Source organism: Methylorubrum podarium, from assembly GCF_040270385.1.
Classification (GTDB): domain Bacteria; phylum Pseudomonadota; class Alphaproteobacteria; order Rhizobiales; family Beijerinckiaceae; genus Methylobacterium; species Methylobacterium podarium.
Genome location: NZ_JBELQE010000083.1, coordinates 1 through 55,309 on the forward strand (window position 1 = coordinate 1; position 55,309 = coordinate 55,309).

Sequence of the window (55,309 nt, forward strand, 5' to 3'; positions counted from 1 at the left end):
GGCCTGGACGCCATATTCCAGCCGCGCATCACGGGTGGATCCCGGGTTCCGCTGCGCGGCCCCGGGATGACGGGGGTTGGGGCTGAACCGAAGCGATAAACCGGAAACGGTATGAACCGTCCGGACGCCGTCACCGCGAGGCGAAGCCGTGGCAATCCAGGGCACGACTCCCCCGGAAGAGGGCGCGCCCTGGATCACTTCGGCTCCGCCTCGCGACGACGAGGGAGGACACCCCTGCGATCAAGCGGATGCCGCGTGCGTTCGCCGGCCTGCCCCGCTTCCGCGGCTCCTCTTGGCCCTGGTCTTGCTCCGAAATGCCCCGAGCGCCCATGCGCGGCGCCGGCAAGCCGCGGCGGACAACGCCGTCGAAAAGGGGCAGACAATCATGATGGGCAGCATCGTCACGCGCGTGGCCGGAGCACTTCTGTGCGCGGCCGTCGCGGCGGCTCCGGTGCGGGCGGCGGACAAGCTCAAGGTGGGCTTCGTCTATGTCGGCCCGGTCGCCGATTACGGCTACTCCTACCAGCACGACCTCAGCCGCAAGGCGCTGGCCGAGGCGCTGCCCGACAAGGTCGAGACGACCTTCCTCGAAAACGTGCCCGAGGCCGACAGCGAGCGCGCGATCGAGAAGCTCGCCCGTTCGGGCGCCGGCCTGATCTTCACGACCTCCTTCGGCTTCATGGAGCCGACCCTGAAGGTCGCCAAGAAGTTTCCCAAGGTGAAGTTCGAACACGCCACCGGCTACAAGCGCGCCGACAACGTCTCGACCTACTCGGCCCGCTTCTACGAGGGCCGCTACATCTGCGGGAAGATCGCGGGCAAGCTGTCGAAATCGGGCACCGTCGGCTACATCGCCTCCTTCCCGATCCCCGAGGTCGTGAGCGGCATCAACGCCTTCATGCTCGGCGCGCAATCCGTCAACCCGGACATCAAGGTCAAGATCGTCTGGGTGAACACGTGGTTCGACCCCGGCAAGGAGGCGGAGGCCGCCAAGGCGCTCTTGGCCCAGGGCGCGGACATTCTGACCCAGCACACCGATTCCGCGGCGCCGCTGCAGGAGGCCGAGAAGGCCGGCAAGCTCGCCTTCGGCCAATCCTCCGATCAGTACCGCTTCGCCCCGAAGGCGCAGCTCACCTCGATCGTCGACGACTGGAACGGTTACGTCATCGCGGAAGCCAAGGCCGTCCTCGAGGGCGCGTGGAAGAGCCATGACACCTGGGGCGGCATCAAGGACGGCATGGTCGTGCTGGCGCCGTTCACCAACATGCCCGACGACGTGAAGGCGCTGGCCGAGGAGACCAGGAAGGGGATCGTCGAGGGTAAGATCCACCCGTTCCAGGGGCCGGTGCTGAAGCAGGACGGCTCGGTCGCCGTGAAGGAGGGCGAGCATGCGCCCGATCCGATGATTCTCGGCATGAACTGGTACGTGAAGGGGATCGACGACCGGCTGACGCAGTAGAACGCGCGGGTTCCCGAAAATGAGGCGCCGCCGGAGCGATCCGGCGGCGCCTTTTCTCGTTTCGAGGCCGGTCAGGGACGCGGCGGTGGCGGCAGGCGGCGCTCTTCGGCCGGGGGCGGGGCCGTTTCCACCGGTACGCCGGCGCCGGGTGCCACCGGGATGGCGTCGCCCGAGCCGATGGCCTCCTGCTCGTTCGGGACGGCGGCCGCTCCTTCCGTGCCGCCCGGCGCGGTCGCCCCCGGGCTGCCGGCCGGGGCGCCTGTCGATCCTTGGGCGAAGGCGGCACCGCCCAGGCCCGCGAGGGCCCACAGGCCGAGGACGGCAGTCGTGATGAGACGCATGTGATGGACTTTCCGGTTGCGGATGGGAGGCGAGGTGGTGTCGGGCTGCATGGACGCCGAGAAGCGACTCACCGGTGACGCTTCCGGTGGAAGCGGGCGGCCTTTCCGCGCCGCCCGCCCGGGGCGGTGATGCGAGACTGGCCGGCCGGCGGCGTCACCGTGCCCTGCGCGCGAGCACCCGGGGCCGTGACGATGCCGCTGCCGAAACAGGAGGCTGCGACGATCCAAGCGAGGAGGGGAAGGCTGAGGCCGAGACCGGCCCGTTTCAAGCGCATTGTGAGGGCTCCCGCAGGGCCGTGATGGCCGCCGCTTGCGCCGTCGTCGGCAGCAAAGGCCGTGCCGCCGCCGTTCGGGCAATCGGCCGACTCACCCGAGGATCGGCAACAGCAGCCGCGACGGACGCTCCGCCCCGTGGCACAGGGCGAGCACGACCACCTGCGCCTGCATCGCCGCAGCCGCCTCCGGGCTGCTCCCGGTCCCCGGATTGACGGCGAAGGCCGGCCAAGCGGCGGCCTGAAGCGACAGACGCAGGCGCTGTCCGGGCCGCAGCGTGCAGCACACGCCCCGCATGGCGATGCGTCGGGGCCCCGGCGCGTCGGCGTCGGCGACCCGCAGATGGCCGGCGGTCAAGGTGAGCGCGCGTCCGTCCGGCTCCACGAGGGAGAGCGTGGCGTGAAGGTCGTGGCTCGCCGCCGCGGTCTCGACGAACACCTCTGCCGCCACCCGGCCGGCGAGTTGCAGGGGCGCGGCGATCACCGGGCCGTCATAGACCGCCACGTCGCTGCGATCGTCCAGGGCGGCGCGGTCCTGGTAGCCGGGCGGCGTCCCCCAGGCCCCACCGACGATCGGCGCGGGCCGCCAGGGATCGTGCACGAGGCGGTCCTCGCCTGCCTCCCCCGGCGCCGCCGCGAGCCGACCGCCCGCGGCGGTGGCGGCGAGACCGTCGGAGGCGAGATGGAGCGCCGTCGGCTCGGGCTCGGGCCAGGCGGAAAAGCCGGCCCAGCCGCGGCTCCCCACGTCGAACAGCCGGACGGGCGCACCCGGATCCTCGCGCCCGAGCAGCACGTGATCGAGGAAGGCGACCGTCGCGGCATCGACCGGCGTGACCGCGTCCGGCCCGAGATCGAGGCCGCCGATCCGGCGGCCCCAGGGGGCGTGCGTCCAAGGCCCGATCAGGAGACGCTGCGGGGCGGGCCCTGCGCGGAAGGCCTCGTAGGCGCCGAGCGTGCCGTCGAGCAAAAAATCCTGCCAGCCGCCGACATGCAGGCCGGGGACGGCGAGGTCGCTCCCGGCGAGGCGGCGGGCCGGTGCGATCCGGTCCCAGTAGGCCGGATCGTCGCCGAGCCAGTCGAAGTAATGGTGGTCGGCGGCATGCTGCGCGAGGATCTCGGGCCGCGCCGCGACCGGTCCGCTCCAGGGCGTGCCGCGCGCCGCGGCGGCGAGCGACGCGAAGGCGGCGGCATCGCCCCGGAGCCGGGCGACTTCGGCTCCCATCTGGCTCGCCCAGCCGATATTGCCGGCGAGCCCGAAGGCGCCGCCGGTGAAGGCCCAGTCGTCGCGGATGTCCCATCCGCCCATCGCCGGCACGATCGCATCGGGGCGCTTGGTGCCCGCCCGCAACGCGCCTTCGAGCGCCAGGAACTGCGTCACCGCCTGATAGCTGAAGCCGTAGGTCGCGACGCGGCCGTCCGATCCCGGCAGATCCGCCGCCCAGGCCAGGGTCGCCGCGCCGTCCGCGGCCTCGTGCTCGAACAGGCGGAACCTGCCACCGCTGCCGCCGCGCCCGCGCACGTCCTGCGCCACGACGAGGTAGCCGCGGGCCGCGTACCAAGCCGGGTGCGCCAAGGTCAGGGTCGAGGCGATGGCGCGGCCGTAGGGCTGGCGCATGAGCAGGACGGGATGGCGGCCGGGGCCGGCGGGACGCCAGACGTCGGCGGCGAGTTCGACCCCGTCGGGCAGCGTCAGCGTCGCGGTTTCGGGCTCGGCGACGGCGAGCGGGGTGTCAGCGGGCATTGAAGGCGGTCCCGGAGCGCAGCCAGTCGAGGGGAAAATCCGCGATCTCGCGCACCAGCCGCACCACGCCCGCGGCGGCGCGCTCGATCAGTTCGGCGCCGCGCCGCGCATCCGCCGCCGCGGCGTTGCCGCTGACGCCCGCGCGGTGGAGATCCTGCGCCATCCAGCCGAAGCCGACCCGGCCCTCCGGCGTCAGAAGGCCGCCGGCCCGCTCCATTTCGACCGAGAGCGGCGCAAAGTCCCCCGCCCGCTCCATCCGCACGAGGTCGGGATGGAGCGCCAGCATGGCGCTGGTCTCGATCTCGCCGCCATGGATGCCGTGGCGCCGCTCGGCTGCCGAGAAGAGGTCGTCCATCGGCGTCACCCCGCCCCAGCTGCTGCCGACCGCGAGCATGCCGAGCCGCACGCGCAATTCGCGGGTCACGATCTCCATCACCTGCGGCTGCCCGCCATGGCTGTTGAGGATCAGGAGGCGGCGGCAGCCGGCGCGGTGCACGCTCTCGGCGGTCTCGATCCACAGGCGCGCCAGGGTGTCGTAGGAGAGGCTGAGCGTGCCGGGGAAGGCATGGTGCTCGTTCGACTTGCCGACGGGCAGCATCGGCAGGACCAGCGCCGGCAGGTCGTCGGGCATCAGGGCCACGGCGCGGGCGAGGATGCCGGCATTGATCGCCGCATCGACCCGCACCGGCAGGTGCGGCCCGTGCTGCTCGACCGCCGCCACGGGCAGGATCGCGACGAGCGGCGCCCAGTCGAGGCGTGAGAAGTCTTCCGTCGTCAGGTCCCACCACCAGCGCGAGGCGGGGCGCATCACGTTGCCGCCGCGTTCTTCGCGGCGCTTTCGGCGGCGCTCTCGGCGGCGTTCCGCGCGAGGTCGGAGCGGGCGAGATCCGCCTTGGCGATCTTGCCGGTCGGAGTCATCGGCATATCCGGTACGACGACGAGGACGAGCGGATCGAGGTCGTAGGGGACCCGCCCCTCGATCGCGGATTTCAGCGTCGCCGCGTCGAGGACGGCGCCGGGCTGGGCTTGCGCGAAGGCGACCGGTCGCTGGCCGAGCGCCGGATCGGCGACGCCGACCAAAGCCGCCTGGGCCACGCCGGCCTGCGCCGTCAGCGCCTCCTCGACGTCGCGCGGATACCACAGGCGCCCGGCCACCTCGACGAGTTCCGCCCGGCGGCTGCGCAGCGTCACGCAGCCCTCGTCATCGAGGAGCCCGAGATCGCCGGTGCGCAGGTAGCCGCCGCGCGTCGCCGCCTTGGTCTTGTCCGGCTTGCCCCAGTAGCCGGCCATGAAGCCGCCCGTGAGCGCGATCTCGCCGATCTCGCCCGGCGGCAGCCTGCGGTCGTCGGGACCCAGGATGAAGACCTCCTTGTCGGGCAGCGGCGGCCCGACCCGCCCGAGCCGCGCATCGTCCGGCTCCAGTTCCGGGTAGCCGAGGCCGACGAAGCCGCCGAGTTCGCTCTGGCCGTAGCTCTCGACCAGCGGCAGGCCGAGCTCGTCGCGCCACGCCGCCTTGAGCGTCGGCGGCACCGGCCCGCCGCCGGAGATGCCGAGGCGCAGGGCCGGCGGCGGCGCGCCGCGGCGGCGGGATTCCTGCAGCACGTCGTCGAGGATCGGCGGGTTGGCCACGAGGCTCGTCGCACCGCGGGCGCTGAGCGCGTCGTAGCCGCCCTCGCGGGTCCAGAACCGCATCACGTTGATCGCTGCGCCGACGGCGAGCGGCGGCAGCAGGTTGGCGACGAGCTGGTAGGAGCTGGAGAGCGCCGAAGGGCCGAAGGAGACGTCGCCCGGCCGCAACCGGAGCCGCTCGCCGATGCAGCGGCTGGCCCGCACGGTCGGCTCGTGGCGCAGGCACGCGCCCTTCGGCTTGCCCGTCGTGCCCGAGGTGTAGGACAGGTGGGCGATGGCGGTCTCGTCGCCGGGATCGGGCGGCGCCGGCAGGGCCGCCGCCAGCATCTCCGGCAGGGAGAGGGCGCCGTCCTGCGCCCCGTCCATGCACAGGCGGGCGCGGACCGTGCCGACGGCGGCGCAGGCCGCGGCCACCTGCGCCTCCATGTCGTGGGTGTAGACCACCGCGCTCGGCGTGTGGTCGGCGAAGTAGTCGGTGAGTTCGTCGGCGAACTTCACGTTCACCAGGGCGGCGATGGCGCCGATCCGCCACGCCCCCAGCATCGCCACGATGTAGTCGAGCCCGTTATGGGCGAAGATCGTGACGCGGTCGCCCCGGCCCACGCCGAGATCGTGCAGGGCGCCGGCCATGCGCTCCATGGCATCGGCCGCACCGGCATAGGTCAGGCCGCGGTCGCGATCGACCCAGTGGAAGGCGGGCCGCTCGGGATGGCGCTCTGCGCCGAGCGTGAGGAGACGATGCATCAGCATGGCGGGACTCCGGTTGTCGGGGTTCCTTGGGGAAGCAGGAGATCGTTGGCCTCACAGCCGCTCCATCCGCCCCCGCACCCGGGCGATGAAGGCACGGCGGCGGGCGTCCGAGGCGACGTTCAGGTGATAGAGCGCGAGGTATTCGGCACGGGCCCGGCGCGCGGCGAACCAGCGGAGGTAGCGCGTCACCATCCGGCGGGGCGGATCCTGCATCGCCAGCGCCATCCAGCGCGGGCGGCCGTAGGTGACGACGCCGATGACGCGCTCGAGGGAAGCGAGCATCGGCCTGACCTGCTTCGGATCCGAGAGGTCGAAGGCCACGCCCGGCATCATCAGGCGATCGAAGAAGCCCTTCAGCATGGCGGGCGGACCGAAGCACCAGGTCGGGAACTGCACGATCAGCACCTGCGCCGCCTGGATGCGGGCGACGTAGTCTTCCAGCCCGCTCCGGTTCACGGCGAGGTTGTGGTAGTTTCGGCGCCCCTCCGCGGTCAGGACCGGATCGAAGCCCTCGGCGTAGAGGTCGAGCAGATCGACCTGATGCCCGGCCCGGGCCAGTCCTTCGAGGGCGGCCGTGCGGATCGCGCCGTGAAAACTCTCCGGCAGCGGGTGGCAGTAGAGGTAGAGGACGCGCGCCACGGCGGTCAGGCCGGCCGAGCGGCGGGGGTGAACGTCCGCATCTTCCCCGGGTTCATCAGGCCCATCGGGTCGGTGAGCCGCTTGAAACCGAGCTGATCGGTCTCCGCCCGCTTGTGCCGCGTGCCGTCCTCCAGGGTGTAGACGTGCGGGTTGGCGATCGAGACGCCGCGCGCCTCGTGGGCCTCGATGATGTGGTTCAGCCTGTCCGCGTCGGTGAATTTCAGGAGGGGGATGCCGGCATAGGTGAGCCGGCCGGCGAACTCGATGAGCTCGAGATGCGGCACGATCTCGTCGGGAAACAGCGCCGCCATCTCGGCGACGCTCCCCATCAGCCCGTCGGCCGGATGGAGGCTCTGGAGGTAGGTCCAGCTCCGGTCGGTCTTGAGAACCTGCAGCGTGGTGTGGTTCCAGCTGTACTCGTAGAGCGGGGTGCGGCCCGGCGAGTCGTCGAGCGGCGTCTCCAGGGTGATCGTGCCGCCCTCGCGCGCCACCCGTGCCCGGAAGGCCGGCAGGCTCGCCTCCGCCACCATCGCGATCAGGATCGCCTGCCCCGGCGGGCACTGCCCCCGCAGCGGCGTGAACCATTGCGGCAGCGGCCACGCGATCGGCGTGACGAGCTTCTTGGTGATCGCGGGATCGCGGCCGACCGCGAGCCCGACCTCGGCCGCGGTCAGGAAGTCGTCGAAGGCGACGATGACGTCGATCCAGGGATGGACGGGGGCCAGCGGCATCTCCAGCGCCGTGACGATGCCGGTGGTCCCGTAGGCGTGCGCAATGCCGTTGACCGCGTCGCCGGTGAGTTCCAGCACCCGCGGCTCGGCCTCCAGGGTCACCACGCGGGCGGCGCGGATGTTGCCGCGCTCGCGCAACTGGCCGTAATTGACCGAGCCGATCCCGCCCGAGCCGCCGGCGACGAAGCCGCCGATGCTCGCCGTACGCTTGGTCGAGGGATGCATCCGGATCTCCTCGCCGCCCTCGGCGAGGGCGGCATCGAGCCGGTTCATGCGGATGCCCGGGCCGGTGCGCACCGCCCCGTCGCGCTGCCACTCGACCCGGTCGAGGCCGGAGACGTCGAGCACCACGCCGCCGTGCAGCGGCACCGCTTGCCCGTAATTGCCGGTGCCGCCGCCGCGCACGGTGAGCGGCACGCCGTGCCGGGCGCAGGCCGAGGCGACCGCGATCACCTCGGCCTCGCTCGCGGCCTCGGCGACGAGGTCGCCGGACAAGCCCTTCAGCGCGGCATCGAGGACGGGTGAGTACCAGAAGAAGTCGCGCGAGCGCTTGCGCACCCGCGCCGGCTCCTCGACGAGGGCAACGCGGCCGGACAAATCCGCCTTGAGGGCCGCGAGCGCGCCGGGGGAGGGATGGGCCGCCATCTCAGACCCGCGCCGTCAGATCCATCGAAGCCCGCAGCTTCGACTGGATGTACTCGCCGGCCTTGACCGGCTCGTAGCGCGGCGGGTTGGCCGCGTCGCAGCAGCTCGGCAGGCAGGCGACTTCGGACAGCTCGTTCGGCGCCGTGAAGGCGACCATCGACAGGCGCGCGGACGAGCCGGTCAGCGCGCGGTCGGGGTTCGACACCCGGTGCAGGGTCGAGCACCAGCGCTCGTTGGTCCAGCGGGCCAGGAGGTCGCCGACATTGATGACGAAGGAATCCGGCACCACGCCGGCCTCGAACCAGTTGCCGGCGCGGTCGGCGACCTGGAGGCCGCCCGGCGCCGCATCCTGCCGCAGGATCGTCAGGCCGCCGTAATCGTGGTGCGCGCCGTAGCGGAGCTGCCCCGGCATCGGCGGCTCGGCCTGGTCGGGATAGTGGACGAAGCGCAGCGTGAGCGCCGGATCCGCGAACCAGGGCGCGAAGTAGTCTTGCGGAAGGTTGAGTGCGAGCGCCGACAGTTCGGTGAGCTGCCCGGTGAGCCGCAGGATCGCGTCGCGCCACGCCTCGACGAGGCCGCGCAGCTCGGGCGGTTCCGCGGGCCAGATGTTGGGCCGTGCCGAGGCTCCCTCGCGATGGGGCGCGTTGAAGACCAGCGCCTCGCACAGGTCGGGCGGCGTCTCGCCCTGGAGCGTCCGGGCGACGCTCTCGATGCCGACCGGCAGGTAGCCCCGGCCCTTGGTCTTCTCCGGTGCGGCGTCGCGGCTCTTCACCGCGAGCGGCTGCGCGAAGTAGCGCTTCATCGTGCCGTAGAGGTCGTTCGCCAGGCGCTCGGGGATGCCGTGGCCGACGACGACCGCGAAGCCCGTCGTCTCGAAGGCATGCCCGAAGGCGCGCCCGACACCCGCCCGCGCGGCGGCGTCGCCGTGGAGGAAGGGGGCGATGTCGACGATCGGGAGATTCGCCTGCCGCATGGATGGGCTCCGTCAGGGTTGGGCGAGGAAGTCGAGCGTGTAGGCCTGCCGGACGTCGAGCGAGGCCGGGTAGAGGCCGGCCTGGGTCATGACGTCGAAGAACGAGCGCCAGCGCGCATCGGTCATGGCGCCGAGGCCGAGCCGGGCCGCGTCGCCGCCATCGACGAGGCCGCGCCGCTTCATCTGATCCATCTTGAACCGGAACAGCGCCTCGCCGCCGGTCGGCACCAGGGCGAGCACCGCCTTCATCGCCGGCTCGTAATCGCCGGCCATGCACGCCTCCCAGCCTTTCCGGCTCGCCTCAACGAAGGCACGGACGATCTTCGGCTTGGCGGCGATGAAGGCGTCGGTGGCGAAGATCGAGGTGGCGTAGTTGTCGTAGCCGTAATCGGCCAGCAGGATCGAGACCGGGGGCTCGGGCAGCGCCTTGCCGAGCAGGGCCGCGTCCTCGGTGATGTAGCCCTGCTGAACCGCCCGCTTGTCGGCGAGGAAGGGGGCCGCGGAATAGGCGAACGGCCTGAGCTGGTCGTCGGTGAAGCCGTAGCGCGCCTTCAAGAACTGCCAGAACTCGTTGCGCGAGAAGCCCCCGACCATGATCGGCCGGCCCTTCAGATCCTCCAGCCGGGCGACGCCCTGGCCGGCATGGGCCACCAGCGTCTGCGGATCCTTCTGGAAGAACGCCGCCACGGTGCGGGCCTTGATGCCCTTGGCGACGAGGTTGAGCGTGGTGAAGCTCGACCCCATGCCCATGTCGAGCTCGCCCGAGGCGACGAGGAGCGGCATGTTGACGTTGGGGTTGCCGGGCCTCAGCTCCACGTCGAGCCCGGCTCGCTCGTAGAGGCCCGTCGCCTTGGCCTGGAAGAACCCGCAATGCTCGGCCTCCGGCACCCAATTGAGGCCGTAGGAAACCTTGTCGAGGGCCAGCGCCGGCGAGGCCGCGAGGGCGGCAAGCGTCGCGAGGAGAGCGGCAAGACGGACCATCACGCGACCCTCTCGTGCGGCATCAGCGTCGGCGCCACCGGCACCGAGACCGCCGGCACCGCCTCGGACACCTCCTCCTCGCCGTGCTCGTGCAGGGCTGCCAGCAGGCGGCGGCGCATGATCATGCCGGGACGGTCGGAGGGCATGTGGCTCTCGACCTTGCGGCTCATGTCGACCGTCGCGTCCGGGTCGGTCGATTCGAGGATGTCGCGGTCCTCCTCTACGATCACCGCATCCCAGGCGATCAGCGCCTCCGTCGAGCAATCCTCCTCGCGGTCGTTGCGGTAGAGGATCTGTGCGAGCCGGATCGTGCCGTCGTCGATGGGGGTCGCCGAGTTGAAGATGATGTGCCGCAAGCCCGACGGATACTCGATGTCGAGCCGGCGGCAGAACGGCATGAACCACTTGTTGCGCATGTGGCGCTTGGTGGTCGGCTCGGCGGTGCCGGTGATGCGGTGAGCCATCGGCGGGTTGGCGATGGTGATGATCGTCTCCGCCTCGAAGCCGTAATCGGTCTCGGCGATCTCGTACTTTTCCGGGATCGGCTGGCTGATCTGCCCGAACGTGTTCTGATGGACGAAGGCGAAGTGCGCGTTGTCGAAGGAATTCTCCATCAGGCGCAGGGGCGAGGTCTTCCACACGTCGTGGAACTGCTGGATGCGCCGGTAGCCGGGCATCGTGTCCTCGGGGATCTCGGGGATCGGCGCGTAGGGCTCTTCCAGGCAGACCCAGGCGTAGCCGTATTTCGCGGTGCAGCGGTAGCTCTTCACGGCGAGCCGCGGCACGACCTGCTCCGGGCTGAACTGCGGGATGCGGGCGAGCGCGCCGTGCCGGTCATAGGCCCAGCCGTGATAGCCGCACACGATCAGGCCGTCCTCGCACCAGCCCTTGGAAAGCTTGGCGGTGCGGTGGCAGCAGCGGTCCATCATCGCCGCGGGCTCGCCCTCGCCGTCGAGGAACAGCACGATCTTCTCACCCATCAGGGTGAAGGGTTTGGGCCCGTCCGCGAGGTCGGACAGGCGCAAAGTCGCGTACCAGTAGTGGCGCCACAGCTTCTGGCGGGTCGTCAGCATGGAAGCTCTCCGTGGTGATGCCCGGCGTGAAGCCCTCCGGCATGGTTTCGAGGGAGTCGCGGTGGTTCAGGCGCGCTCGGGATCGCCCCAGGACCCGAGCGCGAGGCGGCTCAGGCCGCTCATGGCGAGGAACAGCAGGATGCCGGCGGCGGTGATCAGCGAGAGCGCGGCGAACATCCGCGGGATGTCGAGCTGGAAGCCGGCCTGAAGGATCTCGTAGGCGAGCCCGGCGCTGCGGCCTCCGGTGCCGGCGACGAACTCCGCCACCACCGCGCCGATCAGGGCGAGCCCCGAGGAGATGCGCAGGCCGGCGAAGAAGTAGCCGAGCGCGCTCGGGATGCGCAGGTGCAGCAACGTCTGCAGGCGGCTCGCGCGGTAGACCCGCATCAGGTTGGACAGGCCCGGATCGACGCTGCGCAGGCCGACCGTCGTGTTCGAGATCATGGGGAAGATCGCGATGATGGTGGCGCAGATCACCAGCGCCACCTGCGTGTCGCGCACGAGGATGATGATGAGCGGGGCCACCGCCACCACGGGCGTCACCTGCAGCATCACCGCGTAGGGGAAGAAGCCGCGCTCGATGAAGCGGCTCTGCACGAACAGGAAGGCGACGAGCGTGCCGAGCACGGTCGAGAGCGCGAAGGCGATCAGCGTCACCCGCATCGTGCTCCACAGAGCCCGCAGCAGATCCGGCCCGTTCTGGACGAGCGAGGCGGCGATCACGGAAGGCGCCGGGAACAGGTAGTCGGGGATGGCGAAGCCGCGGCAGGCCGCCTCCCACAGGCTGAGCACCGCGAGGCCGACGACGAGCGGCGGCAGCGCCGCCTGGACCCGGGGGTCCTGGATCAGCGGCCTCCTCATGTCCGCGCCTCCGCGCTGGCGGGATCGCTCGCCAGCGACGCCTCGGTCAGCAGCGACGAGAGGCGCTGGCAGTATTCGGCGAAGCGCGGCGAGCGGCGGAAGGCGTCGCCTCGGGGATGCGGCTCGTCGATGGTCAACTCGGCGAAGATCCGCCCCGGACGCGCCGCCATCACGACGATGCGGGTCGAGAGGAACACCGCCTCGTAGATCGAGTGGGTGACGAACAGCACGGTGAGCGAGCGCCGCCACCACAGATCGACGAGGTCGGCATCGAGCTTGTTGCGGGTGAACTCGTCCAGCGCGCCGAACGGCTCGTCCATGAGCAGGAGGTTCGGCTCGGTGACGAGGCCGCGGGCGATCGCCGCGCGCATCCGCATGCCGCCGGAGAGCTGGCGCGGATAGCTCCGGCCCTTCTCGCCGAGCCCGACCAGATCAAGCGCGGCCTGGACGCGGGGGGCGGCCTCGGCCTTCTTCACGCCGGCCAGATCGAGCGGAAGGCGCACGTTGCTCGCGATGCGCAGCCACGGCATCAGCGTAGCGTCCTGGAACACCACCGACATGCGCCGGCCCTCCGCGCCGACGCCGTTGAACCCGCCGCGCCACCACAGCAGGCGCCCGTCGCTGGGCTCGGCGAGATTGGCCACCAGCGAGAGCAGGGTGCTCTTGCCGCAGCCGGACGGGCCGATCAGAGACAGGAACTCGCCCTCGCGCACCGTCAGGTCGACCGGGGCGAGCCCGCGGGTGCCGTCGGCGAACACCTTCTCGGCCGAGAGGATCTCGATGGCCGGTGCCGCGTTGGCGGCGGGCCGCGTCGGCCGCTCCTGGGCGGGAGCGACCGCCTCGGCCTTTGCCGCCCGCGGATAGGCCGGAAGCGGGTTGGGAAGCGCGTTGGGAAGAGTGTTGGCTTGAGCGAGGGCCGCCATCGCGCGGATCACTCCGCCTTGGCCGAGAGGACGGGCATGAAATCGAGGCTGAAGGCCCGTTTCCAGTCCGTCGAGGCTTTGAGCAGCCCCGCCTCGACGAGGTAGTCGTAGGACGCCTTCCAGCGGGCTTCCGTCATGGTTCCGATGGGAACGTTCTCCTCGCCGCCGAGCACCTTGAGCGCCCGCATCCGCTCGATGCCGAAGGCGATCTGGCCGTCGGTCATCTTCGGGTTCGCCGTCTTGATCAGCGCGTTGGCGGGACCTGGATTCTCCATGTAGCTCTTCCAGCCCTCCATGGAGGCGGCCACGAACTTGCGCATCGCCTCGGGCTTGGTCTCGGCGAGCTTGCGCGTCGTGACGATGGTCGTGCCGTAGGGCGGGTAGCCGTCCTTGGCGAAGAGGAAGAAGTTGACCGGAACGCCCTTCTCCTGCGCCTGGAACGGCTCGGAGGAGGGATAGGCCTGCTGCACGACGTTTCTGTCGACGAAGAAGGGCTGCAGGTTGAAGGTGTAGGCCCGTACCTGACCGTCGGAGAGAGCGTATTTCTTCTTCAGCCAGGGCCACCACGCGGTCATGCCGGCCGAGGAGACGAGGATCGTCTTGTCCCTGATGCCCGCGAGCGAGGTCACGTCCTCATGGGTCATCATCCCTTGCAGGTCGTACTGGAACGAGGCGGCCACCGTCACCGCGGGCAGGCCCTTCTCAACGGCCTGCAGGACCTGGATGTCGTAGCCCATGATCGCGTCGGCCTCGCCCGCGAGCAGGAGCTGCATGCCGTTGACCTGCGGCCCGCCCATGCGGATCTCGACGTCGAGTCCGGCCTTCTCGTAGAGGCCGGTGGCCTTGGCTTGGTAGAAGCCGCCGTGCTCGGCCTGGGCGTACCAACTCGTCAGGAAGACGATCTTGTCCGCCGCACGGGCGGGCCCGGCCATCGCCAGCGTGACTGTCAGGAGGGTGAAGGCCCCCGTATCGAACCTGAACGACCGCATCGGTGATGGTCCCCCGCCGCGTTGTCCGGGACGGTTTCCTCGACGCACGGACCGTGCCGCGTCGGACCTGTCCAGACTGCCCGACACGAGGGAAGCGGAAGCAGTGCTGCAAGAAAAGCATCGTTTTCCGCGCGCAACGCTCGCAAAATCCGCACGCTGCCGAATGGCTGTGCGCTTGGTGAACCGTTCAGCGCCGCCGCGTTCCGCCGGACCTGAGGCGCGGCCCGCGCGCGACCGGACACGGGGAGTTGGCAAGCTCCCTGCAGAATGCCGGCACGTTGCGCCGAGGGTGCGCGACGGGACGCGGGCGGAGGCCGCAACCCATGCTGCATCATCGCCTGCTGGGATACCTCGACGAGGTCGCCCGCAGCGGCTCGATCCGCCGGGCGGCCACGCGCCTCAACGTCGCGTCGAGCGCCGTCAACCGTCAGATCCTCTCGTTGGAGGAGGAGATGGGAACGCCGCTGTTCGAGCGGCTGCCGCGGGGCCTGCGCCTCACCGCGGCGGGCGAGGTGCTGGTGCGGCACGTGCGCGACACGCTGAACGGCCACGAGCGCATGCTGGCGCAGGTCGCCTCGCTCAAGGGACTGACGCGCGGCGAGGTGACGGTGGCGACGATGGCGAGCATCGCCGCCGGGGTCCTGCCGGGGGTGATCCGCACCTTCCGCGAGACCCATCCCCGCATCGTCGTCAAGGTTCTGGTGCTGCCGGTCGATCAGATTGCCGCCGCCCTCCTCGCCGGCGAGGCCGACCTCGCTCTGGCCTACCGCCTCCCGCCCGATCCGCGCATGCGCTGCATCGCCGAGTTCGAACACCGGCTCGGCGCGGTGATGGCGCCCGACCATCCCCTCAACGGCCGCTATCAGGTGCGCATGGCCGATTGCCTCGAATATCCCCTCGTCGTCGCCGACCGCTCGATGACCCTGCGCGACGTGCTCGAACTGCTCGTGCCCGAGGGCACGAGCTTCACGCCCGTGGTCGAGACGAACTCGATCGAGTTGATGAAGCGCCTCGCCCAGACGCCGCCGCACATCACCTTCGTCAATCTCTCGGATGTCGGCGAGGAGATCCGCCGCGGCGTGCTGGCCTTCACGCCGATCTCGGATGCCAGTGCGATCCTCCAGCGGGCGTCGCTGATGCAGCGCGCCCGCTCCGCCCTCGACGGGCCCGCTCACCTCCTCGCGGTCCGGATCCAGGCCGAGTTCGAGCGCCAGAGCGTTCCGGACTGAGCCGCAGGCCGCATTCCACCGCTTCCCAACGTGCCGACCGGGCTTTCCTCGAAGGGTTGAACCATGTCCGAGCCGTCGTTCCTGCCCGAGGCCCGCGCCTTCCGCCTGCGCAACGCGCGCGTGCCCGCCGCCTTCCTGACGGGCGGCGTGCCGGCCGGCGCGCCCCTCGACGGGGACGGCTGCGCGCTCATCGACATCGTCGTCGCGGACGGCGCCTTCGCCGGTCTGCTGCCGGCCGGGGGGTCGCCGGAGGCATTGCCGGCCGCCGATCTCGCCGGGCGGCAGGTCTGGCCGCGCCTCGTCGATGCGCACACCCATCTCGACAAGGGCCATACGGTCGCCCGCACGCCCAATCCGGACGGCGACTTCCCCGGCGCCCGCGGCGCCACGACGGCGGACCGCACCCGATACTGGGATGCGGAGGATCTGCGCCGCCGCATGGCCTTCGGCCTCGCCTGCGCCTGGGCGCACGGCACGGGCGCGATCCGAACGCATCTCGACAGCCAGGAGAGCGCAGGGGAGGGTGCGCTGCGCGACCAAGCCGCAACGACCTGGGCGGTGTTCCGGGAGATGCGGACGGCCTGGGCCGGACGGATCGCGCTCCAGGGCGTCGGCCTGACCCCGATCGACGCCTACGCCACCGATTACGGGCGCCGGCTCGCCGACCTGATCGCGGACTCGGATGGGCTCATCGGCGGCGTGACCCGGCCGACCGGCGGTCTGCACGGCGGGGCGCTGGCCGAGATCGACGCCCTGCTCGACCGCCTGTTCGACCTCGCCCGCGAGCGCAACCGCGATGTGGACCTCCATATCGACGAGACCGGCGATCCCGCGGCGACCTCCCTCGACGCGGTCGCGCGGGCGACCCTGCGCCACGGCTACGAGGGCCGCGTCACCTGCGGGCATTGCTGCAGCCTCGCGCTCCAGCCCGATGCGCAGGCGGCGGCCACGATCGCGCGGGTTGCGCAGGCGGGGATCCGCATCGTGACGCTGCCGACCGTCAACATGTACCTCCAGGACCGGCAGCGGGGGCGCACCCCGCGCTGGCGCGGCGTCGCCCCGGTCCAGGAACTGATGGCGGCCGGCGTGCCCGTGGCGGTCGCGGGCGACAATTGCCGCGACGCGTTCTACGCCTACGGCGACCACGACATGCTCGACACTTTCCGGGCGGCGGTACGCATCCTTCACCTCGATCATCCGCTGGCCGGTGCGCCCGCGCTCGCCGGGCCGGTGCCGGGGGAGATGATGGGGCTTCCCCATGCCGGCACGATCCGCGTGGGAGGACCCGCCGACCTGATCCTCCTGCCCGCGCGCAGCCTCAACGAGGTCGTCGCGCGGTCGCATGCGGGTCGCATCGTCGTCGTCGCGGGCCGGCCGATCGCCGCGCGGTTGCCGCCCTACGAAGCCCTGACCGGTGAGGCCGCCCCCTGGTAGACGGGCGAGGGAAGAGCGCAGGCGTGCGCAACGGCACGCGCTGCGAAAGATGCGTGCCAGAGATCCCACTTTGGCGAAAAAACCCGCAAAGACGCGCTAACTCCAAGCAAAAACTCGTTTTTTCCGGCTGAGGCGGTGAGCGGCTCCGAGCCTTCGCCTCGACTGTGCCGTATCTATGTGCACAGATCCAAAGCAGTTCATGTTGTTTTGCAAGGCATCGATGCTCAGTTTGTGGGACGTGCGGCGTCACCCGGTCCGACCGCGGCGCCGAAGCAAGTCTCGGAGATTGACGACATGATCTCACGCATCGTTGCAGGCGCGGTCCTCGGCCTCGCCCTCACCACCGCGGCCTCGGCCCAGAGCTACAACGCGCCGGCCGGTATCCCTGCCGTGACCGCCCCGGGCGGCCTCGTCGGCGCGGCCGGTCCGGGCAACGTCGAGCGCTACCTGGATCGTGGCGGCCGCTACGGCACGGTTTCCGTCGATGGCGTCTACACCACCGGCTCCACCGTCCGGGGCGCCCGCGCCGTTCCCGGGCGCTGACGCATCCGGATGGTCTGACGACCTCCGTTCCGACAGTCCAAGGGCCGGCCGCGCACCGAAGCGGCCGGCCCTTTTCATTGGCCCCATCCCGGTCATTGGCCCATCCCGGCGCCTCCGGGTGCAGGCGCCAAGGGGTCATGCCCCATCCGATCGATGCCTTCGGGATAGGGGATCGGGAATGGCGGATCAGGGCTTCGGCGGCATCCGATCGCGCCGAGGCGATGCGCGCCCTCGAGCAATGCCCGGGCTTCCTGATCCGACCGGCAGATCGACGCCAGCTTTTCGATTTTGTCGAACAATCCGTTCGATCTTATTCCAGTTTTCGGAATGCTCAGGCAGGTCCACATTCACTCCATCAGATGACGGACGAACCAGCCGTCACCGCTACCAACCGATGGAGTGTCCCATGTCCCGCATCCTCACCGCTTCCGCTCTCGCCCTGTCCCTCGTCGCCGGCATCACCGGCCCTGCCGCCGCCCAGAGCTACAATGCGCCGGCCGGCATCCCCGCCGTCACCGCGCCGGGCGGCCGGTTCGACGAGGCCGTCACCGCGCAGCGTCCCACGGCGCGCGACAGCCGGCTCGGCACCTTGCCGACGGACAGCCTGACCACGGGTTCGGTGCAGCGGGCGCGCACCGCGCGCTGAACCACCCTCCGCCCGGGCGAGACGCCCGGCGGCCGAAATCCGAAGCCCATCCTCCCGTCACCGCCACCAACCGATGGAGTGTCCCATGTCCCGCATCCTCACCGCTTCCGCCCTCGCCCTGTCCCTCGTCGCCGGCATCACCGGCCCCGCCGCCGCCCAGAGCTACAATGCGCCGGCCGGCATCCCCGCCGTCACCGCGCCGGGCGGCCAGTTCGACGAAACCGGCACCGTGCAACGGCATACGGCACGCGACAGCCGGCTCGGCCTCCTGCCGACGGACGGCCTGACCACGGGTTCCGTGCAGCGGGCGCGCACCGCGCGCTGATCGGGCCTCCGCGCGGGCGAGATGCCCGATCGGCGGACTTCGAAGCCGGTCCTCGCACGAGGGCCGGCTTCGCCGCGTTCGGCCGCGGCGTCGCCCTTGCTTGCGGGGCTCCCTACGGGGCGATGGGGCGCCGCGGGGGAGAGCGCATGCAGGGACCGGGGACGCCGACACTCGACCAACTCCGGGTGTTTCTGACCGTCGTCGAGAGCGGGAGCTTCGCCGCGGCCGGCCGTCGGCTGAACCGCGCGACCTCGGTCATCAGCTACACGATCGCCAATCTGGAGCTTCAGCTCGGTCTGCCGTTGTTCGATCGCGAGGCGACGCGCCGGCCCCAGCTCACCGAAGGCGGCCGGGCCGTGCTGGCGGAGGCCCGCACCGTCGCCCACGGCATCGACGCGCTGCGGGCCAAGGTGAGCGGCCTGCTCGGCGGTCTCGAAGCCGAACTCGGCTTCGTGTCGAGTGTGCTGATGCCCGGCGCCCGGCTCGTCGATGCGCTCACCGCGTTCCAGGCGGCATTCCCGACCGTGTCGCTGCGCCTCAATGTCGAGGCGCTCGGAGCGGCACAGCAATTCGTCGTCGACGGCCGGGCCGATCTCGGGATCAGCGTGGAGCTGTGGACCCGCGACACCGACCCGCTCGAACTGATCGCCGTCGGCGACGTCGAGATGCTGCCCGTGGCCGCGCCGAACCATCCTCTCGCCCGGGCGGGCGGCCTAGTGCCGGGGGCGGCGCGCGAGCATATCCAGCTCGTGATCACCGACCGCTCGCCGCTGTCACAGGGCCAGGAATTCGGCGTGATCGCCAACCGCACCTGGCGGCTGTCGGATCTCAGCACCAAGCACACGCTGCTGCTCGCCGGAATCGGCTGGGGCAGCATGCCCGCGCACATGGTCGAGGCGGACATCGCCGCGGGCCGCCTCGTCGAGCTGAACCTGCCCGAGGCCAGGCGCCGCCGGCTGCCGCTCACCGTGATCTACCGCACCGACCATCCCCCGGGGCCGGCCGGGCGCTGGCTGATCCGTCGCTTCGTCGAGCAGGCGGAGCGCGAGGCCGCGGTACGGGCGGCTTGACGGGGGAGGGGGTCAAGCGCCGGAGCCGGCCGCGTCCGTCCCCGGATAGACCAGCGGGTCGCCCGCGCGCCGGTTGTCGTAAACCGGCTCGCCCGCGACCCAGGTCGCGCGCACCGTGCGGTGGTCGCCGAGCGTCATCAGTACGAACAGCAGCTCCTCGATGCTGCCGCAGGTGGCGGTGCGGAAGTTGAGCAGCGGCGTCGCCGCGAGGTCGAGGACGCAGAGATCCGCATCATGACCCGGCGCGATCCGGCCGATCCGGTCGTCGAGCCGCAGCGCTTCGGCGCCGCCGAGCGTCGCGAGCCAGAACCCCCGGACCGCGTCGAGCTTGGTGCCGCGCAACGCGGCGACCTTGTAGGATTCGCCGAGCGTCTTGAGCAGCGACAGGGTCGTACCGGCACCGACATCGGTGCCGAGCCCGACCCGCACCGGCCGGCGCGGATCGAGGGCGTCGAACAGCCGGAACAGGCCGCTGCCGAGGAAGCCGTTCGAGGTCGGGCAATGGGCGATCGCCGCCCCGCGCGCGTGGCAGGTGCAGAAATCCTCCTCCGACAGGTGGATCGCGTGGCCCAGCACCGTGCGCGGGCCGACGAGGCCAGACTGCACGTAGACGTCGAGATAGCTCGCCCGGTCGGGGAACAGTTCGCGCACCCAGGCGATCTCGTCGGTGTTCTCGCACAGATGCGTCTGGAGGAAGAGGTCGTCGTGTTCGCGCATCAGCGCGCCGGCGGCATCGAGCTGGGCTTGCGTGCAGGAGGGGGCGAAACGCGGGGTGACGCAGTAATGCTGGCGCCCTCGCCCGTGCCAGCGGGCGATCAGGGCCTTGCTCTCGTCGTAGCCGCGCTGCGCCGTGTCGAGGAGACCGGCCGGTGCGTTGCGGTCCATCAGCACCTTGCCGGCGATCATGCGCGTGTTGAAGCGGGCCGATTCGGCGAAGAACGCCTCGACCGAGCCGGGATGGACCGTGCAGTAGACCACCGCCGTGGTGGTGCCGGCACCCAGGATCTCGCGGAAGAACAGCTTGGCGACCCGCTCGGCATGGGCCTGATCCGCGAACTGCAGTTCGGCGGGGAAGGTGTACTTCTCGAGCCACGCCAGCAGTTGCTCGCCGTAGGAGGCGATCATCTGCAGCTGTGGATAGTGGACGTGGGTGTCGATCAGGCCGGGCAGGATCAGGGCATTCTCGTAGGCGACGACCTCCACCCCCGGCGGGATCCTGCTCGCCAGGCTCGAAAAATCGCCGAAGGCGGCGATGCGTCCGTCCTCGATCAGGATCAGGGCGTCGGCCACATGCTGGAGGCAATCCTCGCTCAGGAAGGGGTTGCCGGTCAGGCTCACCGCCTGTCCGCGGATCGCCCGAATCCGGGCCGGTGGCGCCGTCACGCGTCCGCCTTTTCGCGCAGGGCCATGAGGCTTCGAAAAATCCGGTCGGGGGCGAACGGCGTCGCGGTCAGCCGCACGCCGGTGGCGTCGCGGATCGCGTTGCCCAAGGCGGCGGCGACGGGGTTGTAGGGCGCCTCGCTCATCGATTTCGCGCCCAGCGGCCCGACCGTGTCGTGGGTGTCGGCGAACAGGACCTGCGTCACCGGCACGTCGGCCATCGCCGGGATGTGGTAGTTGCGCAAGGTCCGCGTGACGGCCCCGCCCGCTTCGTCGAAGCGATAGTCCTCGTAGAGAGCCGCGCCGAGCGCCTGCGCCACCCCGCCCTCGATCTGCCCGCGGCACTGCATCGGGTTGAGGACGCGGCCGGCATCCGCCGCCTGGACGCTCTTGAGGATACGGATCTCGCCGGTCCGCGGATGTACGGCCACGCGAAAGGCCTGGACGTTGAAGGCGACCGAGCGCGGCGTCCCGTCGGCCTCGCCCGCGGCTTCGAAGACCGCATCTTGCGCGAGGGTGGTCAGCGCGATGAGGCCGGCGGGTGTCTCGACGCCGTCCCGGGTCAGGCGGCACGCGTCCGCGCCGACGCCGGTCCGCTCGGCCGCCGCCGCGCGGAGACGGTCGGCGAGCGCCGAGGCCGCACGGAAATTCGCTTGGCCCGCGACCACGGTGCCGGTGCTGCCATAGGCGCCGGTATCGTGCGCGACGGCGTCGGTGTCGGCCTGGATCAGGCGGATGCGGTCGGGCGTGGTGCCCAGCACCTCGGCGGCGATCTGCCCGTGCACGGTGCTGGTGCCGTTGCCGAACTCGGCGGTGCCGACGGCCAGGGCGTAGGCCCCGTCCGGTTCGAGGTGGATGCGGGCATGGGCGACGTGGCCGCGCGGCGGGATCGTGTCGATCATGGCCATCGCCATGCCCTCGCCGACGCGCCATTCCGGCCCCGGCGGCGGCGCGCCGCTATCGTCCGCCAGGGCCGCCTGTGCGCGGTCGAGGCACTGGTCGAGCCCGTAGGAGCCGTAGACGACATCGTGCGGCTCCAGGCTCGTCGACACCATCGGGTCGCCCGGCCGTACGGCGTTGAGGCGGCGCATCGCGAACGGGTCGATCCCGAGCGCCCGCGCCAGTTCGTCGAGCGCCGACTCGACGGCGAAGATGGTCTGGCTCAGGCCGTAGCCGCGAAAGGCCCCGGCCGGCAGGGTGTGGGTGTAGACGGCGTAGCCCTCCACCCGCTTGTTCGGGCAGGCATAGGCGGCGATGCTCTCGTTGCAGCCGTGATGCAGCACGCCGCCGGCATGGTTGCCGTATGCGCCGGTGTTCGAGAGCACCTTCAGCGAGAGCGCGGTGAGGCGCCCGTCGGACCGTGCGCCGATCTTGACCCGCACCCGCATCGGGTGGCGCGTCGTCGCCGCCGTAAAATTCTCTTCGCGGGTCATCTCGTAGGAGACCGGGCGGCCGGTCCGCAGCACGGCGAGTGCCACGAGATCCTCGGTCAGCATCTCCTGCTTGCCGCCGAAGCCGCCGCCGACCCGTCCGCAGAGCACGCGCACCCGGTCCCGGCCGAGATCGAACAGGCGGCACAGGGCGTCGCGGGTCAGGAAGGGCACCTGCGTCGAGGAGCGCAGGACCAGCCTTCCGTCCGCGTCGAGCCAGCCCAGCGCCCCGTGCGTTTCGAGATGCACGTGCTGCACCCGCTGCGAGACATACTCTCCCTCGTGGATATGGTCGGCTTGGCCGAAGCCCGCCTCGACATCGCCGATGGTACCGTGCGCCTCGGCCGCAAGGTTCGGGTGCGCGAGGAGCGGCGGCGCATCCGCGCCGGGCTGTGGCGGGTCGCGGTCGGCCGGATCATGAACGAGGGGCGCGTCCGGACGCAACGCCGCCTCCGCATCGAACACGGCGGGCCGCACCTCGTACTCCACCCGCAGCGCCCGCACGCCCGCCGCGGCCGCCGCCGCGCTCTCGGCGACCACCGCCGCGACGCGCTGGCCGTGGAAACGGATCACGGAATCGAGCACCGCCGTATCGGCGGCGTCGTCCAGGGGGTTCTCGTGCCGCCCGGTCGAGAAGCGGCGGCGCGGGGCGTCCTCGTGCGTGAGCACCGCGACCACGCCGGGCACAGCCAGCGCCGCCGCCCGGTCGATGCTCCGGACACGGGCGTGGGCGTGGGGGGCGCGCAGCACCTTCAGGTGCAGCAGACCCGGCACGGCCGTGTCGAAGGTGTAGGCGGCCCGGCCGGAGACGAGGGCGCGGCTCGCCGGGGCCGGCAGGGAGCGGCCGACCGGCCCGCCCTCCGCGGTCTGCGGCGCGTCGGCATGGGCGATCCCGGCCACGGCGTCGCGGATCGCCCGGTAGCCGGTGCAGCGGCAGAGATTGCCCTTGAGCGCGCTGCCGAGATCCTGACGCTGGCCCTGGTCGAGGGCGACCGCCGTCATGATCATGCCCGGGGTGCAGAAGCCGCACTGGAAGCCCTGCGCCGCGCAGAACGCCTCCTGCATCGGGTGGAGGTGTTCAGGCGCCGCATCCTCCGGCGCGCAGGGGCCGGCAAGCCCCTCGATGGTGGTGACGCCGCGCCCCTCCGCCTGGAAGGCGGGCATGAGGCAGGAATGGACCGGCTCGCCGTCGAGATGGACGGTGCAGGCGCCGCAATCGCCGGCATCGCAGCCCTTCTTGACTCCGAACCAGCCGAGATCCCGCAGCAGCGTGCGCAGGCACTGGCCGGGATGCGGCGCGGCCTCCTGGACCTGCCCGTTGACGGTGAGCCTCATCGGGCGAGTTCCTCCCGGATCTCATCGGCGAGCAGGCCGGTGACATGCCGGCGCCAGTCCGGCGCGCCGTGGACGTCGTCGTACCAGCCGTCCGTGGGGATCGCCGCCGCGATCGCCTGCTGCAGCGCCGCCGCAGCCGGGGGGGCATCGAAGCGGAGCTGGACCGGGCGCGGCGTCGAGGCCGTCACGGTCAGGGCGAAGGCGCCGGCCCGGTCGAGCGTCCCGATCACCAGAGCCCCGGAGCGCCCCTCGGGGGAGAGGGCGATGCGCCGGAAGGCCGTGCGCCGCCGCAGCGCGGAGGCCGGGAGATCGATGCAGCGCAGGATCTCGCCGGGGGCGAGCGCCGTCCGCTGCGGCCCGAGGACGAAGTCGGTGACGGACAGGCGCCGCTCGCCGCCGCCGGGCCGGCGCAGCACGCAGGTGCCGTCGAGCGCCGCGGTCAGCGCGATCATCGGGCCGGCGGGCAGGGCCATGCAGAGATTGCCGCCGACACTCGCCCGGTTCCAGATCTTGAACGAGCCGAGCAGCGCCCGGCAGCATTGGCCGACGAGCGGAGCCGCGATCCACTCCCTCGGCAAAGCGAGCCGATCGAGTTCGGCGATCGTGCCCGTCGCCGACAGGCGAAGGCCCACCCCGGACAGCTCGGCCGCCGGCCATCCGAGGGCGGACAGGTCGATCAGCCGGGTCAAAGCCGGCTGCGGCTCGGAAAACAGCCACGTCCCGCCCGCGAGCCACGCATCGCCCTCGCGCCAGGCGGGCAGTTCGTCGAGGCGAGCCGGGCTCAGGACGGCGGTGATCGTGTCGAGATCCATCGGAGGCCGGTTCGCCAGTTTCTGTCCGACGGCGGGCGTCGGAGCTTACACGGTTTCGAGGTGATGACTTCAGGGTCTGCGGGCAATCGGCGGAGCGCAGCGCCGCTCTGCCCCCCGCTTCGAACCCCTCCCCGAAAGGAGGAAGGGACGCGCGTGCAGCGTCCTTCCGGGCCTACTGGCCCTCGGCGGCCGTCACCGCATGCGTCCACGCCCCCTCGGGCTTGCGGGTGATGACGGGCTGGTCGGTGCCGCCGGCGAGCAGGATCGCGACCGTGCGGTCGTAATCGGCGGGATCGAGTCGGCCACCGGACGTGTCCAGCAGCTTGGCGATCTCGCGCATCATCCGCTTCTGGTGCTTCTCGGTCTGGGCGCCGCTGGCATCGTTCTCCAGCACGATCTCGGCCGCTTCGTCCGGATGCTTGGCGGCATAGGCCCAGCCCTTCTCGGACGCCGCCACGAACTTCGCCAGTCGGGCGACGAAGGCCTTGTCCTTCAGCTTCGGCTCGAGGGCGTAGAGCCCGTCCTCGAGCGCGGCGACGCCCTGATCCTCGTAACGGAAGACGACGAGCTGCTCCGGCTTGAAGCCGGCATCGATTACCTGCCAGTACTCGTTGTAGCTCATGGTCGAGACGCAGTCGGCCTGCTTCTGGATCAAGGGGTCGACGTTGAAGCCCTGCTTCAGAACCGTCACGCCCCCGGGGGAGCCGTCGGTCTTGAGGCCGAGCTTGGCCATCCAGGCCAGGAACGGGTACTCATTGCCCGCGTACCAGACCCCGAGCGTCCTGCCCTTCAGGTCGGCGGGGGTCTTGATGCCGGTGTCGGCGCGGCAGGTCAGCATCAGGCCCGACTTCTTGAAGGGCTGCGCGATGTTGACGAGCGGCACGCCCTTCTCGCGCGAGGCCAGCGCCGAGGGCATCCAGTCGATGACGACGTCGGCGCCGCCGCCCGCGATGACCTGCGGTGGCGCCACGTCGGGCCCGCCCGGCTTGATCGTCACGTCGAGCCCCGCCTCCTTGTAGTAGCCCTTGGCCTGCGCGACGTAGTAGCCGGCAAACTGCGCCTGGGGCACCCATTTGAGCTGGAGCGTCACCCGCTCCGCCGCCCGCGCGCCGCCCGCGGCGAGCCCGAGCAGGGCCGCCCCGGCGCAGAGGAGCGCTCTCATCATTTTCCCTGCCATCTCAGCCTCCTTCAGCCTATCCCCTGCGGGACTTTCCCCCGCGGCCTTCGGGCCGTGGTTTTTCGAAGCGGTTGCGAGCGGCCGTCGCCGTCAACCGGCGCGCACCGACGGGTGCCAGCCGGTCGCGGCGCGCTCGGCCAGGGCGATCAGGCCGTAGAAGGCCGACCCCGCCAGCGCCGCCAGAACGATCTCGGCCCAGACCATGTCGAGGGAGAGCCGCGCCGCCTCGATCGAGATGCGGAAGCCCATGCCGACGATCGGCGTACCGAAGAACTCGGCCACGATCGCCCCGATCAGCGCCAGCGTCGCGTTGACCTTCAGGGCGGTGAACAGGAAGGGCAGGGCCATGGGCAGGCGCAGGCTCAGGAGCGTCCGCCCGTAGCCCGCGGCGTAGGTCCGCATCAGGTCGCGCTCGATCGGGCCCGTGGCGGCGAGGCCGGCGCCGGCCTGCACCAGCATCGGGAAGAAGGACATCACGGCGACGACCGCGGCCTTCGACGGCCAGTCGAAGCCGAACCACATCACCATGATCGGGGCGATGCCGACGATCGGGAGCGCGGAGGCGACGTTCGCCACCGGCAGGAGGCCGCGACCGAGGACGGGCAGCCGGTCGGCCAGGATCGCGACGCCGAGGCCCGACAGGCAGCCGATCGCGTAGCCGGGCAGGGCCGACTTCAGGCAGGTCTGGACGAAATCCGCCCCGAGGACGGGCAGGGCGGCGGCGAAGCGCACGGCGATCGCCGAGGGCGGCGGCATCAGCACGGCGGGCACGCCCGCGCCCACCACGACGGCCTCCCACAGGACCAGCACGAGGATCCCGAACAGCAGCGGCACGGCGAGCCGCACGAGGCGGCGGCCCGTCGCCGTGCCCGGCTCCAGGGCGGCGAGGTCGCGCGCGGCCAGCGTGGCGACGAGCCAGACCAGGAAGGCAGCGATCCAGAAGCCCGGCCCCGCCGCGCCGGCCGGGACGGGCCGGTGCGCGGCGGCGGCGAGCGCCGCCCCGCCGATCAGCGCGGCGGGCACGAGCAGGCCGATCCGTGCGGCGCGATGGCTCATCGGGTGCTCCCTGGGGCGTTCCCCGCGGGGCGGGTGCCGAGGGCCCTGTTCGCGGCGCCCTCCGCGAGGCCGATCCCCTGGACGAGGAGCGCGGAGAGCGCCGCCGCCGCGAACAGGGCTGCCCAGATCTGGATCGTCTGGCCGTAATAGGAGCCGGCGAGCAGCCGCGCCCCGAGCCCGGCCTGCGCCCCGGTCGGCAGTTCGGCGACGATGGTGCCGACGAGGCTTGCCGCCACCGCGATCTTCAGGCTGGCGAACAGGTAGGGCAGGGCGGCCGGCCAGCGCAGGCGCGCCAGGATCTGCCCGCGCGAGGCCGAATAGGTCCGCATCAGGTCGCGCTGGATCCGGTCGGGGGCGTTCAGCCCCTTCACCATGCCGACCGTGACCGGAAAGAAGCAGAGATAGGCCGCGATCACCGCCTTCGGCAGCAGGCCGGTCAGGCCGGCCGCGCCCAGCGCCACGATGATGATCGGCGCCACCGCCAGGATCGGCACGGTCTGCGACGCGACGATCCAGGGCATCAGGCTCGCCTCGACGCTGCGCAGGTGCACGATCGCGACCGCGAGCGCGATGCCGAGCAGCGCGCCGATGGCGAAGCCGGCGAGCGTCGCCGAGAGCGTGACCCAGGCGTGGTAGACGAGGCTGCGCTTCGAGCCGAGCGGCACGCCGACGATGCTGCGCGACAGCTCCGAAAGCACCTGATGCGGTGCCGGCACGACGGGCCGCTCCTGCGCCATCGTCGCCGCGGCGATGTCGGCGGCGCCGGGCGCCGCGCCGGCCCGCGCCAGCGCGTCCGCGGCGCCGTTCCAGTTGCCGACCAGGGCGGCGAGATACCAGCCGGCGAGCAGCGCCAGGACGACGCCGGCCACGGGCAGCGCCCGGCCGCGCAGCGTTGAAGCCGGCTTACGCATCGTACGCGTGACCGGCGCGCAGGCCCTCGCGCACCCGCTGGCCGAGGCGCAGGAATTCGGGCGACTCGCGCAGCTCCAGCGGACGCTCCCGCCCGAGCGCGGTGCAATCGACGATGTCGACGATCCGGCCGGGACGCGGCGACATCACCACCACGCGGGTCGAGAGGTAGACCGCCTCGGGGATCGAGTGGGTGACGAACAGGACCGTCTTGGCGGCCTTGCGCCACAGCGCGAGGAGCTGCGCGTTGAGGTGGTCCCGCACGATCTCGTCCAGCGCCCCGAAGGGTTCGTCCATCAGCAGGAGTTTCGGATCGAAGCAGAGGGCGCGGGCGATCGAGGCCCGTTGCTGCATGCCGCCGGAGAGCTGCCAGGGAAATTTGTTCGCGAAGCCGGTGAGCTGGACGAGGTCGAGAAAATGCGCCACCCGCTCCCGGCGCTCCGCCCTCGGCACACCGAAGATCTCGAGCGGCAGCGCGACGTTGCGCGCGATGGTCCGCCAGGGATAGAGGGCGGGCGCCTGGAACACGAAGCCGTAGTCGCGCCGCAGCCGTGCCGCCTCGGCGCCGACGCCGTTGACCGTCAGTTCGCCGCCGGTCGGCCGTTCGAGGTCGGCGACGCAGCGCAGCAGCGTGGTCTTGCCGCAGCCGGAGGGGCCGATGAAGGAGACGAACTCGCCCGGCGCCACCGCGAGATCGACATCGGCGAGCGCGTGAACCGGCCCGTCGGCGGTGGTGTAGGTCAGGGACAGCCCACGCGCCGCGATGACGGGCGCCGCCGGCACCGCGCGCGGCGCCGCTGGCTCGAAGTCGGGCGGCTCTTTGAGGGCGAGGGCGCCGGCAGGCGACATGGCAGGATTTCGTTCCGTGGATTTCGGTTCGGCTCTCGATCGGTCGTCCGGGAGCCGGGGGCGGCCCGAGAAGGCGGACCCGCCGGACATCCGCGCACCGCCGGATCGAGCATTTTCCGTGCCGTCCACGACCGCCGTGATGAGCGTGCCGAACGGCGCGACGGTGTCCGGCGGGTGGGCGGCGTTGCGCAGGTCGCGGGCGGACGAGGCGCCGGTCACGGTTTAGGCGCTCCTGAGGGTCAGCGCCGGCCCTTCGGCGGGGCGGACCCCGACGGCGCGGGCGGATCGCGTCGGCTCGGCCAGGTCGGATCCGCCGCGCGGCGCGCGGGCAAGCGTGCGGAAGCGACGCTCGCTGTAGAGCAGCGCGTCGGCCTGCCCTGTCGCGGCGAGAGCCTCGACGGCGCAGTAGAGCACGTCGTGGCTGCCGACGGCGTGGCGCCCGACGATGCGGCAGTCGAAGCTGACGAGGGCGTCGGTCAGCGCGGGCGCTTCGCTGCGCAGCCGCCGCCAGGTGCCCGCCGCGAAGCGCTCGTCCATGGGCGTGCGACCCCCGAACAGGGCCGCCACCGTCTCGTGGCCCGCGCCGAGGGTGCTCACGCAAAGCGTTCCGTTGCGGGTGAGGGCGGCGAAGGCGGAGGAGGCGCGGTTGACGCAGACGAGCAGCGTCGGCGGCGCGTCGCTGACGCTGCACACGGCCGAGGCCGTGAAGCCGGCCCGCCCGCCCGGACCGTCGGTGGTGATCAGATGCACCGCGCTCGCGAGCCGGGACATCGCCTCGCGGTAGGCGGCCGCATCGACGGGGACGGAGGCGGCGCTGTCGGGCTCGGTCATGCGGCGGCCTTTCGTGAGGTCGGGGCGTGTCAGGGACTTGCGAGAAATGCGAGGAGCGTGCGGTTGAAGGGTTCGGGGCGGGTGACGCTGTGGGCGTGGCCGCCGTCGGGCGCGAGGTCGAGGCGGGCGTTGGGGAGCCCGGCCGCGAGGGTCTGCGAGGCGGTGAAGGGCACGAGCACGTCGTCGCGCGCGGCCATCAGCAGCGTTTCATGCGGGATGCGAGCCAGTGCGCCGGTCGCATCGAACGCCTCCAGCGCGGCGATGCGCGCCAGCACCGTCCCCGTGCCCGGGAAATGCGCCAGAGCCTGCGCCTCGTCGGCCGCGACCCGCGCGGCGTTCTCGGAGAGCCACGGCGCCGGGTAGAGGAAGATCCCCTGTGCCCGCACGAAGGCCTCGGGCCCGGCTTGCCTGAGCAGCGCCTTGCGGGCGGCGAAGCAGCGGCGCGTCGCCGGGTCCATCGCCGCCCAGCCGTTGATCACCACGATCCGGCCGACCCGCTCGGGATGGGTCAGGGCGAGTTGCAGGGCGATGAGGCCGCCGAGCGCGTGGCCGACGATGTCGGCCGTGCCGATGTCGAGGTGGTCGAGCAGGTCGAGGACGTCGCGGGCCATGGCCGCGATGTCGTGGCCCGGTTCGAGCGGACCGGGGGAGCGCCCGGTGCCGCGGTGATCGTAGGTGACGACCCGGAAGCGCTCGGCGAGCGCCGGCCGTTGCGGTGCGAAGTAATGGGCCGAGCCGCCGAGCCCGGGCGAGAGCAGCACGGTGCGCCCGCTGGCCGGCCCGTGCAGTTCGTGATGGACGGGCGCGGCCATCGCCTCAGGCCGGCTTGCCGATATGGGCGACCGAGGCGATCTCCACCAGCGCCGCCGGCTTCACCAGCCCGCACTGGATGCAGTAGCGCGCCGGCTTCTCGCCGGGGAAGTACTCGGCATAGACGGCGTTGATCGCGCCGTAATCGGCCCAGTCCTTGAGAAAGATGTGGTTGAAGGTGACGTCGTCCATCGAGCCGCCCGCGGCCTCGACGACGCCCTTGATCGTCTCCAGCACGTGCCGGGTCTGCGCACCGGCATCGCCCTCGTGGACGACGTTGTTGTCCCCGTCGAAGGCGAGGGTGCCGGAGACGTAGAGCACGCCGTCGGCGAGCGTGCCGGGCACGTAGGGCGCGAGCGGCTTGCCGGTGCCGGGGGGGATCACGACGGTCTTGGGCATGGGGTCCTCCGGTCAGGCAGGGATGCGGCGGGCCTCCGGCCGGGCGAGCGCGGCCTCGAAGGCGGCGACGTCCGACACCCAGCCGAAGAAGGTCTCGATGTTGAAGAGCGCGCCCTCCTGCAGGCTCGGCGGGCCGGCCTGATGGGTGGCGTCGGCGAGCACGATCCCGAAATACTCGCGGTGGTAGCCGTCCCGCAGGGTCGATTCCACGCAGACATTCGTGGCGATGCCCGTGAAGACCAGCGTACGGATGCCGCGTGCCCGCAGCATGCTGTCCAGCGGTGTGTTGTAGAAGCCGCTGTAGCGCGGCTTTCCCAGGACGATGTCGCCGGGCTCCGGCGTCAGCGCATCGACGAGGGCGTAGTCCCACGTGCCCTTGGCGAGGAGCCGCTGGTTCATCTCCGGCCGGCGGCGCATGGTCTTGAGCGCGTTCGACTTGTGCCAGTTCGGCGAGCCCGGCCCCCCGGCCTCGACGTAGTCCGGATCCCAGCCGTTCTGGAACCAGACCACGAGGAGGCCTGCCGCGCGGGCCGCCGCCACGGCCCGGGCGATCCGCTCGATCACCGGCCCGGTCGCCGACACGTCGAAGCCGGCCAGATCGAGGTAGCCGCCCTTGGTCGCGTAGGCGTTCTGCATGTCGACGACGATGAGCACGGCGGCGTCGGCGTCGAAGGCGATCGGCTCCGGGCGTGCCGGCAGCGTGACCGCGCCGTGGCGGCCGGACGGGTCGCGGTAGCCCGCGGCTGCGCCGGTCTCCATCACGCCACCTCCGCCAGCATTTCGCCCGTGACGTGCCGGCGCGAGCGCATCAGCGGCTGGATCTTCGTGCCGAAATCGTCGAGGCCCTTCAGGAAATCGTCGAAGACCAGCAGCACGCCGCCGGTGCCCGGCACGGTCACCACCTCGTCGAGCAGGGCGGCGACGGTGGCGTAGGATCCGACCAGGGTGCCCATGTTGATGTTCACCGCCGAGGTCGGGTCGGCCATCTGGCGGATGTTGGTGTCGGCACCGGACTTGGTGTCGGCCGCACCCTGGAGGCCGAGCCACGCGATGGCCGCCTCGTCGGCGCCGGCCTTGTAGTGCTCCCACTTGGCGCGGGCCGCCTCGTCGGTCTCGTCGCTGATGACCATGAACAGCACGTAGGAGGAGACGTCGCGGCCGGTCTTCGCCTTGGCCTCCTCCAGCCGCTCCACCGTCGGGGCGAAGGCGGTCGGCGTGTTGACCCCTTTGCCGAAGCAGAAATTGTAGTCGGCGTAGGTCGCGGTGAAAGCCATGCCGGCGGCGCTCTGTCCGGCGCAGATGATCTTCATCTCTCCTTGCGGCCGCGGGCTCAGGCGGCAATCCTCCATCTGGAAGAACTCGCCCTTGAGGTCGCTGCTTCCGGTCTCCCACAGGTCGCGCAGCACCTGCGCGTATTCGGAGAGATATTCGTAGCGGCGCCCGAAATACGCGTCGCCGGGCCACAGCCCCATCTGGGAATATTCCGGCCGCTGCCAGCCGGTGACGAGGTTGATGCCGAAGCGGCCGTTCGAGATCGAGTCGATGGTGGAGGCCATGCGGGCGACGATCGCCGGCGGCAGGCACAGGGTCGGCGCCGTCGCGTAGAGCTTGATCCGGCTCGTGACCGCCGCGAGCCCGGCCATCAGCGTGAAGGATTCGAGATTGTGGTCCCAGAACTCGGTCTTGCCGCCGAAGCCGCGCAGCTTGATCATCGAGAGCGCGAAGTCGAGACCGTACTGTTCCGCCTTGAGCGTGATCTGCTTGTTGAGCTCGAAACTCGGCATGTACTGCGGCGCATTCTCCGACAGCAGCCAGCCGTTGTTTCCGATCGGGATGAAGACGCCGACATTCATGGTCTGATTTTGGGCCTGGGTCATGACGAACCCCCGCTCGCTTGTCCGGCCGGCGCTCTGCAGGGCCAGCGACAGGTCGCGACGGTAGCGAATCAGACCATTTGGTCAAACTCTCGGAGCCGATATTTGACCGTTTGCACAAACTCTCCGCGTCATGCCCGCTCGACGGGCCGTCTCTGCTTACGGCCCATGCGGTTTCGTCCGGTTTTCTTCGGTCGCGGCGCGGGGCCGGCACGAATCAGGTCAGACCGAGGCTCGCCAGGATCAGTCTCTGGGTGCTTTCGACCGTCTGCTCGAAGAAGTCTTCGTCGCTGAGGTCGCGACCCGTGATGGCCTCCACCTGCACCGCGAAGTCGGCGTAGTGCTGGGTGACCGCCCAGATCGCGAAGACGAGGTGGCGGGGATCGTGCGGGGCGATCCGCCCGTCCGCGATCCAGCCGCGCAGCACCGCGGCCTTGGCCTCGACCAGCGCCCGCAACGGACCTTCGAGTTCGGCGCGCAGGAGCGGCGCACCCTGCACGATCTCCAGGCAGAACAGCCGCGAGGCCCGCGGTGCGTCCCGGGACAGGGTGATCTTCGAGCGGATGTAGCGCCTGAGCGCCTCGGCCGGTTCGGATTCCGCATCGAGCGCCTGGAGCGGGTCGAGCCAGACATCGAGCACGCGCCGCAGCACGGCGACGTAGAGGTCTTCCTTGGTGCGGAAGTAGTAGAGCAGGTTCGTCTTCGAGAGGCCGGCGCGGACGGCGATCTGGTCGAGGCTGGCGCCGTGCAGGCCGACGGTGGAGAAGACCTCCAGTCCGGCATCGAGCACGGCTTCCCGGCGCAGGGCGCCGTCGCGTCGCTGTCGGCGCGCAGGGGCCGCGATGCCGCTTCCGACCACGCCCGTGCCTCCCAATCCCTCACCGCCCCTCGCGCGGTCCTCGGATCACCTATCCGATCCCGCGCGCGCGACCAATCGCCGGCACCGCTCAGCGTGCGCGCCGCCTTAGGCCGTGCGGCGACCGGACCGGTCCTCCCGCGCGATCGAAGGCCGTCACGCGAATGCGATGATCCAGGGCTCGCCGAACAGATGCTCCTCGAGGTTCACCCCGGGGCCGGACCGGTCGATCACCCAGAAATCCTGGCGCTTGTCGAGCGGCGTGAGAACGCCGTGCCACGTGCCGATCGCGTAGCAGACGCCCTGACCGAGCCCTGTGACGAAGGCCTGCGGACGGCCGGGCGCGCCATTCTCGTCCGGGCAGACGACCACGAGGAACGGTGCGTCGTTCAGTGGGATGAAAGCTTGGGCGCCGAGCGGGTGACGCTCGACGAGGTTCAAGCGGAGCGGCAAGGCGTAGGGGTCGGCCTCGACGGCACCGATCACCACCTGCCCGTCCGGGTCCGCGACGGCCACCGGCGCGAGGTCGTGGAAGCGGCGGGCCTTGCCGGCGTTCATCGGTCGCGGGGCGACGGCCGCCTTGTCGATCACCGTGCCGAAGGGCGCGAAGGCCTCCCGCGTCAGGGGCTCGATGGAGATCTGCCGCCCGCTCATCGAGACCCCCCGAACGGCGCGAGCGCCGCGTGCCGGTTCACGTCCTTGTAGAGCAGATACCGGAAGGGACCGGGGCCGCCCGCGTAGCAGGCCTGCGGGCAGAAGGCGCGCAGCCACAGGAAGTCGCCGGCCTCGACCTCGACCCAGTCGCGGTTGAGCCGGTAGACCGCCTTGCCCTCCAGCACGAACAGACCGTGCTCCATCACATGCGTCTCCTCGAACGGGATCGAGGCGCCGGGCCGCAGGGTGACGATATTGACGTGCATGTCGTGGCGCAGGTCCTCGGGCGGGACGAAGCGGGTGGTGGCCCAGGCGCCGTCCGTGTCGGGCATCGCCGTCGGGGCGACCTCGGATTCGTGGGTGACGAGGGCCGGCGGACAGGCGATGCCCTCGACGCGCGCGTAAGCCTTGCGGATCCAGTGGAAGCGGGCTGGCTCGGTTCCCTCGCCGCGCAGGCTCCAGGCCGCCCCCGGCGGCAAGTAGGCGTAGCTCCCGGGGCGCAGGGCATGCGCCTGTCCTTCGAGGACGAGACGGAGGCGGCCGCCGACCACGAACAGCACACCCTCGGCTCGGGCGTCGGGCTCCGGCCTCTCGCTGCCGCCGCCGGGCGCCACCTCCATCAGGTACTGCGCGAAGGTCTCGGAGAAGCCCGACAGGGGCCGCGACAGCATCCAGGCCCGGGTGCCGTCCCAGAACGGCAGGACGCTGGTGACGATGTCGCGCATCACCCCCTTCGGGATGACGGCGTAGGCCTCCGTGAACACCGCCCGGCCCGTCATCAGCGCCGTCTGGGAAGGCAGGCCGCCGCAGGGCGGATTGTAGGAGGAAGCGGTCATTGCGAGGGATTCCGGTGTCGCGAAGTCGGGCAGGGATCTCGGACCAAGTCCGGTTGATCCGTTCGGGGTGGCGGATCTGGACCGCGCTCAAGCGCCGCGCGGGCTTGGTGATCCGGCCTCCGCTTTGATCGGGCGGAGACCGGATCAGCGCCCGGCGTCTCTCAGCCAGGTCGCGATCACGCCGCGCTCCTCGTCGGTCATCTCGGTCACGTTGTTGGGCGGCATGTTGTGCGTCAGCACGACCTGCCGCCGGATCGCCTCGGCCTGACGGCCGATGGCCTCGGCGGTATCGAGATGAACGCCCTTCGGTGCGACGCCGATCCCGTCCCAGACCGGCTCGGCCGCGTGGCACATGGCGCAGCGCCCCGCGACGAGTTCGACGACGTGGTCCGGCGGCGCAGCGCGCCCGTGCCCGGCCGAGGCCAGGGCGACGGCCGGCGGGCCTTCGGCCTGCGGCGGCAGGCCCAGCAGCGAACGCCCGCCGGCGCTTCCGGCGACGGCGAGGACGAAGGCGGCGGCCAGGCCCACCGAGGCCGCGGCCCAGGCCCACCAGGGCGAGCGGGCGTGGTCGGCATGACGGACGTTGTAGAAGTAGCGGATCACCGCGCCCGAGGCGGTGACCAGCGCGACGATGAGCGGGATCGTCGCCTTGGAGTCGAACAGCATCGGATAGTGGTTCGCGATCATCATGAGGACGACCGGCAGGGTCAGGTAGTTGTTCTGCGCCGAGCGCTGCTTCGCCTGCTTGCCGAGGCTCGGATCCGGCCGCTCCCCGTTGAGCAGCGCGGCGACGACCTTGCGCTGGTTCGGGATGATGATGAAGAAGACGTTGCCGGCCATCCAGGTCGCCATCAGGGCGCCGGTATGGATCAGGGCCCCGCGGCCGCTGAACACCTGCGAGAAGCCGAAGGCGGAAAGCGTGATGGCGAGCAGCCCCACGGCGGCCAGGCCCGTCTCGCTCTCGCCGAGCTGCGAGCGGCAGATGCGATCGTAGACCAGCCAGCCGAGCGCCAGGGCCGCGATGCCGAGCGCCGCCGCGACCGGGGCCGACAGGTCCATCACCGCCGGGTCGACGAGGTAGAGGCGCGATTGCGCGTAGTAGATCCAGGCGAGCAGCACGAAGCCCGACAGCCACGTCGTGTAGGCCTGCCACTTGTGCCACGTGAGGTCCGGCGAGAGATGCTCCGGCGCGACGAAATACTTGCGCATCTCGTAGAAGCCGCCGCCATGCACCTGCCAGGCCGCGGCGCCTTCGCCGGCCGGGATCTCCGGCGTCCGCTTCAGCGAGGTGTCGAGATGCATGAAGAAGAACGACGAGCCGATCCAGGCCATCGCCGCAACGATGTGGAGCCAGCGCAGCAGCAGGCTCCCCCATTCCCAGACGAAGCTCTCCACGGCCGCTTCCTTCCCTGTCCGGCTGCGATCCTACCGCTGCGAGCGGGCTTGTATGCCCATCAAATTCCTTGCCAGTTCTCGAAATTTTCGTGAAATCCGGTGGAAGTCACGGCAGGCTGCGGGGCGCGGAGGGGGGATGCTGTCTCTGGAGAGTGTCCGCATCTTCATGCGCGCGGCGGAGACCGGCAGCTTCTCGGCGGCGGGCCGCTCGCTGCGTCTGTCCGCCTCGGTGATCAGCTACCGCGTCCAGACGCTGGAGGAGCATCTCGGCTGTCTGCTGCTGACCCGCACGACGCGGCGGATGAACCTGACGGAAGCCGGCCGCGTCTTCTACGACCGCTGCCTCGACATCGCCGCCTCCGTGGAGCGGGCGGAGAAGAGCGTCGAGACCCAGGGCGCCGCGCCGCGCGGGACGCTGAAGGTCACCGCCCCGCTGAGCCTGGGCCGGCGCGTCGTGGCGCCGCTGATCCCCGCCTTCCGCGAGCGCCATCCGGAGACCGACGTCCACCTCCGGCTGTCCGATCACCTGCTCGACCTCGTGCAGGAGGCGGTCGACGTGGCGGTCCGTCTCGCGCAGATGCGCGACTCGACGTTCACCCTGCGCAAGGTGGCCGATGTCGAGCGGATCCTGTGCGCGTCGCCGGACTATCTCGCCGAGCATTCCGCCCCCGAGAGCCCGGCCGAACTCATCGATCATTCCTGCCTGCTGCTGCGCTTTCCGGGCTCGGAACAGTTCCGCTGGAGCTTGCGCGACGGCGACGAGATCGTGACGCTGCCGGTCTCCGGGCGCATCGACGCGGACGACGGCGACGTGCTGACCGAATGGGCGATCCAGGGGCAGGGCGTCGTCCTCAAGCCCGTCTTCGAGGTGGCGCCCTACCTCGCCGACGGCCGCCTCGTGCCGGTCCTGCCGCGGACCCCGCCGCTCCCCGTCACACTCGGCGTGGTCTATCCGTCGCGAAAAATGCTGCCCAATCGTGCCAAGACCTTCGTCGAGATGACGACGGAGGCCCTGCGCGCCCATGTCGGCGCCCAGCTCGACCTGATCGGCCGGCGCCTGACGCGGTAGGATCCCGGAGCCGGGGGCCGCTCGCGCGCGGATCAGCCCGCCGACGGCAGCCGGTCCTTCAGGCGCAGCCACGCGATCCGCTCGATCTGGCGCAGCGCCTCCTGGAACTCCTGCTCGGGCTCGTTGCGCAGCCGCGCCTCGAACGCCGCCAGGATCGCCTCCCGGCTGCTGCCCTTGATGGCCATGACGAAGGGCAGGTCGAAGCGCGCGCGGTAGGCCGCGTTCAGCCGCTCGAACCGTGCCAGCTCCTCGGCCGGGAGCGCGCCGAGGCCGGCGCTGCCCTGCTCGGCGGTGGAGGCCTGCGTCAACTGCCCGGCCTGGGCGAGCCGTCCGGCGAGTTCGGGATGGGCGCGGATGAGGGCGCGCTGCCGCTCGGCGGGGAGGCCGCGCAGGGCGGCGACGAAGGCGGCATGGAGTCCCTCCGCGCTGTCCTCGCGGGCGGTCAGGCCGGCCTGCCACGCCCGGAGCGCGATCTCCGGCGTGTCCTCGAAGACGTCGCCGAAGCGGGTGAGGAACTGCGCCGCGCTCATGGTGCTCGGGCGCAGGGCCTCGGCCGGGTGCCGCGCCGTCCAGTGGCGGGCGATGTCGATGCGGCGCGCCAGCCAGACGCCGTCATGGGCAGCGACGTGGTCGAGGAAGCGCGACAGGGCGGCGATGCGCCCGGGCCTCCCGACCAGACGGCAGTGCAGGCCCACCGACATCATCTTCGGCGCGGTCGCGCCTTCCGCGTAGAGCGCGTCGAAGCTGTCGCGCAGGTAGGCGAAGAAGTGCTCGCCGGTATTGAAGCCCTGCGCGGTGGCGAAGCGCATGTCGTTCGCGTCGAGGGTGTAGGGCACGACGAGGCCGGTGCCGGCCCGCCCGTAGAGCCAGTAGGGCAGGTCGTCGGCGTAGGAATCGGCGAGATAGGCGAAGCTCCGTTCCAGGCCGAGTTCCAGCGTGTTGACGGAGGAGCGGCCGGTGTACCAGCCGAGGGGGCGCTCGCCCGTCACCGCCTCGTGCAGGCGGATCGCCGCATCCATCTGCGCCGCCTCCTCCGCGCGCGGCATGTCACGGTAGTCGATCCATTTGAGGCCGTGGCTGGCGATCTCCCATTCCGCCTCCCGCATCGCGGCCACCGCCTCCGGGTTGCGCGCGAGCGCCGTGGCGACGCCGAACACCGTCACCGGCACGCGGCGTTCCGTGAGCAGCCGCCACAGCCGCCAGAAGCCGGCGCGGGAGCCGTACTCGTAGAGCGACTCCATGTTCATGTGGCGCTGGCCCGGCCAGGGCGCCGCGCCGACGATCTCGGAGAGGAACGCCTCGGAGGCGGCGTCCCCGTGCAGGATGCAGTTCTCGCCCCCCTCCTCGTAGTTGAGCACGATCTGCACGGCGATCCGGGCACCGCCGGGCCACTCCGCCCGCGGCGGCGTGCGGCCGTACCCGATCATGTCGCGGGAGGTGTGCATCGGTGATCCCCGGGTCTGCCGCGCAGGTCTTGCGCGGATGGTTGCGGAGGCGCCGACGATAGCGCCGGGCAATTCCGACGATCTGTCGGACTTTTTCAAAGCTGCTCCCGAAAATCCGGGATGGTGCGCGCAGCCCGATCTGCAAGGGTTGGGAGAAGCGTCACGGGGCCGGTCATCGCCGGGCTGCCGGGGTCGCGGTCGCCCGACGGCTTCGGAGGAACCTCATGTCCGTCGCACCATCTGCCGCGCCGCCCGCGGATGCCAGACGGCTCACCACGCACGTGCTCGACACGGCCGCCGGACGCCCGGCGGCGGGGCTGACCCTTCATCTGCTGCGCATCGAGGGCGATTCCCGCATACCTCTCAAGACGGTCGCGACCAATGCCGACGGACGCTGCGACGCGCCCCTCCTCGCGGGCGACGCGATGGAGCCCGGCACCTACGAAATCGCCTTCGAGGTCGGCGCCTACTTCGCCCGCTCCGATGGCACCCCTCCGTCGTTTCTCGACATCGTGCCCGTGCGGTTCCGGATCGCGCCCGAAGGCCCGGACGCCCCCGTTCATCTCCATGTCCCGCTCCTGATCGCCCCCTACGGCTACAGCACCTATCGCGGAAGCTGAGCCTTAGTCGCTTCCAAGTCGCCCGGCCCGGCGGCGGCGCGCGCGACGCGGAGCCGGTCCCGCGCGGTGAGCGCACCGCGCAGGATCGAGGCGTATCCGGTGCAGCGGCAGAGATTGCCGGCGAGCGCGGCCCGGATCTCCGCCTCGCCCACCTCCGACGCGCGGCCGAGCAGGGCGGCCAGCGCGAGGACGAAGCCCGGTGCGCAGTAGCCGCACTGGAACGCGTTCTCGTCGATTAGGGCCGCGCGCACGATCGCGACGTCCGAGCTCGCTTCGGGGTGGTCGGCGGTGACGATCTCGGCCCCGTCCAGGCGATAGCCCATGACGAGGCAGGCGTTGACCGGCCGCCCGTCCATCAGCACCGTGCAGGCGCCGCAGCGTCCGATCCGGCAGCCGGGCTTGGCCGCCGTGAGCCCGTGATCCTCGCGCAGGATGTCGAGCAGGCTCCGGGCGGGATCGTCGGGCGGGGCGACGTCGCGCCCGTTCAGGCGGAAGCGCGGCGGGCTCATGCGACGGCCCCCGTCGCGAGCGCCTGCAGGATGGTTTCGGGCGAGAACGGCGCGGCGACGGGCCAGTGGCCGATCGCGTCGGCCACTGCCGCGGCGATGGCCGGGGTCACCGCGCCGATGCCGAGTTCGCCGACCCCGCGCGGGCCGTAGGGGTCGCCGGGGTCGAGATCCTCCAGAGCGAGGACGCGGCTCTCCTCCGGCGCGTCGGCGATCGTCGGCATCAGGTAGCCGTCGAGGTTCGACGCCCCGTAGCGCCCCGCCTCCATCCACGCATCCTCGGTGAGGGTGAAGCCGACGCCCTGCACGCCTCCGCCCTCGATCTGGCCGAGATAGGCGGCGGCGTCGAGCACCGGACCGGCCGCCGTGTGCTGGTGCAGGTCAAGCACGCGGACCTGCCCGGTCACGCGGTCCACGGCGACGCGGGCCAGGGTCGCGCCGAAGGCGAAGAGGTAGCGGGCGTTGCCGGCCGCGTAGTCGGCCTTGGGAAATTCGAATGCGGCGTGCGCGCGCGGCAGCGCCTCCGATGCGAGCCCGGCGGCGAGTTCGGCGAATCCGAGGAGCGGACGCCCGCTGTTCGAGCGCGCGTCGCGGATGCCGCCGGGGCCGAGCGCGAGGCTGCTCGCGCCGTCCGCCGCCCGGCCGAGGCGGCGCGCCGCCGCGTCGAGGAGGGCGCGGGTGAAGGCGGGCCCCGCCCGCCGGGCGCCCTCCCACACCACGAAGGTGCCGCGCGAAGCCGTGGTGGAGCCTGAATCCGGGCTGCGCCCGGTATCGCCGGTCACGGGGCGGATATCGGCGCGATCGACGCCGAGGCGCGCGGCGACGGCGCTGCGGATCGCCGCCTGCAGCCCTTGGCCGATCTCGTCGAGGCCGTAGAGCGCCTCGATCGCGCCGTCGGGCGCGAGCCGCAACGCGACGGCGGCGCGGTCCTCCGGCAGCGAGCCGAGCCCGTTGCCCTGATAGTTGAGCGCGAGCCCGACGCCGGTCGGGGCCCCTGCCGGCTCCGAGGCCGTGGACCAGAGCGGGCTCGCCGCGGCGGCGTCGAGCATCGCGGCGAGGCGCTCGCTCGGGCCTACCGCCTGGCCGAAGAAGCCAGGGCTGCCGGGCGGGCGCAGGTTGCGGCGGCGCAGTTCGACCGGATCGCAGCCCACGGCCTCCGCGAGGCGGCCGATCTGGCACTCGATCGCGAAGGTCATCTCGTTGGCGCCGAAGCCGCGGAAGGCGCCGCAGGTGCCGTTGTTGGTCGCCACCAGCCGGGCCACGCCCTCGACGTTCGGAACGACGTAGGGGCCGCAGCAATGCTCCAGCGCCGTCTCGATCACCGCGGGGCTCAGGGACGCGTAGGCACCGCCATCCGCGGTCAGATCGGCCGAGATGGCGATGAGCCGGCCCTGCGCGTCGCAGCCGGTGCGCATGCGGATGCGCATCGGGTTGCGCTTGACGCCGGCCGCCACCGATTCCGCCCGGTCGAGGTGGAGCCGCACGGGGCGCCCGGTCTTCACCGCGAGGAGTGCCAGCGCGGGTTGCACGGTCAATTCGTCCTTGCCGCCGAAGGCGCCCCCGGTGGGGCTGGTGACGACCCGGACCCGCGATTCCGGCCAGCCGAGGATGCGCGCGATCTGGAGCCGGTCGCGGGCGCCGTGCTGTCCGCCGGCGCGGATCGTCAGGCTGCCGTCGGCCTCGATCATCGCCCAGCCGCCCTCGGTCTCGAGGAAGCCGTGCATCTGCCGCGGCGTGACGTAGGTGTCCTCGACCACGTGGGCGCAGGCTGCGAACGCCGCCTCGGCGTCCCCGCGCGCCACGCGCACCTCACGGCGCAGGTTGCCCTCAGGATGGAGCCGCGGCGCGTCGGGGGCGAGCGCCGCCTCCGGGGTATCGAGGACGGGCAGCGGCGCGTAGTCGACGCGGATCAGGGCGAGGGCGGCGTTGGCCGTGGCCGCGTCCAAGGCGGCCACGGCGGCGACGGCGTCGCCGACATAGCGCACGCACTCGCCGCAGAGGGCGGGCTGGTCCTGCAGCATGATCCCGTAGGCATTGAGCCCCGGCACGTCGCGATGGGTCACCACGGCGGCGACGCCGGGCAGCGCCTCGGCCGCCGCGGTGTCGATCGACAGGATGCGGGCGTGCGGCCGGCCGGCGCGCAGGATACGGCCGACGAGCATGCCGGGCTCCCGCGCGTCGGTGAGATAGGCGAGCCGCCCGTGGACCTTGTCGGCGATGTCCGGGCGCCTGTGCCACCCCGCCGGATCGGCCTTCCGCGCGATCACCCGCTCGCCCGCCGGCGACGGCGCGGCGACGGGCCGGTGCCGGGAGCGACCTCGTGTGGCGGGAAGGGCTCCGATCCCGCCGAGCCCGGCGACGAGGGCGTTCGCCGCCGCGAGGCGACGGTAGCGGCCGCTGCGCAGGCGATCGTCCGGTGCCTCGATCTCGGCCAGGAGCGCGGCGTGGAGGGCCACCCAGTCGATCGATTCAAGCGGCCGGCCTGTGAGGAGGGCTTCGGTGCGGGGCAGGCGCTGCGGGCGCACCGGGCCGCCCCCGACCGCGAGGCGGGCCGCGCCGACCCCGCCGCCGTCGAGGGGAAGCAGGCCGGCGACGCCGACGGCGCTCGGGCTGAACGCCGCCCGCAGGCCCACCTTGCGCAGCGTCGCGGGTGACCCTTTCGGCTGCGTCGGGACCGTCACGGCAAGGATGAGGCTCGCGGGCTCGGGGGCCTGCCCGAGCCAGTCCGCGAGCGCCACCCACCGTCCTCCCGCTGGCGTCAGGAGGTCGAGGCCGGCGTCGAGGGCGAGCAGGCCGGGCAGGCCACAGCCCATGCGCCCCGCGATGTTGCCGCCGAGGCTCGCCAGCGTGCGAACGGCCGGCGCGGCGACGGTCCGCACCGCTCGGGCCAGAAGCGGCGCGAGCCGGGCGACGCTCGCGTCCGCCTCGATCTCCGCGAGCGGCGTGGCGGCGCCGATGCGCAGACCATCGCTCGACGCGGCGATGCCGCGCAGATCGGGCAGGTCCGACAGGTCGATGAGCAGAGCGGGGCGCGCCGCGCCGGCTGCCCAGTCGAGCTGGAGCGCGGTGGCACCCGCAGCCACCCGGGCCTCCCCGCCGTGCCGGGCCAGGGCCGCGAGCGCCTCCTCGGCGTCGCGCGGCCGCAGGACGTGCAAGGGGGGTCGGCTCATGCCGTCGCGGTCTCCGCGTCCCAGAACGCGGCCTGGAGCGCGGCGGCCTCCTCGGCCAGCAACGGGCCGATCACCTCCACGGTGCGCTGCCCGGCCGCGAACACGGTGCGGCAGGGCAGGTCGAGGGTTGGGTTCTCGGCGTGGGCGCCGGTCTGGGCCTTCAGATCGCGCTCGCTCTGGCCATAGACCACGCGGCCGATCCCGGCCCAGTAGATCGCCCCCGAACACATCGCGCAGGGCTCGGCCGAGCTGTAGAGGGTGCAGCGAGCCAGGATCTCCGGCCCGTGCGCCCGCGAGGCCCGGCTGGCGAGCAGGCGCTCGGCATGGGCCGTCATGTCCCGGCCCTCCGCCGTGAAGCCATTGCCCTGCTCCATCAGCACCGCGCCGTCCGGGCCGACGAGGATGGCACCGAAGGGGTGGTCGCCGCCCGCGCGGGCTGCGCGGGCGACGTCGAAGGCGCGGCGCAGGTAGGTTTCGTGATCCGGGGTCTCAAGCATGGATGGGCTGTTTCGCTCAGCGTTCGGATTTCGGGAGGGACCAGGGGACGAGCCGCGCCTGCAGCCAGCCGACCAGCCGGAACAGGACGAGGCTGATCGCCACCAGCACGACGAGGCCGGCGAAAGCGGTCGGGATCCGGAAGTTCGAGGTCGAGAAGGCGATGAAGAAGCCGAGGCCCTTCTCCGCGGCGACGAACTCGGCGACCACCGCGCCGACGACGGCCAGCGTCGTCGAGACCTTGAGGGCGGAGAACACGTGCGGCAGCGCGAAGGGCAGCCGCACGTGCAGGATTTCCCGGGCGCGGCCGGCGCGGAGCGCCCGCGACAGCTCGATCAACTCCTCCGGCGTGGCCTGTAGGCCCGTCACCGTCGCGACGAGGATGGGGAAGAAGGTGATCAGAAAGGTGATCACGACCCGCGGCAGGTCCGAGGCGCCGAGGGTGACCACGATGATCGGCGCCACGGCGACGATCGGGGTGGACTGCACCACCACGAGGATCGGGTAGAGGGTCCGGCGCAGGAAGCGCGAGGTCGCGATGCCGACCGCGAGCGGCACCGAGACGGCCACGGCGAGGGCGTAGCCCATCAGCGCCACCCGCAGGGTGGCAAGGACGTGCCCGATCCAGGAGTCGAGCGGCGTCGCCGTGAGCGCGGTCAGGATCGCGCTCGGCGCCGGCAGCAGGAAGGAGGGTAGGGCGAGGAGGCGGCAGGCCGCCTCCCACAGGCCGATCAGCGCCAGGAAGGCGAGCGGCGGCGCGAGCCGGTCGAACACCGCCCGGCGGCGCGCGGCCGCCGGGCTCAGAAACCGCGTGCCGACGAGCACCGGCGCGGCGCGGGCCGGATCGGACGCGGCCTCAGGCAGCGACGGGACGGCTGAAGAGGCGTCCGCGGATGTGGTTTGCGAGATCATGGAAGGCCGGGTCCGACAGTGTCGCCAGAGTGCGGGGCCGCGGCAGCGGCACGGGGAGGATCTCGCGGACGCGGCCGGGACGGCCCGTCATCACGACGACGCGGTCGGCGAGCAGCAGCGCCTCGGGGATCGCGTGGGTGATGAACAGCACGGTCTTGGGCCGGTCGGCCCAGATCCGCAGCAGTTCGAAGCTCATCTCGTCGCGTGTCAGCGCGTCGAGAGCCGAGAACGGCTCGTCCATCAGCAGGATGTCGGGATCGAGGAGCAGGGCACGGGCGATGCCGACGCGCTGCTGCATCCCGCCCGAGAGTTCATCCGGCCGCCGCCCGGCGAAGTCGGCGAGGCCGACCAGATCGAGGAGTTCGCGGGCGCGCTCCCGCTCGACCGGCGTCACGCGCCCGTACTTGTGGCGCATCGGGAAGGTGACGTTGCTCAGGACGTCGAACCACGGGAGCAGCGTCGGCTTCTGGAAGACGATGCCGATGTCGTCGCGCGGCTCGGTGACGGGGGTGTCGAAGATCTCGACTCGGCCCGCGGTCGGCCGGATCAGCCCCGCCAGAAGCCGCAGCAGGGTGGACTTGCCGCAGCCCGAGGGGCCGAGCACGGCCACGAATTCATGACGTCCGATGTCGAAGGACAGGCCGTCGAGCGCTGTCACCGCGCGCCCGTCCGCGCCGGGGAAGCGCTGCCCGACGTCGCGGAAGCGGATGGCCGGCCGGTCGGCGCCGCTCATCGCTCGGCCTTCTTCGCGCCGGCAGCAGCGCCGGGCAGGAAGGCTCCGGTGACGGCTCGGCCGGGGTCGAACGACCCGACGGCGAGGCCCTGCGATTCGGCGACCCATTTCCAGGTGGTCGCGAGCAGCCCCGGCTCGAACACGCCCATCCCGTCGCGCGCGCTGATTGGGTTGACGATGAGCGGGATCGAGGCGGTCCACTCCTCGGCGGCGCGCCCGGCATCGACCTCAGGCACGGCTGCCTTCAGGGCCTTGGCCGCCGCCATCGGGTCGGCGATGGCCATCTCGGTCGCCCGGTTGTAGGCAGTGATGAACTTGCGCACGGTCTCGGGCCGCTGCGCCAGCATCCGGTCGGAGGCGAACAGCGAGAGACCGTAGCCGTCGTAGCCGAATTCCGACCAGGGCAGCGCCTTGAAGGTCTTGCCGGCCTCCTTGAGCGGACCGGTGAAGGCGGGGGCGACCGTGAGCCAGTTGATGGTCGCCGCGACCTTGCCGGTGGCGAGCATCGGCGCGAGCGCCCCGGGATCGACCTTCAGCAGCTTGACCGCGTCCGCCGACACGCCGTTGGCCTTGAGGACGAGAGGCCAGGCGACGTTCGAGGAAGAGAAGGTCGCCGTCGCGACAGTCTTGCCGGACAGGTCCTTGAGGCTCGCGATGCCGGAGTCGGCGGTGGTGAAGATCGCGTCCGGCTGCTTGGTGTAGATCGCCATCACGGCGGTGACGGGCACGCCGCCCTGAGCCTTGGCCTGGAGCAGGGCGGCGAGGCCGCCGGTGCCGATGTCGGCGGCTCCCGTGCCGAGCTTCGTCACGACGTCGCTCGAACCGCGGCCCGACTGCACGGTGACGTCGAGGCCCTGCTCCTTGAACAGACCATTCTGGACACCGAGATAGATCGCCGCCTTGTCGCCGGCCGGCAGCCAGTCGATCAGGAAGGTGACCGGCTCGGCCGCGGCCGCCGGAGCCGGAACGAAGGGCAGGGCGAGGAGGCCGACAGAGAGCCGGAATGCGGCGCAGGCGCGGGTGAGGGATCTCATCGGGGCTCGGGCTCTCGGAGGGGATCGGAAGCGGCAGGGACCGTTCGCGGCACGGACGGATGCGCAAGCGACGTGCCAGGGGCGAGGACGGGCAGCAGCACCTCGGCCAGGCGTCGGGCGCCGATCGTTGGGGGCGTGGCCGGTCGCGAGCGCGACCCGGACCGCACCCGGCACCAGGGCGCACATCCGGTCCTGTACGGCCGGCACCGCGGGGCGGTCGTGCATCGCCGCGACGGGAGAGGCGCGGCACCCAGCCGAAGCGTTCGGGCGTGCGATGCGCGCAGACGACCGGGCCACGCTGCGGCGTGAGGCGCGCGGCCGCCGCCCGCGCCGCGGTCTCCGGGCGATCGTGGAAGAAAATCGCCCGCGCCGCCTTCGGGCACCCAGCTCTCCGCGCGGTCGTGCGACCACAGGAGGCGCGGACCGATCCCAGCCGCATCGGGATGCTGCGGGAGCATCGCTGCGATGACCTGCGCGAAGCGCTAGCCGCCTGGCAGCATTGTGCCGGCAATGTAGGCGATGCGCGCGACCCGCTCGGGAGCGGCCTCGGCCACGACGGCTGCGAGGCTCGCCGGGTACCCGAAACGGGCCAGCGCCGCCGCGACGGGGCCGATCGAGCGCCCGGGCGAGACGTCGCCTGCCGGCGTGGCGTCACCGCCGTCGTCCGGCGGGTCCATCGGACCGGGGTCACGCCGGGCGCGGCGAGGTGCGGGCTCAGCCGTTCCCAGATCCAGGCGCCCGCCCAGGCACCGTGGATCAGCACGGCCGCGGGGCCGGTTTCACGCTCAGGCTGCCGCGTAGGTGCGGCGGTACATCGCCTGGAGATGGCCCTCGACGGTGACCTCGGGATAGCGCGGCGTCTCGCCCGGGCCGAGGCAGCCCGGCAGGCAGGCGACCGTGTGATCCGGGTTGCCGACGAAGAAGAACGGCACCGAGTACCGCTCGCGCCCCGACGCGTTCACCACCCGGTGCATCGTCGAGCGGTAGCGGTCGTTGGTCCAGCGGGCGATCATGTCACCGAGGTTCACCACGAAGGTTCCGGGAATCGGGTCGGCGTGGATCCAGCCACCATCCGGCGCCTGGACCTGCAGCCCGCCGACCGAGTCCTGGAGGAGCAGGGTGAGCCCGCCGAAATCGGTGTGGGCGCCCGCCCCCTTTTCGTTCGGCGCGGCGTCGTGCGGCTGGGGCGGGTAACGCAGCAGGCGCAACGTCGCGAGCGGATCGCGGCAGAAGGCGTCGAAGTGGTTCTCGGGCAGGTCGAGCGAGAGGGCGAGCCCTCGCATCAGGCGCTCGCCGAGATCGAGCATCGCGGCGAAGTAGGCCCGCATCGTCGGGCGGAAGCCGGGCAGGTCGGTGGGCCACAGGTTCGCACCCTGGTTGAAGCGGCGGGCGACGACGCGCGGATCGTCGGGAGGCAGTTCGGGGCCGATGTAGAATCCCTCCTTGAGGTCCGGCGGGGCGCCGGCCTCCAGCGTCTGCCCGCGCAGAGCCTCGTAGCCCCGGTTGCAGGGGGAGTGCGCCTTGTCGACGACGGCCTTCGCGACCTGACCCTGCGCGAAGAAGCCCCGCGCCTCGGCGAAGACGGCCTCGATCAGCCCGGCTGGGATGCCGTGGTCGGCGCAGTAGAAGAAGCCGCTGGCGCGGCAAGCCTCGCCCAGCGCCGCGCCGACCGCGGCGCGGCGGCGGGGATCGGCGGCCGACAGGTCGGCCACCGAGATGACGGGCAGGGCCGCTCCGGAGATGCGGACGGCATGAAGGCTTGCGGACATCGTGATCTCCCGGCGTGGCCGATGAAGATGGTCTAGGCAGTCGGGAGCGGCCGAAAAAGCCGAGAGTTTTGCCTGGGCCGATGCCGGAACGGCATCACGCCTCCCGGGCGGTCGCCGCCCCTCACCCGTGCCCCACCGTGCCGAAGCGCAGCCCCTTCTCCTTGATCCAGCGCCGGTAGACGACCGACGACTTGTCGGCCCGCGTCGGGATCTCGTGGCGGGGCTCCAGCGGCAGCCTCAGGGGGCGCTGGTTCTCCACGATGATGCGGTCCTGCAGGAAGATCACCTGCTCGAAGTTCAGCAGCGCGGTGTCGGTCGAGGCGGTGTCAACGAGGTACATCACCGGCTGGGCCCGGCACAGTTCCTCCTCCATCGGCTGGATGAACAGGGCGATCGCATCGAGGCGGTGCGGCGCGCTCGGACAGACCCGGTAGAGCATCACCACGAAGGGCGAGGGCACCCGGTAGGTCAGGCGGACGAAGTCGCCCGCCGTCTCGGTCGCGGCGATGCGGGGTTGGAAGAAGCTGCAATTCGTCGCCCAGACCTCGTCCACGTCGCGGCGGATCTCGGAGGCGTAGGCCGGCACCTCGGTATGCGGCTCGGCGCCGAGGATGTCGGTGTGGACGAAGGGGAAGTGGGCCATGTCGAGGAAGTTCTCGACCACGCGCGGGCCGGAGGTGCGCATCTTCACCCAGCCGCAGGGAACGTGGCGGCGATCCGCCTCGTCGGCCTCGTGGATCGCGACCACGTCGCGGTTCGGGTGCCCCAGGGTGGTCCAGAGGCATCCGTAGCGCTCGCGCACCGGAAGCGGCGGTCCGAACCCGTCGGCCAGGCGCTCGCGCACGCGGGGCCTGCCGTCCGGCAGCCGGTCGCAGACGATGTCCTGGCCGAGCAGCCGCGTGACGACGGGAGCCGCGGTGACCGCGGTCGCGGTCTCGACGGCGTACCATTCGTCCAGGGCCACCCGGTCGTCGGTCTTCATGGGCGCGCTCCTCAGTGGCCCGGTCCCGTCCACTGGACGGAGCCGGTCTCGTTCTCGGCGAGCCACGCCGCGCGGCGTTTGAAAAGGCCCGGGGCGAGGCCGCGGACATGGTCGATCAGGGCACGTAGGTCGGCGGTCTTGAGGCGGCCGTCCTCGACCACGACCACGCCGTCGACCATGGTCAGGTCGACATCCGAACCCCGCACCGCGTGGACGAGGTTGTGCTGGAGGTTGAACCATGGGCCGTCGCCGTAGAGCGGCGTCATCCGCGGCGTGTCGGTGCGGATCGCGATCAGGTCGGCGCGCTTGCCCGGTTCGAGGGAGCCGATCTCACCGTCGAGCCCGAGCGCCTTGGCGCCCAGAATCGTTCCCATGCGCAGGGCTTCCCAGGAATCAAGGGCGGCCGCGTCGAGGTTCTTGAGCTTGCCGAGCAGCGAGGCGGCCTTCATCTCCTCGAACACGTCGAGGTTGTTGTTCTCCTTCTCGCCGTCCGTTCCGAGGCCGACCGCGACGCCGGCCTTCAGCATCGCCTCGACCGGGGCAATGCCGCTCGCAAGCTTCATGTTGCTCACCGGGTTGTGCGCCACCGCCACGCCGCGAGCGGCGATCAGCTCGATCTCGGCGGCGTCGAGCCAGACCGCGTGGGCGATGAGCGCGTGCGGCGTTTCGAAGAAGCCGAGCCGGTCGAGGGCAAACATCGCCCGACAGCCGTAGCGTTGCCCGAACTCGGCGACCTCGACCTCGGCCTCGCTGCAATGGGTGTGGAACCCGGTGCGATGGCGCTGGGCCATCTCGATGGCGCGTCGCTGCCCGGCCTCGTCGGCGTAGAACAGGTGCTCCAGCCCGACCCAGACATTGATGCGCCCGTTCGCGCTGCCGTGCCGGCTCTCGATCAGCGCCTCGTTGTCGTCGAGGCGGTCGAAATAGTCGTAGTCGGGGTGCTCGCCGACATAGGGCACGCAGACGAGGCGGTTGCCCAGGGTCTCGGCGGCCCGCGCGCTGCCCTCCATGAAGCGCCACATGTCGAGCATCGTCGTGCTACCGGAGAGGAGCCCTTCCGCGTAGCAGAGCCAGGAGGCGGCCTCCGCCTCCTCGGGGCGCAGCAGCCGGTGCATCGGGTTGATGTGCAGCCGCAGCCAGTCCCAGACCGGGAGATGTTCGGCGGTGCCGCGCAGGAAGCCCGAATGCATGTGCGCGTTGACGAGGCCCGGCATCAGCAGCCGGTCGGGCATGCGCACGACCGCCGCGCCCGGATTCGCGGCGGTGATAGCCTCGCGGGGGCCGACCGCGCCGATCCGGCTCCCCTGGATGAGGACGGCGCCGTCGGTGAGGACGCGATTGTCCGGGTCCATCGTCAGGACGAGGTCGGCGGCGAGGATACGATCGGCGCTCATGTCGGGCTCATCCTGCGGCATTCCGGATCAGGTCGGCGGCGCGCTCGGCGATCATCACCACGGCGGCCTGCGTGTTGCCGGTCGGGATCACCGGGATCACCGAGGCGTCGGCGATGCGCAGGCCCGTCAGGCCATGCAGGGTCAGGGCCGGATCGACCACGGCGGCCGGGCCGGTGCCCATCGCGCAGGTGCCGCAGGTGTGGAAGAAGGTCGAGCAGGCCTGCGCCACGAAGGCGTCGGCCTCGGATCGGCCGAGTCGCCGGGCCGGGGTCAGCGGCACGGCGCCGAGGTCGCGGAAGGCCGCCGTGCCGGCGAGATCGAGGATCGTCTCGATGGCGCAGGTCAGCGCGGCGCGGTCGGCGGGCTCGGCGAGGAAATTCGGCCGCAGCGTGATCGGGCCGTCCGGTTCGGCGCTCTCCAGCCGCAGGCTGCCGGTGCTGGTCGATCCCATCAGCCCCGGCGAGACGGCGAAGACCGGGCCGGAGAGGTCGGCGGTGGCGGCGATCTCGGGGCCGGCATGGGGGCCCTGGACCACGAAGGCATGGAGGTCGGGGGCAGGCAGGTCCGCGCGGCTGCGCCAGTTGAGCTGCGCCCCGCCGCCGTTGTCGCGCACGGGCCCCAGCGGCGCGCGAGCGGAAAAATTGATCCCCATCAGCAGAGGATGGTCCTGGAGGTTCTGCCCGATGCCTGGCAGGGCGTGGCGAAGGGGGATGCCGAGCCGGGCAAGGTCGGCCGGATCGCCGATGCCGGAGCGCATCAGCAGCGCGGGCGTGCCGATCGCGCCGAGCGTCAGCACCACCTCGTGGCGGGCGCGCACCTCGACGAGCCCGCGCGCGAGGCCGAGGCGCAGGCCGGTGCAGGTGCCGCCCGAGAGAAGCAGCCCGACGACGGTCGCGCCGGTGAGGACCGTCAGATTCGGGTCGTCCGCGAGCGGGCGGATGTAGCCGTCGACCACGCTCCAGCGCCGGGTGCCGCGCTTGTTCAGGTTGGCGAGCGCCGCCCCGGCATTGTCCGGCCCGTTGGCGTCGGCCAGCACCGGCATCCCGCACTCGGCGGCACCCGCGAGCAGGGCGGCGGCGACGGGGTGGGGATCGCGCGAGGTCTCAATGCGCAGCGGGCCGCCAGCGCCGCGCAGGGTCGTCTCGCCCCCTTCCCAATCCTCCGCCCGCTTGAAGTACGGGAGCACGGACGCGAAGTCCCAGCCCGTCGCCCCGGCGGCGGCCCAGCCGTCGTAGTCGGAGGGGTGGCCCCGGTTCCACAGCATGGCGTTGATGCTGCTCGATCCGCCGAGCACCCGCCCGCGCGGGATCGCGATGGCGCGGCCGGCCACCTCGCGCGCGGGCGCGTAGGCGTAGCCCCAATCGTAAGGACCGCCGAGAAGCCCGACCCAGGCTCCGGCATCGGCGATGGCGGGATCGGTCGTGTCCGGGGGTCCGGCTTCCACCAGCAGCACGGAGAACCCGGCCGCCGCGAGCCGGCCGGCGACGACGCAGCCGCCGCTGCCGGCCCCGGCCACGATCACGTCGTAGGCGGCTTCGAGCGCGTCGACGGCATCGCGCAGCATCGTCAGTTGTGCTCGCTCGGGCCCATGATGGTCACGCCCTCGCTCGCCTCCACGTGGCGCACGAAGATGTACTTGTCCTCGCGCCCGTCGCTGTGCTTGCGCCGGATGCCGGGCTGGACGGTGCCCGCCACCTTGGCGACGACGAGGTAGGGCGCCTCCGCCGCGAGTCCCTCGGCGCAGTGCCGCTCGAAGGCGTCGAGGTCGTGCACGGTGTAGGCGTGCTCCACCCCGGCGCCGCGGGCGATCGCCGCGAGGTCGACCCGCCCTCCCGCCGTGTGGGTCGGCGGGCCGCCGATCGACTGGTAGCACTGATTGTCCCAGACGACGACGAACAGGTTTCTCGGTCGCTCGTTGCCGAGCGTGGCGAGGATGCCGAGGTTGAACAGCAGCCCCCCGTCGGTGTCGAGCGAGACGATGCGCCGGTGCGGCAGCCCGGCGGCGAGGCCGAAGGCCTGGGGCGTGACGCAACCGAGCTGTTGCTGGAACAGGCTGGCGGCGCGCATGTGCGGCGCCGCATCGTACCACTCGTCCACGCTCCCCCCGAGGGAGAGGATTACGAGCTCGTTGCGCAGGCGCGCGGCGAGGCGCTGCATGCAGGCGTAGCGCGTCATCGACGGGCCGGGGGCTTCGGTCTCGCCGCTCATCGCACGATGCTCCCGCCGAGCGCCACCGCCGCGTGGTAATAGGAGGCGTAGGCCGAGGCGTAGGCGTCCGCGATGGCGGTCTCGATGGCGGCCTCCTCGCGCACCACCCGGTAGGGAATGCGCAGGGCCTGCAGCACCGGCTCCATGGTGATGCCGTGCGGGATCGCCCACCAGTTGTTCTCGCCGAGATCGCCCCGGTAGCTCATCAGCATCACCACCGGGATGCCGGCGCCGAGCCCCATGCGGGCGAGCGGCTCGACGGAGGCCCGCAGGCCGGAATTCTCCATCACCAGCACGGCGCGCTTGCCGGAGAGGAAGACGCCACCGCAGATCGCCGCGCCCTCGCCCTCGTTGGTGACCGGGATGGTGCGCAGGTCCGGATCCGCGTCGAGGGCCGGGTAGAGTTCCTTGAACAGGGAATCCGGCAGGTAGCAGACGATCGAGACGCCCGCCCGCTTCAGGCCGCGGATCACGGCGTCGACGGCTCCGGGGGTCATGGGGTGTTACGCTCCATCATGGGCAGCAGCTTCGACGGCCGAAGGTGTCCTGGATAGCCGCCGTTTTCCGGTCGGCGTGGTGCGCCTTGCGCAACACCACGGCCTCACGGCTCGCCCGCCTGCGCTGTCCCGGCCGTCTCGTCGTTCCTCGTGCCGAGGGGCCGAGCGAAGCGCCGCCTCGAAGCACGCCTGAACGGCCGATCGTGCGGCACGGCTTGGTTGGGATGGGCATCGCAGCCTGCTTCGAGGGCCGGCCCAGCGCTTGATCGTGAGACCCGTCCCCGGGTGCCGCAACAGCCCCGACAAACAGCGTCTCAGGCCGGGGTCAGACCCTCGACGGCGCGTGCCAGCATCGCCGCGAGCGCCGCGCCCGCCTCCGAAAGGCGGTCGCGGTTGCGCGCCAGGAGCACGAGCCGGCGCGGGCGCAGCTTCGGATCGCGCAGGGGCACGAAGACGAGGTGTCCCTGGGCGATCTCGGCCTCGACGCCGAGCCGGGCCTGGAGCGAAATTCCGGCGCCCGCACTCGCGAGCGCCACCATCGTCCCGATGGAGTTGGTGGTGACGCGCCGCCCCATCGGGGCCGAGGCGTCGGCCAGCGCCTCCTCGATCGCTGCGCCGAGGGTCAAGCTGGTGTCCGAGAGGATCACCGCATGCTGCGCGAGGTCGAACATCCGCAGGGCCTCGCGGCCCGCGAGCGGGTGCTCCGGGCGCATCAGAGCTCCGACCGGAACGGAGGCGGCCGCGAGGCGCTGCGCCCCCCGCGGGGCGCGCAGGTCGAAGCCGAGGGCGATCTCGCACTCGCCGTCGGCGAGCGCGGCGGCGGCGGCATCCGACCGCACCACCTGGACATCGACCGCGATGCCCGGATGCCGCTCCCAGAACGCACCCATCGCCGCCGGGAAGAGGCCGCGGGCGACGCTCTCGACCAGGGCCACGGAGACGGTGCCGCGGTGCAGGCCCTGCAACTCGCCCACTTCGGTGCAGGCTCGGCTCAGTTCGCCGAGGCTCAACCGCGCTCGGTAGAGCAGGAGCTCGCCCGCGCTGGTCAGGCGCAGGCGCTGTCGGGCGCGCTCGAACAGCTTGGTGCCGACATCCTGCTCGAGCTGGACGATGACGCGGCTGATCGAGGAGGGCGCGAGGTTGAGCGCACGGGCGACCTGCCGGATCGAGCCCGCGCGGGCGACGAGCTGAAAGTAGTGCAGCCGCGTCGAGACGAGTCCGAGGCGGTACGGGTCCATGGGCGGCTTTGTCCGACGATCAGGGGACGATCAGTGATAGTCCGGAATGCCCGGCATGGTGCGGAAGCCGGGGAGTGCCCGGACCCGGCGGTTCCACCGGCGCAGGGCGGGATAGGCCTCGTGGTCGATCCCGAAATCCCGGCTGAGGGCGAAGGCGGGAAACAGCGCGAGATCGGCGATCGTCGGCCCCGTGCCGGCGAACCAGGCCAACCCCGAGAACCCGCGCAAGACGAGATGGTCCTCCATGGCCCGGAAGGCCGCCCGCGCCCGGTTTTCGAGGTCCGGCCCGTCGCCCGGATGGTCGAACATCGCCGCGCGCCGCGCGAGGCTGGCCGCGTGCAGCTCGCGCGTCGCGAAGGCCAGCCACATCAGGGTTTCGCCGAAGGCCGCCGGCTCCTGGGGCAGCCACGTGCCGGCGGGGTCGTAGCGGCGGGCGAGGTAGGCGAGGATCGCCTCGGCCTCCCGCAGCACCACGCCGTCATCGACGAGGATCGGCAACGTGCCCAGGGGGTTGAGGTCGATCAACGGGGCTTTCGTCTGCTCGGCTCCCGGAACCATGTCGACCGCCACGGTCTCGCAGGCGAGGCCGAGCGCCCCGAGGAGGAGCCGGACCTTGTAGCCGTTCTCGTCGAGTTCGTAGTCGTAGAGGCGAAGGTTCACGGCGCGGCTCCCTCGATGCTCCGTCGGAGGGCGAGGCATGCGACGGCGAGGCGGGAGAGGTCGATCGCCGGCTCTCCGGGCAGGGCCGGCACCACGACATGCGCCGCGCTCGCATCCGCGGCGAGCGGCTGCACCGCGACGAGGACAGGCGAGCCGCCGAGATCGACCCGTGCGAGCCCGTCGGCCCAGGCGCCGCCGAGCGCCGCCGCGAGGCGGGCGGCGGGCGCGTCGAGGTAGAGGCTGCGCAGGGGTGAGACGGCCTCCTTCTCACGCTCCGGCGCGGTCTCCGACGCCTCGGCCGGCGTCCCCCAGCGGACCCAGATCAGCCCGGCCCGCTCGCGGCACGGATAGGTCCGCGTCCGGATCATCGGGCTGACCTCCAGATCCGGATGGGCCGGAATGTAGCGGCACTGGCCGGCCGCGTCGTAGCGCCAGCCGTGATAGAGGCAGGCGATGTGATCGCCGCGCACGAAGCCGAAGCTCAGGCGCATGCCGCGGTGCGGGCAGCGATCCTCCCAGACATGCACGGCGCCCGCTGCGTCGCGCCAGACCACGAGTTCGTGGCCGAACAGGCGCGTGCCCGCCGAGGTCGAAGGTTCGATGTCGGCGCCGAGCGCGACCGCGTACCAACCGTCCGGCTCATCCATCGTCGTGCTCCCGCTCCAAGGTGGCGTTTCCGCTCGCATCCGTGTCGCGCCGCTCGATCCCGTGGACCAGGCA

Annotated in this window: 56 protein-coding genes (1 of these 56 cut by a window edge); 9 read left to right on the forward strand and 47 right to left on the reverse strand. The window is 71.7% G+C overall.

Annotation, left to right across the window (positions count from 1 at the left end):
• Positions 1-385: 385 nt before the first annotated feature.
• Entirely contained in the window at positions 386-1,459 is a 1,074-nt protein-coding gene (locus ABS772_RS14090; RefSeq protein WP_289014280.1) for a BMP family ABC transporter substrate-binding protein, read from the forward strand.
• A 71-nt stretch (positions 1,460-1,530) separates the two neighbouring features.
• Here ABS772_RS14090 and ABS772_RS14095 read toward each other — a convergent pair whose 3' ends face one another.
• From ABS772_RS14095 to ABS772_RS14150, 12 genes are all read right to left on the reverse strand, one after another.
• Entirely contained in the window at positions 1,531-1,800 is a 270-nt protein-coding gene (locus tag ABS772_RS14095) for a hypothetical protein (protein ID WP_350395457.1), read from the reverse strand.
• A gap of 366 nt (positions 1,801-2,166) precedes the next feature.
• Complete coding sequence (locus ABS772_RS14100; RefSeq protein WP_350395459.1) at positions 2,167-3,813, reverse strand: CocE/NonD family hydrolase; 1,647 nt, start codon at positions 3,811-3,813, stop codon at positions 2,167-2,169.
• Complete coding sequence (locus tag ABS772_RS14105) at positions 3,803-4,621, reverse strand: creatininase family protein (protein ID WP_350395633.1); 819 nt, start codon at positions 4,619-4,621, stop codon at positions 3,803-3,805. Before ABS772_RS14105 ends, ABS772_RS14100 begins: the two co-directional genes overlap by 11 nt.
• Positions 4,621-6,192, reverse strand: coding sequence for a class I adenylate-forming enzyme family protein (locus ABS772_RS14110; protein ID WP_350395460.1), 1,572 nt, complete (start codon positions 6,190-6,192; stop codon positions 4,621-4,623). Before ABS772_RS14110 ends, ABS772_RS14105 begins: the two co-directional genes overlap by 1 nt.
• 51 nt (positions 6,193-6,243) lie before the next feature.
• Entirely contained in the window at positions 6,244-6,831 is a 588-nt protein-coding gene (locus ABS772_RS14115; protein WP_350395461.1) for an NAD(P)H-dependent oxidoreductase, read from the reverse strand.
• Positions 6,832-6,836: 5 nt separating this feature from the next.
• Positions 6,837-8,207 (reverse strand): FAD-binding oxidoreductase, encoded by a 1,371-nt coding sequence (locus tag ABS772_RS14120; RefSeq protein WP_350395463.1) that lies wholly within the window; start codon positions 8,205-8,207, stop codon positions 6,837-6,839.
• Position 8,208: 1 nt separating this feature from the next.
• Positions 8,209-9,180 carry an isopenicillin N synthase family dioxygenase gene (locus ABS772_RS14125; RefSeq protein WP_350395464.1) on the reverse strand — a complete coding sequence of 324 codons (972 nt, stop codon included), beginning with the start codon at positions 9,178-9,180 and terminating at the stop codon, positions 8,209-8,211.
• Positions 9,181-9,192: 12 nt separating this feature from the next.
• The gene (locus tag ABS772_RS14130; protein WP_350395465.1) at positions 9,193-10,161 is read right to left on the reverse strand and encodes an ABC transporter substrate-binding protein; all 969 of its coding nucleotides are present in this window, start codon (positions 10,159-10,161) and stop codon (positions 9,193-9,195) included.
• Entirely contained in the window at positions 10,161-11,234 is a 1,074-nt protein-coding gene (locus tag ABS772_RS14135) for an aromatic ring-hydroxylating dioxygenase subunit alpha (RefSeq protein ID WP_350395466.1), read from the reverse strand. The genes ABS772_RS14130 and ABS772_RS14135 overlap by 1 nt, the downstream gene beginning before the upstream one ends.
• Before the next feature lie 66 nt (positions 11,235-11,300).
• On the reverse strand, positions 11,301-12,095 hold the full coding sequence (locus ABS772_RS14140; RefSeq protein WP_350395467.1) for an ABC transporter permease: 795 nt from the start codon (positions 12,093-12,095) through the stop codon (positions 11,301-11,303).
• Entirely contained in the window at positions 12,092-13,018 is a 927-nt protein-coding gene (locus ABS772_RS14145; RefSeq protein ID WP_350395468.1) for an ABC transporter ATP-binding protein, read from the reverse strand. The genes ABS772_RS14140 and ABS772_RS14145 overlap by 4 nt, the downstream gene beginning before the upstream one ends.
• An 8-nt stretch (positions 13,019-13,026) precedes the next feature.
• Entirely contained in the window at positions 13,027-14,007 is a 981-nt protein-coding gene (locus tag ABS772_RS14150; RefSeq protein ID WP_350395469.1) for an ABC transporter substrate-binding protein, read from the reverse strand.
• Positions 14,008-14,330: 323 nt separating this feature from the next.
• Here ABS772_RS14150 and ABS772_RS14155 point away from each other — a divergent pair, with 323 nt between their 5' ends.
• From ABS772_RS14155 to ABS772_RS14165, 3 genes are all read left to right on the forward strand, one after another.
• On the forward strand, positions 14,331-15,236 hold the full coding sequence (locus ABS772_RS14155; protein WP_350395470.1) for a LysR family transcriptional regulator: 906 nt from the start codon (positions 14,331-14,333) through the stop codon (positions 15,234-15,236).
• Between the two features lie 63 nt (positions 15,237-15,299).
• Positions 15,300-16,670, forward strand: coding sequence for a cytosine deaminase (locus tag ABS772_RS14160; protein ID WP_350395472.1), 1,371 nt, complete (start codon positions 15,300-15,302; stop codon positions 16,668-16,670).
• Positions 16,671-16,964: 294 nt separating this feature from the next.
• Positions 16,965-17,213, forward strand: coding sequence for a hypothetical protein (locus ABS772_RS14165; protein WP_350395473.1), 249 nt, complete (start codon positions 16,965-16,967; stop codon positions 17,211-17,213).
• 92 nt (positions 17,214-17,305) lie between these two features.
• Here ABS772_RS14165 and ABS772_RS14170 read toward each other — a convergent pair whose 3' ends face one another.
• Entirely contained in the window at positions 17,306-17,560 is a 255-nt protein-coding gene (locus ABS772_RS14170; protein WP_350395474.1) for a hypothetical protein, read from the reverse strand.
• 59 nt (positions 17,561-17,619) lie between these two features.
• Here ABS772_RS14170 and ABS772_RS14175 point away from each other — a divergent pair, with 59 nt between their 5' ends.
• From ABS772_RS14175 to ABS772_RS14185, 3 genes are all read left to right on the forward strand, one after another.
• Positions 17,620-17,859: a hypothetical protein gene (locus ABS772_RS14175; RefSeq protein WP_350395475.1), complete on the forward strand. Its 240-nt coding sequence runs from the start codon at positions 17,620-17,622 to the stop codon at positions 17,857-17,859.
• An 85-nt stretch (positions 17,860-17,944) separates the two neighbouring features.
• Positions 17,945-18,184, forward strand: a complete 240-nt coding sequence (locus ABS772_RS14180) for a hypothetical protein (RefSeq protein WP_350395477.1) — start codon at positions 17,945-17,947, stop codon at positions 18,182-18,184.
• Between the two features lie 146 nt (positions 18,185-18,330).
• Positions 18,331-19,254, forward strand: a complete 924-nt coding sequence (locus tag ABS772_RS14185; protein ID WP_350395478.1) for a LysR family transcriptional regulator — start codon at positions 18,331-18,333, stop codon at positions 19,252-19,254.
• 12 nt (positions 19,255-19,266) lie between these two features.
• Here ABS772_RS14185 and guaD read toward each other — a convergent pair whose 3' ends face one another.
• The 16 genes from guaD to ABS772_RS14265 form a co-directional block, all read right to left on the reverse strand.
• Complete coding sequence (gene guaD, locus ABS772_RS14190; protein WP_350395479.1) at positions 19,267-20,637, reverse strand: guanine deaminase; 1,371 nt, start codon at positions 20,635-20,637, stop codon at positions 19,267-19,269.
• Positions 20,634-23,399 (reverse strand): molybdopterin-dependent oxidoreductase, encoded by a 2,766-nt coding sequence (locus ABS772_RS14195; protein WP_350395480.1) that lies wholly within the window; start codon positions 23,397-23,399, stop codon positions 20,634-20,636. Before ABS772_RS14195 ends, guaD begins: the two co-directional genes overlap by 4 nt.
• Positions 23,396-24,211, reverse strand: a complete 816-nt coding sequence (locus ABS772_RS14200; RefSeq protein WP_350395482.1) for an FAD binding domain-containing protein — start codon at positions 24,209-24,211, stop codon at positions 23,396-23,398. The genes ABS772_RS14195 and ABS772_RS14200 overlap by 4 nt, the downstream gene beginning before the upstream one ends.
• Before the next feature lie 172 nt (positions 24,212-24,383).
• Positions 24,384-25,373 (reverse strand): ABC transporter substrate-binding protein, encoded by a 990-nt coding sequence (locus ABS772_RS14205; protein ID WP_350395634.1) that lies wholly within the window; start codon positions 25,371-25,373, stop codon positions 24,384-24,386.
• A gap of 105 nt (positions 25,374-25,478) precedes the next feature.
• A complete protein-coding gene (locus tag ABS772_RS14210; protein WP_350395483.1) occupies positions 25,479-26,444 on the reverse strand; it encodes an ABC transporter permease in 966 nt (321 codons plus the stop codon).
• Complete coding sequence (locus ABS772_RS14215) at positions 26,441-27,355, reverse strand: ABC transporter permease (protein ID WP_350395485.1); 915 nt, start codon at positions 27,353-27,355, stop codon at positions 26,441-26,443. Before ABS772_RS14215 ends, ABS772_RS14210 begins: the two co-directional genes overlap by 4 nt.
• On the reverse strand, positions 27,348-28,202 hold the full coding sequence (locus ABS772_RS14220) for an ABC transporter ATP-binding protein (protein ID WP_350395636.1): 855 nt from the start codon (positions 28,200-28,202) through the stop codon (positions 27,348-27,350). Before ABS772_RS14220 ends, ABS772_RS14215 begins: the two co-directional genes overlap by 8 nt.
• A gap of 222 nt (positions 28,203-28,424) precedes the next feature.
• Positions 28,425-29,033, reverse strand: coding sequence for an NADH-dependent FMN reductase RutF (rutF, locus tag ABS772_RS14225; RefSeq protein ID WP_350395486.1), 609 nt, complete (start codon positions 29,031-29,033; stop codon positions 28,425-28,427).
• Between the two features lie 29 nt (positions 29,034-29,062).
• Entirely contained in the window at positions 29,063-29,845 is a 783-nt protein-coding gene (gene rutD / locus ABS772_RS14230) for a pyrimidine utilization protein D (RefSeq protein ID WP_350395488.1), read from the reverse strand.
• Positions 29,846-29,849: 4 nt separating this feature from the next.
• A complete protein-coding gene (rutC, locus tag ABS772_RS14235; RefSeq protein ID WP_350395489.1) occupies positions 29,850-30,242 on the reverse strand; it encodes a pyrimidine utilization protein C in 393 nt (130 codons plus the stop codon).
• Positions 30,243-30,254: 12 nt separating this feature from the next.
• On the reverse strand, positions 30,255-31,001 hold the full coding sequence (gene rutB / locus ABS772_RS14240; RefSeq protein WP_350395490.1) for a pyrimidine utilization protein B: 747 nt from the start codon (positions 30,999-31,001) through the stop codon (positions 30,255-30,257).
• The gene (gene rutA, locus ABS772_RS14245) at positions 31,001-32,095 is read right to left on the reverse strand and encodes a pyrimidine utilization protein A (protein ID WP_350395638.1); all 1,095 of its coding nucleotides are present in this window, start codon (positions 32,093-32,095) and stop codon (positions 31,001-31,003) included. The genes rutB and rutA overlap by 1 nt, the downstream gene beginning before the upstream one ends.
• Positions 32,096-32,333: 238 nt before the next feature.
• On the reverse strand, positions 32,334-32,975 hold the full coding sequence (gene rutR / locus ABS772_RS14250) for an HTH-type transcriptional regulator RutR (RefSeq protein WP_350395492.1): 642 nt from the start codon (positions 32,973-32,975) through the stop codon (positions 32,334-32,336).
• A gap of 153 nt (positions 32,976-33,128) precedes the next feature.
• Positions 33,129-33,626 carry an ureidoglycolate lyase gene (locus tag ABS772_RS14255; protein WP_350395493.1) on the reverse strand — a complete coding sequence of 166 codons (498 nt, stop codon included), beginning with the start codon at positions 33,624-33,626 and terminating at the stop codon, positions 33,129-33,131.
• Positions 33,623-34,462, reverse strand: a complete 840-nt coding sequence (locus ABS772_RS14260; RefSeq protein WP_350395494.1) for a bifunctional allantoicase/(S)-ureidoglycine aminohydrolase — start codon at positions 34,460-34,462, stop codon at positions 33,623-33,625. Before ABS772_RS14260 ends, ABS772_RS14255 begins: the two co-directional genes overlap by 4 nt.
• A 144-nt stretch (positions 34,463-34,606) precedes the next feature.
• The gene (locus ABS772_RS14265) at positions 34,607-35,857 is read right to left on the reverse strand and encodes a urate hydroxylase PuuD (RefSeq protein WP_350395495.1); all 1,251 of its coding nucleotides are present in this window, start codon (positions 35,855-35,857) and stop codon (positions 34,607-34,609) included.
• A 136-nt stretch (positions 35,858-35,993) separates the two neighbouring features.
• On the opposite strand from ABS772_RS14265, the gene ABS772_RS14270 reads away from it, so the two are divergent.
• Positions 35,994-36,926, forward strand: a complete 933-nt coding sequence (locus ABS772_RS14270; protein WP_350395497.1) for a LysR family transcriptional regulator — start codon at positions 35,994-35,996, stop codon at positions 36,924-36,926.
• Between the two features lie 32 nt (positions 36,927-36,958).
• Here the strand turns inward: ABS772_RS14270 and puuE are convergent, their stop codons facing one another.
• Entirely contained in the window at positions 36,959-38,371 is a 1,413-nt protein-coding gene (puuE, locus tag ABS772_RS14275) for an allantoinase PuuE (RefSeq protein ID WP_350395498.1), read from the reverse strand.
• Between the two features lie 224 nt (positions 38,372-38,595).
• On the opposite strand from puuE, the gene uraH reads away from it, so the two are divergent.
• Entirely contained in the window at positions 38,596-38,991 is a 396-nt protein-coding gene (gene uraH, locus ABS772_RS14280; RefSeq protein WP_350395499.1) for a hydroxyisourate hydrolase, read from the forward strand.
• On the opposite strand, the gene ABS772_RS14285 is transcribed toward uraH, so the two are convergent.
• From ABS772_RS14285 to ABS772_RS14365, 17 genes are all read right to left on the reverse strand, one after another.
• Complete coding sequence (locus tag ABS772_RS14285; RefSeq protein WP_350395500.1) at positions 38,976-39,500, reverse strand: (2Fe-2S)-binding protein; 525 nt, start codon at positions 39,498-39,500, stop codon at positions 38,976-38,978. The two genes, uraH and ABS772_RS14285, sit on opposite strands and share 16 nt — an antisense overlap.
• Entirely contained in the window at positions 39,497-42,667 is a 3,171-nt protein-coding gene (locus ABS772_RS14290) for a molybdopterin cofactor-binding domain-containing protein (RefSeq protein ID WP_350395501.1), read from the reverse strand. The genes ABS772_RS14285 and ABS772_RS14290 overlap by 4 nt, the downstream gene beginning before the upstream one ends.
• The gene (locus tag ABS772_RS14295; protein ID WP_350395502.1) at positions 42,664-43,164 is read right to left on the reverse strand and encodes a nucleoside deaminase; all 501 of its coding nucleotides are present in this window, start codon (positions 43,162-43,164) and stop codon (positions 42,664-42,666) included. The genes ABS772_RS14290 and ABS772_RS14295 overlap by 4 nt, the downstream gene beginning before the upstream one ends.
• A gap of 16 nt (positions 43,165-43,180) precedes the next feature.
• Positions 43,181-44,074 carry an ABC transporter permease gene (locus ABS772_RS14300; RefSeq protein WP_350395503.1) on the reverse strand — a complete coding sequence of 298 codons (894 nt, stop codon included), beginning with the start codon at positions 44,072-44,074 and terminating at the stop codon, positions 43,181-43,183.
• Positions 44,019-44,807 (reverse strand): ABC transporter ATP-binding protein, encoded by a 789-nt coding sequence (locus ABS772_RS14305; RefSeq protein ID WP_350395504.1) that lies wholly within the window; start codon positions 44,805-44,807, stop codon positions 44,019-44,021. The genes ABS772_RS14300 and ABS772_RS14305 overlap by 56 nt, the downstream gene beginning before the upstream one ends.
• Entirely contained in the window at positions 44,804-45,841 is a 1,038-nt protein-coding gene (locus ABS772_RS14310) for an ABC transporter substrate-binding protein (protein ID WP_350395506.1), read from the reverse strand. Before ABS772_RS14310 ends, ABS772_RS14305 begins: the two co-directional genes overlap by 4 nt.
• Positions 45,842-46,323: 482 nt before the next feature.
• A complete protein-coding gene (locus ABS772_RS14315; RefSeq protein ID WP_350395507.1) occupies positions 46,324-46,518 on the reverse strand; it encodes a hypothetical protein in 195 nt (64 codons plus the stop codon).
• A gap of 108 nt (positions 46,519-46,626) precedes the next feature.
• A complete protein-coding gene (locus ABS772_RS14320; RefSeq protein WP_350395509.1) occupies positions 46,627-47,610 on the reverse strand; it encodes an isopenicillin N synthase family dioxygenase in 984 nt (327 codons plus the stop codon).
• A gap of 121 nt (positions 47,611-47,731) precedes the next feature.
• Entirely contained in the window at positions 47,732-48,592 is an 861-nt protein-coding gene (locus ABS772_RS14325) for an aromatic ring-hydroxylating dioxygenase subunit alpha (RefSeq protein ID WP_350395510.1), read from the reverse strand.
• 11 nt (positions 48,593-48,603) lie between these two features.
• A complete protein-coding gene (locus tag ABS772_RS14330) occupies positions 48,604-49,986 on the reverse strand; it encodes an amidohydrolase family protein (protein ID WP_350395511.1) in 1,383 nt (460 codons plus the stop codon).
• A gap of 7 nt (positions 49,987-49,993) precedes the next feature.
• On the reverse strand, positions 49,994-51,550 hold the full coding sequence (locus ABS772_RS14335; protein WP_350395513.1) for a GMC family oxidoreductase: 1,557 nt from the start codon (positions 51,548-51,550) through the stop codon (positions 49,994-49,996).
• 2 nt (positions 51,551-51,552) lie between these two features.
• Positions 51,553-52,194, reverse strand: coding sequence for a thiamine pyrophosphate-dependent enzyme (locus ABS772_RS14340; protein ID WP_350395514.1), 642 nt, complete (start codon positions 52,192-52,194; stop codon positions 51,553-51,555).
• On the reverse strand, positions 52,191-52,691 hold the full coding sequence (locus ABS772_RS14345; protein ID WP_017484969.1) for a thiamine pyrophosphate-binding protein: 501 nt from the start codon (positions 52,689-52,691) through the stop codon (positions 52,191-52,193). The genes ABS772_RS14340 and ABS772_RS14345 overlap by 4 nt, the downstream gene beginning before the upstream one ends.
• Positions 52,692-53,005: 314 nt before the next feature.
• Entirely contained in the window at positions 53,006-53,929 is a 924-nt protein-coding gene (locus ABS772_RS14350) for a LysR family transcriptional regulator (protein WP_350395515.1), read from the reverse strand.
• Between the two features lie 30 nt (positions 53,930-53,959).
• Positions 53,960-54,628 carry a glutathione S-transferase family protein gene (locus tag ABS772_RS14355; RefSeq protein ID WP_350395517.1) on the reverse strand — a complete coding sequence of 223 codons (669 nt, stop codon included), beginning with the start codon at positions 54,626-54,628 and terminating at the stop codon, positions 53,960-53,962.
• Positions 54,586-55,236 carry a Rieske (2Fe-2S) protein gene (locus ABS772_RS14360; RefSeq protein ID WP_350395518.1) on the reverse strand — a complete coding sequence of 217 codons (651 nt, stop codon included), beginning with the start codon at positions 55,234-55,236 and terminating at the stop codon, positions 54,586-54,588. Before ABS772_RS14360 ends, ABS772_RS14355 begins: the two co-directional genes overlap by 43 nt.
• Positions 55,229-55,309, reverse strand: the 3' portion of a protein-coding gene (locus ABS772_RS14365; protein WP_350395520.1) for a hypothetical protein. It continues 183 nt past the right edge of the window; the window shows 81 of its 264 coding nt (coding positions 184-264); its start codon lies off the right edge, out of view; the stop codon is at positions 55,229-55,231. Before ABS772_RS14365 ends, ABS772_RS14360 begins: the two co-directional genes overlap by 8 nt.

Coding starts and splice junctions, on each gene's coding strand:
- ABS772_RS14350 (WP_350395515.1), bottom strand. CDS start 53,929: ATGGACCCGTACCGCCTCGGACTCGTCTCGACGCGGCTGCACTACTTT.
- ABS772_RS14325 (WP_350395510.1), bottom strand. CDS start 48,592: ATGAAGACCGACGACCGGGTGGCCCTGGACGAATGGTACGCCGTCGAG.
- ABS772_RS14135 (WP_350395466.1), bottom strand. CDS start 11,234: ATGCTGACGACCCGCCAGAAGCTGTGGCGCCACTACTGGTACGCGACT.
- ABS772_RS14195 (WP_350395480.1), bottom strand. CDS start 23,399: ATGAGGCTCACCGTCAACGGGCAGGTCCAGGAGGCCGCGCCGCATCCC.
- ABS772_RS14270 (WP_350395497.1), top strand. CDS start 35,994: ATGCTGTCTCTGGAGAGTGTCCGCATCTTCATGCGCGCGGCGGAGACC.
- ABS772_RS14345 (WP_017484969.1), bottom strand. CDS start 52,691: ATGACCCCCGGAGCCGTCGACGCCGTGATCCGCGGCCTGAAGCGGGCG.
- ABS772_RS14165 (WP_350395473.1), top strand. CDS start 16,965: ATGATCTCACGCATCGTTGCAGGCGCGGTCCTCGGCCTCGCCCTCACC.
- ABS772_RS14310 (WP_350395506.1), bottom strand. CDS start 45,841: ATGAGATCCCTCACCCGCGCCTGCGCCGCATTCCGGCTCTCTGTCGGC.
- ABS772_RS14205 (WP_350395634.1), bottom strand. CDS start 25,373: ATGAGAGCGCTCCTCTGCGCCGGGGCGGCCCTGCTCGGGCTCGCCGCG.
- ABS772_RS14330 (WP_350395511.1), bottom strand. CDS start 49,986: ATGAGCGCCGATCGTATCCTCGCCGCCGACCTCGTCCTGACGATGGAC.
- rutD (WP_350395488.1), bottom strand. CDS start 29,845: ATGGCCGCGCCCGTCCATCACGAACTGCACGGGCCGGCCAGCGGGCGC.
- ABS772_RS14160 (WP_350395472.1), top strand. CDS start 15,300: ATGTCCGAGCCGTCGTTCCTGCCCGAGGCCCGCGCCTTCCGCCTGCGC.
- ABS772_RS14145 (WP_350395468.1), bottom strand. CDS start 13,018: ATGGCGGCCCTCGCTCAAGCCAACACTCTTCCCAACGCGCTTCCCAAC.
- ABS772_RS14140 (WP_350395467.1), bottom strand. CDS start 12,095: ATGAGGAGGCCGCTGATCCAGGACCCCCGGGTCCAGGCGGCGCTGCCG.
- ABS772_RS14210 (WP_350395483.1), bottom strand. CDS start 26,444: ATGAGCCATCGCGCCGCACGGATCGGCCTGCTCGTGCCCGCCGCGCTG.
- ABS772_RS14290 (WP_350395501.1), bottom strand. CDS start 42,667: ATGAGCCGACCCCCCTTGCACGTCCTGCGGCCGCGCGACGCCGAGGAG.
- ABS772_RS14180 (WP_350395477.1), top strand. CDS start 17,945: ATGTCCCGCATCCTCACCGCTTCCGCCCTCGCCCTGTCCCTCGTCGCC.
- ABS772_RS14110 (WP_350395460.1), bottom strand. CDS start 6,192: ATGCTGATGCATCGTCTCCTCACGCTCGGCGCAGAGCGCCATCCCGAG.
- ABS772_RS14100 (WP_350395459.1), bottom strand. CDS start 3,813: ATGCCCGCTGACACCCCGCTCGCCGTCGCCGAGCCCGAAACCGCGACG.
- puuE (WP_350395498.1), bottom strand. CDS start 38,371: ATGCACACCTCCCGCGACATGATCGGGTACGGCCGCACGCCGCCGCGG.
- rutC (WP_350395489.1), bottom strand. CDS start 30,242: ATGCCCAAGACCGTCGTGATCCCCCCCGGCACCGGCAAGCCGCTCGCG.
- ABS772_RS14090 (WP_289014280.1), top strand. CDS start 386: ATGATGGGCAGCATCGTCACGCGCGTGGCCGGAGCACTTCTGTGCGCG.
- ABS772_RS14220 (WP_350395636.1), bottom strand. CDS start 28,202: ATGTCGCCTGCCGGCGCCCTCGCCCTCAAAGAGCCGCCCGACTTCGAG.
- ABS772_RS14320 (WP_350395509.1), bottom strand. CDS start 47,610: ATGTCCGCAAGCCTTCATGCCGTCCGCATCTCCGGAGCGGCCCTGCCC.
- ABS772_RS14105 (WP_350395633.1), bottom strand. CDS start 4,621: ATGCGCCCCGCCTCGCGCTGGTGGTGGGACCTGACGACGGAAGACTTC.
- ABS772_RS14150 (WP_350395469.1), bottom strand. CDS start 14,007: ATGCGGTCGTTCAGGTTCGATACGGGGGCCTTCACCCTCCTGACAGTC.
- ABS772_RS14360 (WP_350395518.1), bottom strand. CDS start 55,236: ATGGATGAGCCGGACGGTTGGTACGCGGTCGCGCTCGGCGCCGACATC.
- ABS772_RS14155 (WP_350395470.1), top strand. CDS start 14,331: ATGCTGCATCATCGCCTGCTGGGATACCTCGACGAGGTCGCCCGCAGC.
- ABS772_RS14305 (WP_350395504.1), bottom strand. CDS start 44,807: ATGAGCGGCGCCGACCGGCCGGCCATCCGCTTCCGCGACGTCGGGCAG.
- rutB (WP_350395490.1), bottom strand. CDS start 31,001: ATGGAGACCGGCGCAGCCGCGGGCTACCGCGACCCGTCCGGCCGCCAC.
- ABS772_RS14355 (WP_350395517.1), bottom strand. CDS start 54,628: ATGCCTCGCCCTCCGACGGAGCATCGAGGGAGCCGCGCCGTGAACCTT.
- ABS772_RS14120 (WP_350395463.1), bottom strand. CDS start 8,207: ATGGCGGCCCATCCCTCCCCCGGCGCGCTCGCGGCCCTCAAGGCGGAT.
- ABS772_RS14295 (WP_350395502.1), bottom strand. CDS start 43,164: ATGCTTGAGACCCCGGATCACGAAACCTACCTGCGCCGCGCCTTCGAC.
- ABS772_RS14335 (WP_350395513.1), bottom strand. CDS start 51,550: ATGCTGCGCGATGCCGTCGACGCGCTCGAAGCCGCCTACGACGTGATC.
- ABS772_RS14260 (WP_350395494.1), bottom strand. CDS start 34,462: ATGACCGCTTCCTCCTACAATCCGCCCTGCGGCGGCCTGCCTTCCCAG.
- ABS772_RS14215 (WP_350395485.1), bottom strand. CDS start 27,355: ATGCGTAAGCCGGCTTCAACGCTGCGCGGCCGGGCGCTGCCCGTGGCC.
- ABS772_RS14170 (WP_350395474.1), bottom strand. CDS start 17,560: ATGTGGACCTGCCTGAGCATTCCGAAAACTGGAATAAGATCGAACGGA.
- ABS772_RS14200 (WP_350395482.1), bottom strand. CDS start 24,211: ATGGATCTCGACACGATCACCGCCGTCCTGAGCCCGGCTCGCCTCGAC.
- ABS772_RS14130 (WP_350395465.1), bottom strand. CDS start 10,161: ATGGTCCGTCTTGCCGCTCTCCTCGCGACGCTTGCCGCCCTCGCGGCC.
- ABS772_RS14340 (WP_350395514.1), bottom strand. CDS start 52,194: ATGAGCGGCGAGACCGAAGCCCCCGGCCCGTCGATGACGCGCTACGCC.
- uraH (WP_350395499.1), top strand. CDS start 38,596: ATGTCCGTCGCACCATCTGCCGCGCCGCCCGCGGATGCCAGACGGCTC.
- ABS772_RS14185 (WP_350395478.1), top strand. CDS start 18,331: ATGCAGGGACCGGGGACGCCGACACTCGACCAACTCCGGGTGTTTCTG.
- rutA (WP_350395638.1), bottom strand. CDS start 32,095: ATGAATGTCGGCGTCTTCATCCCGATCGGAAACAACGGCTGGCTGCTG.
- ABS772_RS14255 (WP_350395493.1), bottom strand. CDS start 33,626: ATGAGCGGGCGGCAGATCTCCATCGAGCCCCTGACGCGGGAGGCCTTC.
- rutF (WP_350395486.1), bottom strand. CDS start 29,033: ATGACCGAGCCCGACAGCGCCGCCTCCGTCCCCGTCGATGCGGCCGCC.
- ABS772_RS14125 (WP_350395464.1), bottom strand. CDS start 9,180: ATGCGGCAGGCGAATCTCCCGATCGTCGACATCGCCCCCTTCCTCCAC.
- ABS772_RS14300 (WP_350395503.1), bottom strand. CDS start 44,074: ATGATCTCGCAAACCACATCCGCGGACGCCTCTTCAGCCGTCCCGTCG.
- ABS772_RS14095 (WP_350395457.1), bottom strand. CDS start 1,800: ATGCGTCTCATCACGACTGCCGTCCTCGGCCTGTGGGCCCTCGCGGGC.
- ABS772_RS14285 (WP_350395500.1), bottom strand. CDS start 39,500: ATGAGCCCGCCGCGCTTCCGCCTGAACGGGCGCGACGTCGCCCCGCCC.
- ABS772_RS14175 (WP_350395475.1), top strand. CDS start 17,620: ATGTCCCGCATCCTCACCGCTTCCGCTCTCGCCCTGTCCCTCGTCGCC.
- ABS772_RS14315 (WP_350395507.1), bottom strand. CDS start 46,518: ATGGACCCGCCGGACGACGGCGGTGACGCCACGCCGGCAGGCGACGTC.